Consider the following 57,671-nt stretch of genomic DNA (forward strand, 5'->3'; position numbering starts at 1 on the left):
AAACATAGAGAATCATAAACTACTGAAATCGCTCAACTTAATTTTCGGTCGGGCTCTTAGAATGCTACGAATTTGCTATTTTATTGTGCGGGCTAAACTTTTATTAATCTCACTGTTATATGTAACGAAAGCGAACTGGCGATCCGATATTTCAGATCAATTTATTTACCTCAGTTTGTGTGACAACTCACTGGAGCATGTGCTGTTCGCTCATACAAAGATTGCACAAGGTGAATGCAACAATGCGTGTACTATCCGTCTTTGGCACCAGGCCAGAGGCCATCAAGATGGCTCCGGTTGTAAAGGCCCTCATTGCGTCCGAAGGAATCGAACCGTTTACTTGTGTGACAGGTCAGCATCGTACAATGCTGGACCAAGTGCTTGGCCTGTTCAACATTACGCCATACTATGATCTGGATGTCATGCAGGCCAATCAGACCCTCAATGGCCTGACCGCACGCGTCATCTCGCGCCTTGATCCAATCCTAGATGAGCTCAAGCCGGATTATGTGCTGGTGCATGGCGATACGACGACTGCCATGGCCGCATGTGTTGCCGCACTGCATCGCAATGTGCGCGTGGGCCATGTCGAGGCGGGCTTGCGCACCTATAATCTTCAGAAGCCCTGGCCGGAAGAGATGAACCGCCGCATCATTGATGTCGGCGCGGCAAAACTGTTCGCACCAACGCGCTCAAGCGCAGACAATCTTCGCTCGGAACGGATTGAGGGGGAAATCATCGTCACCGGAAATACGGTTATCGACGCACTCAAGGAAACCGTCGAACGCATCCGCACGGATGCCGTTCTCTCCGGTCAGTTGCAGGAAAGTTTCTCTTTCATCAAGCCCGATCAGCGCGTTCTGCTGGTCACGGGACATCGGCGTGAGAGCTTTGGCGACGGCTTTCTCAATATCTGCCGCGCATTGGCCGAACTTTCCACGCGCAGAGACCTGCAGATCGTCTACCCGGTTCACCTCAACCCGAATGTACAAGGCCCGGTGAAGGAACTGCTGAGCAATCATGAGAATATCCACCTGATCGAGCCGCAGGAATATCTGTCATTCGTCTATCTGATGGATCGTGCCGATATCATTCTGACAGATTCAGGCGGAGTCCAGGAAGAAGCGCCATCTTTTGGAAAGCCGGTTCTTGTCATGCGTGACGTGACGGAGCGGCCGGAAGCCATTGCCGCTGGCGTCGTTCGCCTTGTTGGCACGGATGTGGCGCGCATCGTCCATGAAACATCAACACTGCTCGACGATGAAGTGCTCTATGCATCATTCGCCCGTGCAGTAAATCCCTATGGAGACGGCCTGGCTGCCAGACGCATTGCCGATTCCCTGTTGGGGAAACCGGTAACGCCTTTTGTATCGTGAGTATTGTTCGTACGCGTTGCTGCTTGTAGGTTCACCATGATTAGATCATCTTATCGCAAAATACTTGCCTCATCGATTGCCGGGGGCGTTCTTTCTCTGCAATTTGCCGGCCTTGCACATGCTGCCGATGTTGCAGATGCACTACACGGCTTTGCAAATTCAAAAACAATTCATGAAAAAGTAAGCCTCAAGGATCTCGGCATCACGCAGCCGNTATCTTCCTGGACAAGCCAAGCCTGTCGCTCAAGGGCAAATATATCCGCGCCGATGGTGGCCGCACCACCTATACGCTGTCGATTGATGGCGACCTCGTTGCCGGCCGTGCGCTGAACAGCGAAGAAGGCGAAACCAACATTGTCATCGGCATTGATGGCGCGCCACGTCCATCAGGTTTCGTCCGCATGGGGCTGAACTGGGCGTCTGTCCTGAGCGAAAAGCTCTGCCAGGATGAACGCCAGATCGGCAATGCCCTGATGATCTCGCCAGAGACCTATCTGGAATATGGCTATGATCCTTCCAGCATCAGGAACATTGCCACGGTCTGGTCTGCCCTGCCGCAGAAAGTCACCCTGCTTGTTGCCTCCGACAAGCTCGACAAGGCAAGCTTTGATGCCGCCTGGCGCATTGGCGTGGCGCTGGAACGCGCCGGCAAAATGGTTGATGTCATCACCCTGCCGTCAGCAGACAGCACTGTTGATGTCAGCGGCATCGACGTTCCGGAAGCACTGCGTCAAATTCCGGCCTTTGCCGCAATCGCAAAGGGTGGAAAGGTAACCCTCAAAAATGAGGCTGAAGCCGGCGCACTGCTCCTGCTCAACGCCCCTGCCCTGCGCGCGCATATTGCCGTGGCCGACGCATCGCTTTCGTCAAGGGTTCAGGCCGCACTCAACGCCGTCAGGTCAGAACTGGTTGAAACAGACCCGGAAGCAGCTTCCATCATTGATGCACTGGCCGAGCGCTCCAATGCGCTGGCAAAGGCACCAGACTCGAAAATGGTCGAGGCACGCAGCATCGCCGGCCGCCCGGTCATCGCCATTGCCCCGGATGCGGCGGCTGAAGCGGCGGGCCTCTTCAGTGAACTGTGGCGCCGTACTGCCGTCGCCCGAAAGCTGATACTCAATGAAGTCAGCAAGCCGGAAGAAAATTCGGACATTGTTCCGCTTGCATCGCTCAATCAGGCCGCCAACAGCCTTGATGTCGTCGCGCGCGGCGACTGGACGACCACCTTTGATCTTGGCACCAGCATCGAGCAGGGCAAGATCCCTGATTATCTGGAAGTCGTCGTATCGGCTGCTCCCGGTGCAACCAGAACACGGCCGGTCGCATCGGTGTTCATCAATGATTATCTGCTCGGCGCAAAGCAGCTCAAGGCCGATGGCCGTCCGGAAACGATTTCCGTTGCCGTGCCGACCTATGCCCTGCAACCGCGCAATACCGTACGCGTTGAATTCCAGCGCCAGCCCTCCAGTGACGAATGCCGCGAAACGCCGCAGGCCTATCCTGTTGCCGTTCTGCCGAGCAGCCATATGCGCCTGAAACCTGCCGGTGCTGCGGAAGACTTCCCGACCCTGGTACCGCATCTTGCCGGCAGTTCCAGTGTCATGATCCCGGCGGAATGGCAGAACAATGCAATCAAGAACCTGCCCACCGTCATCAGCATCGCCAATGCTGCAGGCATTATGCCGAGCGATGCCGAACTGGTTGTGGTTGAAAATTCGGCAACAGTGACGCCAACCAAACCTTTCCTGGCCTTTGATGTGGCAATCAAGAGCGCCAAGGAAACCGTCAAGGTCGAAGGCGATCACGTCTCCATTTCCGACAAGAAGGGCAAGGTCTTCTATGACGTCAAGGGGCAGAACGAAATTGCCGTTGTTCAGGTCGTAAATGACAACAACCAGCCAGGCCTGGTCTATAATAATGTCGGCGCAGGCCCGGCATTTGAAGACCTGCTCTATCTGGCCAATGGCGACGTTGCCGTGCTGGGAGACAAGGGCGTGCTCGCCTCGGTCAACAGTGCCGGCGTACCGCTCTATCTCAATGCCAATGACACACAGGGCGGTGACGAAAAAGGATTCAGCTTGAGAAAATTGACGGATCCATCATATTGGATGCACAATTTCTCTTGGTTGTTGACCCTCGGCCTGTTCGGACTGTTCCTTATCCTGCTCGTGCTGGCACAGATCGTACGCAAGCGCAAGGGCAACCATTAATCTCATGGCTGCCCTGAGCAGCCACAAATCATTGTTTAAGATGTAACCATGTCCCAGAGTGACTTCCGGTTTCACAAGTCACTCTGGCACTGAATGGACCAGATCTATGTCGCTCTATTGGCCCTATCTGTTGGCTGATTATTATAGCTGGCTTGAATATTCGGCCATAGTGGTCGCGTTCATCATTCTGCTTTCCAGTCTTGATGACCTGTTTGTTGATGTCTGTTTCTGGACGCGTGAGATTTATCGCTCCCTGACAGTCAAGCGCCGCTATGCGCCTCTGACGCCCGAGCAGTTACGCAACCGTCCGGAACAGCATATTGCCATCATGATTCCTGCCTGGCTGGAATATGACGTCATTGCTCCCATGCTGGAAAACATGGTGAAGGTGCTGGATTACCGCAACTATACCATTTTTGCCGGCACCTATCGCAATGACCCGGCAACCATCAAGGAAGTCGAGCGTATGCGCCGCCGCTACAAGCAGCTGGTGCGCGTTGAGGTTCCGCATGATGGCCCGACCTGTAAGGCAGACTGTCTGAACTGGATCGTGCAGGCGATTTTCGCGCATGAGAAAAAACACGGCTATGAATTTGCCGGTGTAATCCTGCACGACAGTGAGGATGTGCTGCACCCACTGGAATTGCAGTTTTTCAATTATCTTCTGCCACGCAAGGATCTGATCCAGATTCCGGTCGGTTCGCTCGAACGCAAATGGTATGAACTGGTTGCCGGCGTCTACATGGATGAATTCGCCGAATGGCATGGCAAGGATCTGGTGGTGCGTGAGGCTCTGGCCAAGCAGGTTCCATCTGCCGGTGTTGGCACCTGTTTTTCCCGCCGCGCCTTGCTGACCCTCGCAGCCGAAACGAACAATCAGCCATTCAACACCCAGACATTGACGGAAGATTACGATATTGGCGTGCGTCTTGCGAAACATGGCATGCATTCCATTATCGCCCGTTTTCCTGTCGAATATCGCGTCATGCGCAGGAGCTGGCTTGGCCTTGGTCCGGAACGGGAAGTGATCATTCGCCAGCCGCTTGGTGTGCGTGAATATTTCCCCAACACCTTCAAGACGTCCTATCGCCAGAAAGCGCGCTGGTCATTGGGCATCTGTTTCCAGGGATGGGCCTATTTTGGCTGGCAGGGCTCGCTTATTGACCGCTATTTCCAGATGCGTGACCGCAAGGGTGTCGTCACAAACTTTGTCACGATCATCGCCTATATCCTGCTGTTGCAATATGTCCTGTTCCAGATCAGCTTTGCCACTGGACTGCTGCACATCAGCTATCCGCCCCTGCTCGCCTTCCATGGCTGGGTTGGCTATCTACTGATTGCCAATGGTATTGCACTTGCCCTGCGCATCATTCAGCGCGTTTATTTCACCAGTCAGGTGTTCGGCCCTCTGCACGGCCTCCTGTCGATGCCGCGCATGATCGTCGGCAACACGGTCAACTTCATGGCCATGTCGCGCGCACTGAAGCAATATCTCACACATCTGATTACGGGTAAGCCGCTCGTATGGGATAAGACCATGCACGACTTCCCGACCGAAGAAAAGCTTGCCACAGACCCCACCAAGCTTGGCGAATTGCTGGTGCTCTGGCAGGCCATTGATGAAAACCAGCTTCAGGCGGCCCTCGACAAGCAGAAAAGCAAGAACGTGCCCTTTGGCCGGGTTCTGGTCGAAGAAGGCTGGCTGGAAGAAGAAACGCTGGCTGAAGCTGTGGCTTTCCAGGCCGGTCTCGACATGATCGCCATCAGCGAATCCGACATTCTCGCGGCCAGGGATACCTTCCCGGTTGATCTTGCCGTTCGCTGGCGTGCCATTGCCCTGCCGCCGAAAGACGGCGACCATATCCGTCTGGCTGTGGCTGCCCCCCTGCCGGATGAGGGCCAGAAGCAGATCGAAGCAGCTCTCGGCTACATGCCAAAGCAGTTCATTGTACGGGATCGTGACATCAATGCCGGCCTGCGCATTCTCCGCAATGGCAATGACGACAAGGTGATCGGTGCCAAGGTTCCACTTCTCGGTGATCTTCTGATCGAGAACGGAGCCGTCGATCGCACAGCCTTGCGTCAGGCACTCAATGATTACCTGCCTTCACGAGACGGTATGGTTGGCGCCTATCTCGTCAAACGTAAGGTCATCACACAGGAAACCCTGCAGGCGGCACTGGATGAACAGGCGCGCCTTGCCAAAAAATATGCTGTTGCCCAAGCTGCCGAGTAAACGAGCGCACTGTTCAGCGACAGGACAAATATTGGTAACTTTTTGCCATCACACTATAGCCGTTTCCGGGGCGGCTATTTTGTTCTAGCAATGGAACCCCTCTCAAAGCGGGCGTCAGACGCGACACGATGACACGCAACAAGATCATACTCTTCTCTGCAGCGATCCTTGTTGTGGGCATTGCTGCCATTGGCGTGATCGGCTTTGGGAGCAAGACAATGCGCTTATCGGGTTCCCAGTTTCAGTCCATGATCGTTGACGGCATCGTATGGCAACCAACCATTGAAACTGCCAATCCACGTGGTGATTGGCAGAAGCTGGGTGTCGATCATTTGCTGGTTCAGTGGAGCGAGGTTGACGGATACTGTTTTGTTCCTTGTCAGCAGTCATCCAATGCCATGACGGACTGGCTTGAAATTGCGCGCCAACCCTGGGCCAGGAATGTCATCCTGGGATTGGCCGGGCAATTTAACGAACCCAATGCAAGAAAGAATGTTCTTTCTCTTGCTGAAAAATCCGTCGAAATCACCAAACTCAACCTGCCCACCAATATCACAGGTTACTATTTCCCTGTTGAGGTCGATCCTTCATGGGCAGAAGCGCCTGAGCTGATGGCAAAGGCGTTGGAAAAATTGCCCCGCCCCTTATGGATCTCTTTGTATGAAGGCTACAATATTGGCGGCAAAGCCACAGCCGAATGGATCGCATCATGGCTGCCTTCAGATGTTGGCGTCTTTTTTCAGGATGGTGTCGGCGTTGAAGTGCGCTCCGCGCCTGTCGCGCGCGAATATGTGGATGCCCTGGCAGAGAAACTGGGCAAGGATCGCGTCAAGGTAATTGTGGAAGCATTCAGACCCCTTGGCGAAGGTAAATTCCGCGCGGCAACCGCAGAAGAATTACTGCCGCAGATCAAGGCCATGCAGGGCTATGACATCTATATCTTTGACGGTCCGCATTATGTTTCGGCTGCCCTTGTGGAGCGCCTGAATGAGGCCGGCATCGCTCCCAGCGATCCAGATTCAGATGAGACGAATGTTTCACTGGCCGATTGAATGGCCGTCGCCCCTCCAATGGATCAAAACGCATTCTGCCATCACATATGAAGCCTTGACATGATGGCTGCCTATTTATCCCGCCCCATTATTCATTTATTTCTAAATAACTAATGTTATTCATGGAAAACATAGTACTGTTTGCTTTGTCAAAATATTGAACGCAAACAATGACCCGGGATTAAACACTGTTGTGTATTTGTAATCCATGCAGACGAACATGCTGGATCGCTTTGCACCACCTTTATCGCCGCAGAGCATGATGCTGCGCCTTTTGTCTGAATGCTCCCATGCCGGATCATGGTTCAAGCCGTAAAATCAATTCAAGTCATTGATATCAATCAGAAATTCATAAAACCCCAACTGCAGCCCAAAATCCGTAAGCCAATAGAATCAAGTTCCAAAAAATAAAAAATGACGTAAATAAGAATATAAAATGGTTAATAAATCATTAATCTTCATGGTTAAAATTTTTTTGCGGTAATCTTGACGATGTCAATTTAAGTGGTATTTTCACAATACTTATTGATTCGGGGAAGAATCAGAAATTCTGGAAGAATAGAATAAAAATTACTATATTGTACTGGTGAAGTTATGATTTGTGCTTATGGTTATTTGTCGAATCAGCGTATAGCCAAATTCAAAAAAGCACTTCCAGTCCTGTTTCTGGCTGCTTTCACTTCATTATCTTTGCCAGTTTTCGCGCAGTCCGGCACTGAAGTCCTTGATCTGCCACTATCGGGTGCAGCCTTCAGGATCGCCAATGAAGCCTATGACGCTTTCAACAAGGGCGACTATGAAACCGCAATCAGCAAGGCGCGCGAAGCAATTCGGCAGCGTCCAGACTCGCTCCGCCTCAGGGTTTTATTGATTGACGCATTGAATGCTGCCGGAAAAGCGGACGAAGCGGCAGCAGAATCGAAAGCCGCTCTTGAAACTGCAGCCAATATCCCTGCAGCTAAGGCTGAAGCTAACGAGATCCGGAACAAGCTTGCCAACAGCATCGCCAACGAGATCTACAAGGCCATGGCACGCAAAGATTACCCCGCTGCCATCAAGAGCGCAAAGGAAGCAATCAAACTCGCGCCGGATCAACTGGCTTACAGGCATTTGCTGATTCTGGCTGAATTGCGCGCCAACAATATGAATGCAGCAGAACAGGCAGCAACGGAAACCCTGGATTCAGATAATGAAGATGCCGTTGCACTCATATTGCGCAGCTTTTCACGCCTGAAGCAGCATAAACTCAACGAAGGCGTCCACGACACGGAAGCGGCGCTCAAGCTTGAAGACATGAGTGACGATGATCTGAACAATGTCCGCCTGAATGCCGTCGATTATCTGATTGCTGTCGGCGATTATGCCAAGGCACGCGCAGTGCTATCCCAGTTTACGGGTGATCCTGCCCTGAAGGCATTTCGCCTCAATCGCATTGCATATTTTGAACGCACAGCCGGCGCAAACCTGACAGATAAAGCCATCTCAAAGCTCAAGCTGCCAGATCTCGATTGCAGAGAAACAGCTTACGGACGCGGATGCGCGCTCATACCTGATACGGTCACTGCCGATGAAGGTTACAATGATGCCACACAGGCATTGGCTGCCTATAAGGCTAAAGACTACACCGCTGCTCTGACCAGCATAAAAAAGGCTATTGCGCTTGCCCCTGAAAATGCAGAGTACAAGCGCATGCAGTCCACGATTCTGGCTGAGTTGCAACTCCAGTCTGCCTCGGCCCAGGCTGCATCTGGTCGTACCAGCCGTCTGGCTGCCCGCGGCAATGCCATCGATATAAGCTTCACATCATCCGTCCCCGACAAGGGCTACAAGACCGTCAAGCAGATCGATGCATTGCTTCAGGCCAATGACAGGGAACAGGCACGCAGAACCTATGAAGCCGCCCTCGCCAACGGTACGTTCAAAACCCTGCGGCCGATCGACCTTGCCTATCTCGCAACCCGCATCGGTGACAAATATACCGCCAATGAGCAGTTCACCCTTGCCCAGGCGAAAGGCCAGCTCTCCGGCACGTCCCTGATCGATGCCGCCTATGCCGCCCGACGCATCTATGACAATGACCGCGCAATCGAACTGCTCAAGGCTGCCATTGACAGCCTCGGCCCAAGCATGGAGCCGCAGCGCCTGTTTGAACTGCGCCGTGAAGTTGCCGATCTGTCGCGTACATGGGGCGCAACGCTCAGCATCAATCACAATGCCATTGGCGTATCGCCGGGCTCGCCTCAACAATCCTCCAATCCGAATTCCACCCAGTTTGGCAGCGAAATTTACTGGCGGCCAAAGGGCATCGGTTATCGCGATGGCGCATTGTTTGAACTGTTCGCGCGCAATTTCACCACCATCGACGACACTGCGGGCAATCAGACCGGCTGGCAAACCTCACAAGGCTCATTCGGTGCCCGCTGGAAGCCGCTGCGTGACTATAACCTCGTGCTTGAGGCCGCCCGCCTTGTTCCATTCGGCAAATATGCCACCAAGGACACCATGCTGCGCATTGCCTATTCTGAAGGCCAGGGCACGGATCTGCGTGTTGATGTACCGTCCTGGTGGATGTGGACCGTCTATGGCGAAGCCGTGCGTTACATGGAGGCCAGACAGAATATTGCCAGCTTCGAGGCCCGCTTTGGCCGCAGCTTCCGCATGGACGAGATCAGCGACCGACTGGTTCTGACACCGTTCCTTGCCTTTGGCAGCAATTACAACAATCTGCTCGATCCCAAATGGGCCGTGGGAACCGGCCCCGGCCTGAGCCTACGCTTGTGGTTCCGCGAGGACAAATATACCGCACCCATGTCCTATATCGAGGCCACCGCCCAATATCGCTTCAAGCTCGCGGGCGACGACAGGGCTGAAGGGATTTTCGCAAATCTGATCTTGTCCTACTGATCAGCATAGAGTGAATCAACGCCCGCACAAACCGCTGATACCATACAACATATTGAAATTAATGATAAAATAAAAACGCGGAGAATATCTGGAAGCTATTCTCCGCGTTCCGTTTCGTGCTGATTACGCTGAATTATCAGTTCTGCAGGCGTCGGCAGATTTCATCCAGTTGTTCCAGCGAACTGTAGCGGATTTTTACCTCACCGCCACGATCCCTGTGATTGATTTCCACCTTCATGCCGGTCACATCCGAAAGCAGCTTTTCAAGCGCTCGCGTATCGGCATCCTTTTCCGCCTTGGTCTTGGCAGGCTTAACCTCGGTTTCACCGCGTGCTTCGGCTTGAGCAATAGCTTCAACCTGACGAACAGAAAGCCCTTCCTTCACGATACGCTCAGCGACGGCTGTGGGATCGCGCAAGGTGATCAGACTGCGCGCATGCCCGGCGGAAAGCTCACCGCTGACAATATAATCCTGCACCTTCTGCGGCAGTTTCAAAAGCCGCAGCGTATTGGCCACATGGCTTCGGCTCTTGCCAATGACCTGGGCCAGATCATTTTGCGTATAATCATGATTATCAATAAGTTGCTGATAGCCAAGCGCCTCTTCCACCGGATTGAGGTCTGAACGCTGGACGTTTTCGATAATGGCGATTTCCAGCGCCACACGATCATCCACATCCCGGATGATGACCGGGATCGTATCAACACCCGCACGCTGCGACGCGCGCCAACGGCGCTCACCGGCAATCAGCTCATACCGGTCTGGCTGGCCCGGCGCAGGACGAACAACGATCGGCTGCACCACGCCATGTTCACGGATGGACTGCGCCAGATCATCAAGCTCGGATTCGGTAAACATCCGACGCGGGTTGCGTGGGTTACGCGTAACAAATTCGATTGGAATATTACGTTCAACCGGTATTGACGCCTTGTGTTCCTCAACTGGACGATCAATATCACCGATCAGAGCTGCCAATCCGCGACCAAGGCGCTTCTTAGATGGATCGTCGTTCATTGTCGTATATTCCCAATCGTTACGGAGTCGAATCTTTTTGGTTGCGTATGCATCATGCTGCCTTCAGCTGACGCTCACGTTGAATGACTTCAGAGGCAAGCTGAAGATAGGCCTGGCTGCCAGCGCATTTCAGATCATACAGAATGGCCGGCTTGCCATGGGATGGCGCTTCAGACACACGCACATTGCGCGGAATGACCGTTCTATAGACTTTCTCGCCCATGAAGGAACGCACATCATCAACGACCTGTGATGCAAGATTATTGCGGCTATCAAACATCGTCAGAACTATGCCTTGAATGATCAGTTCCGGATTGATTGTCGCACGCACCTGTTCAACCGTCTGCAACAGCTGGCTCAGACCTTCGAGCGCAAAGAATTCGCACTGCAATGGCACCATGACCGAGTCAGCAGCGGCCATGGCATTCAAGGTCAGCAGATTAAGTGACGGCGGACAGTCAATCAGAATATAGGTGAAACGCTCGGAAACGCTGGAATCGAAGCGCAGGGCATCGCGCAAACGACGGGTACGATCAGGCGCCGATGCAATTTCCATTTCGATACCCAGAAGATCCAGCGTCGAAGGTACGATAAACAGATTGGGCACAGCTGTCTGCATTGCTGCATCAGGTACAGTTGCAGCCTGTGTCAGCACATCATAGCTGGACAATGGACGATTATGACGATCAACGCCAAGGCCCGTGCTTGCATTGCCTTGCGGATCAAGATCAACAATCAGCACTGTTTCACCAATTGCCGCCAGCGCTGTTGCCAGATTGATGGCTGTCGTTGTCTTGCCAACACCACCCTTCTGGTTTGCAATGGTTATGATTCTGAACATTTTTCTCATCACCGTCGCCCGCTGCTTACATCCTGAACAGAGCCCTATGGCTTAACTGGATTTTCGCTGCAAATTGCGAATCTCCAATATCACCGAGGTCCGATCGACTATGCTTTGATGTTTTACCAGATCGAAACGCCAACCAACACGACTTTCCTCGATTTCACGCACATAATCCCGACCTTTTTGGAACAGTGCTGTTGCCCCCTTGGTCAACCACGGCTCAGCCAGCACAAACAGCTGATCGAGCGAAGCCAGGGCGCGTGCCGTGACAATGTCTGGCGTTGGCAATTTTGTCCACATGGATTCAATGCGTGCAGCATGAACCCGCGCAGGAACAGACAAATGCCCTGCAGCCGTACGCAGGAAAGCCGCCTTTTTGCCAGCGCTTTCAACCAGATCAATCGATGCACCATCGGATTCCGCCAGGAAGCAGGCCGTGACAATGCCCGGAAATCCGCCACCTGAACCAAGGTCAATCCAGTGTTTGGCGTGAGGCGCCAAGGGAAAAATCTGCGCGCTATCCAGAATGTGACGATTCCACAGATCCACCAATGTCGATGCGGAAGCAAGATTGATCGCCGAAGACCACTTGCGAAACAGCGATTCAAACGCGATCAGACGGTCAACTGTTTCACGTGAAACAGCCGGATAAATCTTTTGCAAGCTTGAAAAATGATTATCCACTGTCATGCTGCGCCCTGCTCTCCGATCGGCGCAGTCAGGCTGCTCTCCGCAATATGCTGGCGAGATCCCTGCTTCTTGATATGCGCAATGAGAAGAGCCAAAGCAGCAGGCGTCATACCATCGACGCGCTGTGCTTCCGCAATCGTTTCCGGTTTGCGTGCTTGCAATTTCTGTTTCAGTTCATTCGACAAGCCGGAAATGGTCACAAAGCTGAAATCGGCAGGAATGCGCAAACGTTCTTCACGCTCCATGACCGCAATATCACTCTGCTGGCGCTCCATATAAACAGCATATTGCGCTTCAATTTCCAGCGCTTCGGCCGCTCTTGGGTTGATCGCGCCAAGCTCCGGCCAGATGGCTTTCAGCCGCTCAACACTGACATCCGGCCGTGCCAGCAAAGCATAAGCACTGCGGCGCATGCCATCATGATTGAGATGTAGATCAAAACGGCTGGCGTGGTTTGGTGTAATTGTCAGGCTTTTTGCCAAATTCCGGGCCGCATCCAGTTCGGCCTGCCGGTCTTCAAACCGAGCCTTACGCGCAGAACCAAGAATACCATAAGCATCAGCCAATGGTGTCAGACGTTGATCAGCATTGTCGGCACGCAACGACAGACGGAATTCGGCACGTGAGGTAAAAATGCGATAAGGCTCAGTCACACCCCGTGCTGTCAAATCATCCACCATCACGCCGATATAGGCTTCGGTACGCTGCAGGATGATCGGTTCCGACCCACCCGCCCGTCTGGCCGCATTGAGTCCTGCCAGCAAGCCTTGTGCACCGGCTTCTTCATAACCCGTCGTGCCATTAATCTGACCGGCGAGAAACAGACCACGCACTCGGCGCGTTTCCAGACTGCGACGCAGCTCTCTCGGATCAATGAAATCATATTCGATCGCATAGCCAGGCTGCAGCATGACGGCCTTGTCAAGACCTGGAATAGTCTTGAGGATATCAAGCTGAACATCTTCCGGCAGTGAGGTCGATATGCCATTCGGATAGACTGTATCATCATCAAGACCTTCCGGCTCGAGAAAGATCTGATGTCCATCACGATCACCAAATTTCACGATCTTGTCTTCAACAGATGGGCAATAACGCGGGCCAATACCTTCAATCGAACCGGAATACATTGCCGAACGATGCAGATTTGCGCGAATGATCGCATGGGTTTCTGGTGAGGTTCTTGTGATACCGCAATCAATCTGTGGTGTCGTAATTCGATCCGTCATCAATGAAAATGGCACCGGATCCTCATCCGCTTTCTGCATTTCCAGGCTTTCCCAATCAATGGTTCGCCCATCAAGACGCGGCGGCGTGCCGGTTTTCAGACGGCCAACGGAAAAGCCCAATTGCCGCAAAGTGTCTGAAAGACCCAAGGCAGGTTGTTCTCCCATGCGACCAGCCGGGAATTTGCGTTCGCCAATATGAATGAGACCATTCAGGAATGTGCCAGCGGTCAGAACAACCGCACCACACTTTATGGCGCGACCATCGGATAGAACGACACCCAAAATCTGGTTATCCTCGCTGACGAGAAGATCCGCTGCACCACCTTCGACAACGTCCAGATTATCCTGTTCCGAAATCAGTTGCTGCATCGCCAGACGATAGAGCTTGCGATCAGCCTGTGTTCTTGGTCCCCTGACAGCTGGTCCCTTGCGGCGGTTCAACAGTCTGAACTGAATGCCGGCCATATCGGCTGCGCGACCCATAAGACCATCCAGTGCATCAATCTCGCGCACAAGATGTCCCTTGCCCAGGCCGCCAATGGCAGGATTACACGACATGACGCCAATCGTATCAAAGCGGTGTGTCACCAAAGCGGTGCGCGCGCCTGCACGGGCAGAAGCTGCAGCCGCCTCACAACCGGCATGCCCACCACCAACAACAACGACATCGTAAATCATTTCAACGGCGGAACCCATAAGATCCATCCTGATAAGCGCGATTCAATTCAGAAGTCGCGATAATTGCCATGAAGCGTACGAAAACAAAAGTAAAATTTGGTTGCTCAGCGAGATTGATAAATGTGCGGTGACTCAGAAATTTGCGCCAGAGTCAATTCCTTCCATGAGATTCCACAGAAGATGTTTCACGTGAAACATATGAGGCTACCTCTGAAGCGAATGTTTCACGTGAATCATTTCCCGATACAGAACTGGGAAAAGATCACGTCCAGAATTTCTTCAACATCCACATCGCCGGTTATGCGTCCAAGTGCCTGTGAGGCCAGGCGCAGATTTTCCGCCCGCAATTCGAGTGGTAGATCAATACTGTCGCGTGCAGTGATCAGCTCATCCACCGTTTCATTCAGCAGGTTGATGTGGCGCTGACGTGTCGGAACTGCATCGCTGATTTCGCCAACCTTGGAACGTGCAAAATCTTCCAGCGCGCGCAGGAGTGCATCCAGCCCCTCTCCCGTCTTGATCGAAATGCGGTAATTGTATTTGGGATTGTGGCGTTCCCCGAGATCGGCTTTGGTGCCGACAAACCAAATCTCTGCCCTGCTTTCACCGACCGAAGCAGGAAGCGGATTATTCATATCTTCAAGCAGTAAAACCAGATCGGCATCGGCTACGCGTTCCAATGCGCGTTCAATGCCGATACGTTCAACCTTACTGTCAGTCTCGCGCAAGCCGGCTGTGTCTGTAAGGTAAACCGGAATACCATCCAGATTGAGTTTTACTTCCAGCAGATCGCGTGTTGTGCCAGCCTCATCGGAAATGATGGCAACATCACGCCCGGCCAGACAATTCAACAGACTGGATTTGCCAGCATTGGGTGCGCCGACAATGACAATATTCAGCCCATCACGCAACATCGCTGCTCGTTTACCTGAAGCGATATGCTGCTGAATGTCCCTGATCATTTCATCTAGTGCCTGCCAGACCTGATCGGAAATCGATCCTGGAACATCACTTTCATCGGCAAAATCCAGTTCTGCCTCAATATAGGCGCGCAACTGGATGAGACGCTGTCGCCAATTGGTGTAAAGTTCCCGCTGCGCCCCGGACGCAACCTGCATGGCCAAACGACGCTGCGCTTCCGTTTCGGACGAAATCAAATCGGCAATGCCTTCAGCTATGGTCAGATCCATCTTGCCATTGGCAAATGCACGTCTGGTAAATTCACCCGGTTCCGCCATGCGGCAGCCTGGTATGGCAGAGAGTTCCTGCAACATGCATTCCACCACCGCAACACCACCATGAAGATGCAGTTCCAGGCAGTCCTCGCCCGTAAAACTGTTTGGTCCTTTGAAAAATAAAACCAAGCCCCGATCGATTATTTCACCATTGCGGCTACGAAATGATTTATAATGAACACAACGCGCAGCAAGCTCCTCTCCGATGATCGTTTCGATAACGAATCGAACTTTCTGTCCTGAAACACGAATGACAGCCACTCCTGCAGGCAGGCGGCCACTTGATAAAGCAAAGATCGTGGCGAGATGCGCGTTTGAGTCGTCCATTGCTATTCCTGCTCTCCTTGATAGGCTCATCATTATTCATTCGTGCGTAGAAAGGAAAGACCAATGGCCTCTGCCCAAATGGATCGCAAGATACAGACAGACAGGAATTGCCTTTCTTCTGCCGCAAGTGCCTATTTGCGTCAGCACGCCGACAATCCCGTTCACTGGCAGGAATGGAGCAAGGACACCCTTGCCGAGGCAAAATCCCAGAACAAGCCCATCCTGCTTTCGATCGGATATGCAGCCTGCCATTGGTGCCATGTCATGGCGCATGAATCTTTCGAGGACGAAGCTGTTGCAATGGTGATGAATGACCATTTCATCAATGTCAAAGTTGACCGCGAAGAGCGCCCCGATATTGACCAGATCTATATGGCTGCTCTGACCGCCATGGGCCAACAAGGCGGCTGGCCCTTGACCATGTTTTTGCGGCCGGATGGAAAACCATTCTGGGGTGGCACCTATTTTCCGCGCCATCGGCGTCATAATATGCCGGGCATCATCGATGTGTTGACCGCAGTGCATAATCTCTGGCTTACGGATCAGGACAGGATCAACCAGAACAGCGAGGCCATTTACCAGCATGTCGAGGCAAAACTGGCCGTTTCACATCAGCAGCAGCCGATTGAACCGGCATTGTTTGATGCAATGGTTGCGCGTCTCGATGGCATGATTGACAAGGTCAAGGGTGGGATCAGCGGCGCACCAAAATTCCCCAATGCCCCTTACATGGATGCACTATGGCTGTCATGGCTCTATGAACGGAATGAAACTCATCGCGACAGCTTCATTCTGTCACTCAAAACCATGCTTCAGGGTGGAATGTATGATCATCTGGGCGGCGGGCTATGCCGTTACAGCACAGATGAAAACTGGCTGGTGCCGCATTTTGAAAAAATGCTCTACGATAATGCCCAGCTTCTCCGCCATGCCAATCATGCCTATGCCGCGACCCGTGATGAATTGTTTCGTATCCGAATCGAAGAAACTGTCGCTTGGCTGCTACGTGAATTGCGCCTTCCCGATGGCAGTTTTGCCTCAAGTCTTGATGCGGACAGTGATGGGGTTGAAGGCAAATATTATGTCTGGTCAGAAGAGGAAATAGACAGAATTGCAGGCGATACAAGCGCGTTTTTCAAAGCCTATTATGGTGTGACGCAAGCCGGAAACTGGGAAGGCCACAATATTCTGAACCGCCTGCATGCGGTCAATGAACCGGCGCAAAAGCCCTCAGAAATCATTGCTGCTTCGGAACGTATGGTCATTGCCCGTGCACAACGCACCAGGCCCGGCCGGGATGACAAGACCCTCACCGACTGGAATGGTCTTGCCATTCGCGCCCTTGCAGAAACAGGACGCCATTTCAGACGCAATGACTGGATCAACTGCGCACGTGAAGCATATCGCGCCATCATCGCGAACAGATCAGACGGCATGCTTCCTCATGCTCATATGAACGGCATGGCTTTCTGCCCTGCCCTGTCAACCGATTATGCTGCAATGATCAATGCAGCACTTGCGCTTTATGAAGCGACCGACGAGCCAAGCTATGTGACCGATGCACAATCATTCAAGCAGATGCTTGACCGGGATCATGCCGACAGCAATGGCGATTATCGATTGACTGGATTGCTGGCGGATGATGTCATCATTCACAGCTACGGCGACCATGATGAAGCAATCCCAAGCGCGACGAGCCAGATCATTGAAGCCCTCACCCGCCTTCATCTCGCAACGGGCGATTTAAATCTTTACGAGGATGCTCTGGCCGTTGCCGAACGTGCTTATGGCCGTGCGCTCAGGCAGCATTATGGGCAGATCGGCATTCTTTGTGCCACCAGATTTTTATCTGATCCTCTTTCCTTGACGATAACTGATTACGACAGCGATTCAGAACTCGTTTCGTTGGCGAATCGATCACCTGATCCGCGCAGGCTGGATAGAATTATCCCCTTCAATCATAATGCGATCATAAACCTTCCCGGTGCCGAGGTACAAGTTGCCCGTCCGACTGCCTGGCTTTGCAAAGGACATGTCTGTCTGCCACCAGCCAGTACATCGCAGGAACTGCAGCTATTGCTTGGCACAACATAAAGGAAAAGCCGCACCAGTCTGACTGATGCGGCTTATGTATGAAAGATCAATCAGACCAATCAGGTGTTCATCGAATCGAAGAATTCGCTGTTGCTCTTTGTCTGTTTCAGCTTGTCGATCAGGAATTCGATTGCATCGGTTGTGCCCATCGGGGCCAGAATACGGCGCAGAACGAAAATCTTCTGCAGATCAGCGCGTGGAACAAGCAGATCTTCCTTACGGGTACCGGACTTGAGAATATCCATGGCCGGGAAGATGCGCTTGTCGGCAACCTTGCGATCAAGGACGATTTCAGAGTTACCCGTACCCTTGAATTCTTCGAAGATCACTTCGTCCATACGGCTGCCGGTATCAATCAGCGCCGTTGCAATGATGGTGAGCGAGCCGCCCTCTTCAATGTTACGGGCAGCACCAAAGAAGCGCTTCGGACGCTGCAGGGCATTTGCGTCAACACCACCGGTCAGAACCTTACCGGATGATGGCACAACCGTGTTGTAGGCCCGGCCGAGGCGAGTGATAGAATCGAGAAGAATGACGACATCGCGACCATGTTCGACAAGGCGCTTGGCCTTTTCGATCACCATTTCGGCAACCTGAACGTGACGGGTGGCCGGTTCATCAAAGGTTGAGGAAATTACTTCACCTTTCACCGAACGCTGCATGTCCGTCACTTCTTCCGGACGTTCATCAATCAGCAGAACGATCAAATAACATTCAGGATGGTTTGCAGTGATCGAATGGGCAATGTTCTGCAAAAGAACCGTCTTACCCGTGCGTGGCGGAGCGACGATCAAAGCGCGCTGGCCCTTGCCCAGAGGCGCAACCAGATCAATCACACGCGGCGACAGATCCTTGGAGGTCGGATTCTCGATCTCCATCTTGAAGCGCTCATTCGGATAGAGCGGCGTCAGATTGTCGAAATGAACCTTGTGCCGGATCTTTTCCGGATCTTCGAAATTGATCGTATTGACCTTGAGCAGGGCGAAATAGCGTTCACCTTCCTTTGGTCCACGGATCGGACCTTCGACCGTATCACCGGTCTTCAGCGAGAAGCGGCGCAGTTGCGATGGCGAAATATAAATATCGTCAGGTCCTGGCAGATAGTTTGCATCGGCCGAACGCAGGAAGCCAAAGCCATCCTGCAGCACTTCCACGACGCCCTCGCCGATGATTTCGACATCCTGAGAAGCGAGCTTCTTGAGGATCGCGAACATCAGTTCTTGCTTGCGCATCGCGCTCGCATTTTCGACCTCAAGCGTTTCGGCAAAGGCAATCAGCTCTACCGGGGTCTTGTTTTTAAGTTCTTGTAATTTCATTTCCTGCATGGATGAGGAACTCTTTTGAAATATAAGGAGAAAATGCAGTTGTCCGGAAAGATGGTCACTGGCGTGACCGGCATCGAAAACCTGCTGTCATGAGGGGGAGTGCTGCCTTCATATCGGTTTGCCGCATGAAGAGCAAGCCTCATCTAATCATTCTTGAAAACAATGCGCTCCTAGAATGACGAATTTCTGTCATTAATCAAGTCTTTTCTAGCTGAAGTTGCAATCAGAAAGGTTTCACAATGACCAGAATGACAATCAGTATCATCAGCAGCGTTGGCATTTCATTAACGATTCGCCAATGCCTTGCAGATTTGCTGTTTCTGTCTTCGGCAAACTGGCGCGTCGCCTTTGAAAGGTAACCATGCAGACCCGACATCAGAACAACAAGCAATAGCTTGGCATGCAGCCAGCCGCCCTTGAAACCATAAATTTCCCAGGCCATCCAGAGTCCGGTGATCCAGCTCAACACCATGGCCGGATTGATGATGTAACGCAAAAGCCTACGTTCCATGATCTTGAAGGTTTCCGCCTTGTCAGAGCCGATCTTTGCTTCGCTGTGATAGACAAACAGGCGCGGCAGATAGAGCATGCCTGCCATCCAGGAAATGATGGCAATCACATGCACCGCCTTCACCCAGAGATAGGCCGCGTCCGGATTCACGTGAAACAATGCCCATACACCAGCAACCACAACGAGCAGCGCAATCAGCATGCGGATGATAACCGCTGAGCCACGGTTTTCGGGCAAGGTCTGGTTCATTTCACTCTCCGCGAACGCGTTTAATCATCTGGTGAACATTTTCAATCGGTGCCTGTGGTGTAATACCATGCCCAAGATTGAATACCAAAGGCCCATTTCCAAGATTTGCCAAAATAGCATCCACGCCGGCATCAAGCGCCTCACCACCTGCAACAACACGCAGCGGATCAAGATTGCCCTGCACTGCCCCCTGTTTTTGCAGTTCAGCGGCAAAAGACAGCGGCACCGACCAATCAAGCCCCAGCATGTCAACGCCGGTCTTTTCACGATAGCCGGCATAAAGCATTCCTGCTCCCTTTGGGAAGCCTATGATTCTTGCCTCAGGATGAACAGCACGAACCTTTTGCACGATCCGCGCCACTGGCCGGATGCAGAAACGCTCAAAACAGTCTTCATCCAGAACGCCCGACCAGGAATCGAAAATCTGGACAGCATCAGCCCCTGCCTCAAGCTGTTCAATCAGATACTCGGCAGAAACATCAGCCAGATCATTCAGAAGCTTTTCAAAGGCTTCAGGGAAGCGATAGGCAAACAGACGTGCCGGTGCCTGATCCGGTGTGCCGTGCCCGGCAATCATATAGGTCGCAACTGTCCATGGAGCGCCGCAGAAACCAAGCAGGGTTGTTTCATCCGGCAATTGTCGACGCAACAGCCGCACTGTTTCATAAACAGGTTCCAGCCGCTTGGCTGCTCCTTCGGTCTCTAGCCAGAAAATCTCGTCCGCATCCATCGGCGTCATCAATGGCCCCTTGCCTTCTTCAAAGCGAAGGTCGCGTCCAAGCGCATGCGGGACAACCAGAATGTCTGAAAAGAGAATGGCAGCATCAAAGCCAAAACGTCGAATTGGCTGCAAGGTCACTTCAACAGCCAGATCCGGCGTATAGCACAGATCAAGAAAGCTTCCTGCCTTCTTACGGGTTTCGCGATATTCGGGCAGATAGCGTCCAGCCTGACGCATCATCCAGATCGGTGGCGGGAAAACCGACTCACCATCAATGACTTTCAAGACTTTACGCTTCATTGGCTTTCCAGTTCGATCTTCGTTGTTCGTTTTCTCTGCTTTTCCGGCTCGGTTATCCAAAGTGGATTTCATAAAGAAAGGAGATTTGTGGAATCTTTTGATTCTTAGAGTCTGTTGGAATCGTGGATTAAGATTTATCTCCGAATTACCCACAGACACCATTCAGACGTCCGAGCCTATGCATAGTTTCAGCCATGAGTCCTACAAAAGCAATGAAAACGCAATTACGCATTGAGATAGAATGGGTTACCAAATGACGCAGTTCGGCATGGCTTGTGGAAAAACTGTGAGGATCGAAGGAAAGTGTAAAAGTTGCGAGTCTTGTCCACATTACCGGTTTCAGCATGCACACATGCTTCCTCGCTGTGGATGACTTGCCAAGTTTCCCACGGCCTGTCATGGCTTTTGAACAAGGCTGCAAGGTTGCACACAGCCATCAACAGAGGGGCAAGAAAGCTGTGACAAAGCCGCTTTCCTACTTTCATCTTCATCTGATTTCTGACGCGACGGGAGAGACTCTGTTGGCGGCCGGACGTGCTGCCTCGGCGCAATATGTCAATGCGCGGGCGATCGAGCATATCTATCCGCTGATCCGGACAGAGAAACAGCTGCGCAAGGTTCTGGAACAGATTGATACCGAACCGGGCATTGTGCTCTATACGGTTGTCGACCCAAAACTGGCTGCGATCATTGATCAGTCCTGTGCCGAAATGGGAGTGCCCAGCGTTTCCGTGCTGGAGCCGGTGCTGAATACGTTCCAGTCCTATCTGGGGGCACCAGCCCATCGGCGGGCCAGTGCGCAACATGTTCTCAATGCCGATTATTTCCGCCGGATTGATGCGCTCAATTTCACCATGGAACATGATGACGGCGTCTTGCCTGCCGATATCGAGGAAGCCGACGTCATTCTGGTTGGCATATCGCGCACTTCCAAGACGCCAACCAGCATTTATCTTGCCAATCGCGGCATCAAGACCGCCAATGTGCCACTTGTTCCGGGCATTCCCGTTCCGGATGTGCTTCTGACCGCAAAACGGCCATTGATTGTCGGCTTGATTGCCACTGCTGAACGCATTTCGCAAATCCGGCAGAACCGCGCTCTGGGCAATATGCCGTCGATCAATTCCAGCCTTTATACCGATCGCGCCTCGATTGCCGAGGAATTGACTTATGCCCGCAATCTCTGCAACCGGAATGGATGGCCCATCATTGATGTAACGCGGCGATCCATCGAGGAAACGGCAGCTGCCATTCTCGCCTTGTTGCGCAATGGAAAACAGGAAGGATTTTCATCATGAGCGCGCCCATTATTCTTGCGTCCAGAAGCCCGTTTCGCGCAGCACTGCTGAAAAATGCCGGTATCGACTTTACCACTGCCAGCGCCGATATTGATGAACGTGCCGTCGAGGCCCCGCTTTATGACAGCGGCGCGACACCGGAAGATGTCGCGCAGGTTCTGGCCGAAGCCAAGGCCATTGCAGTGTCAGAAAAAAATCCCGGTGCTGTGGTCATCGGCTGCGACCAGACGCTGTCACTGGGCGCCCAGATTTTTCACAAGGCACCAGACATGGAAGGCGCGCGCCGCCAGTTGCTCAGCCTTTCGGGCAAGACGCATCAGCTCAACAGTGCAGTCGTCCTGGTTCAGGATGGCAAGACGCTGTGGCGGCATGTTTCCGTTGCCCGCATGACCATGCGGGACATGGATCCGGGCTTTATTGGACGCTATCTCGCCCGTATTGGCGACAGCGCCCTGTCCAGTGTCGGCGCCTATCAGGTCGAGGGCCTTGGCATTCAGTTGTTTGAAAAGATCGAAGGCGATTATTTTACCATTGTCGGCTTGCCGCTTCTGCCGCTGCTTGCCGAATTGCGGAAGGAAAATCTGATCGATGGCTGATCAGGCGGTGAAAGGCGCAAACGACATGGCATGCGACAGGGAAAATGGCCCCAAGGCCTTTGTCACGGGTTATCCGATCAAACATTCACGCTCGCCACTGATTCATGGCTTCTGGCTCAAGGAACTGGGTCTTGCCGGTGATTATCACGCCATCGAGGTGAAGCCGGAAGATTTTAAAGACTTCGTTTCCACCCTGGCTGAAAATGGCCTTGCCGGTGGCAATGTCACGATTCCGCATAAGGAGGCAGCCTATGCCGCATCTGAAAGGTTGGATGAAGCGGCAAAGGCCATTGGCGCGGTCAACACGCTCTGGCTGGAAAATGGAAAATTGTGTGGCGGCAATACCGATGCCTATGGTTTTGCTGCCAATCTCGATTCAGGTGCGCCGGGTTGGGACAAGGCGGATGTCGCTCTGGTTCTGGGGGCTGGTGGTGCCAGCCGCGCCATTGTTCATGCGCTGTTGTCGCGCGGCTTTTCCCGTATTGCCGTGGTAAACCGCACGCTTTCACGCGCCGAGGAGTTATCGGCCCATTTTGGCGCGAAAGTTTCGGCGCATGGCTGGGACAAGGCTGAAGATCTGCTTGCAGGCGCCGGCCTCATCGTCAACACGACGTCGCTTGGCATGAGTGGTCATGGTACCGTGGAAGATTTCCCGCTCGATTTCAGCAAGGCTGACAGAAATACCGTCGCAACCGATATTGTCTATGTGCCCTTGCGCACGCCCTTTCTGGCAAAGGCTGAAGCGGCAGGTCTTAAAACCGTGGACGGTCTTGGCATGTTGCTGCATCAGGCCGTGCCGGGATTTGAACGCTGGTTTGGCGTGCGTCCGAGCGTGACAGAGGCGCTGCGCAGTCATATTCTTGAGGATATGGCCAAGGCAGGTGCGCTATGATTGTTCTGGGGCTGACAGGTTCGATTGGCATGGGAAAATCAACCGCGGCGAAAATGTTTGCCGAGGCTGGTGTGCCGATCTATAGCGCGGATGAGGCCGTTCACCGGCTTTATTCCGGCCGTGCCGTACCACTGATCGAAGCGGCATTTCCCGGCACGGTCGTTGATGGCAAGGTGGATCGGCAGAAACTCTCGGCCTGTGTCGTCGGCAAACCGGAGGAACTGAAAAAGCTCGAAGCGATTGTGCATCCGCTGGTGCGCGAGGAAGAAAAGGCTTTTCTGCGTGAGGCGGAAGCAAGCGGTGCCCCGATAGCACTGCTCGACATTCCCTTGCTGTTTGAAACGGGTACGGAAGGCCGTGTTGACCGCGTGGTCGTTGTCTCTGCACCGGCCGATGTGCAGCGCGCGCGCGTTCTGGCGCGCGAAGGCATGAGCGAAGAAAAGCTGGATGCAATCCTGGCGCGGCAGATGCCAGATGAAGAAAAGCGCAGACGCGCCGATTTCGTCATCGACACCAGCGGCAGCTTTGATGAACTGCGTCAGCAGATCCATGATCTGATCGTGAAACTGGGGGGAAAACCCAAATCATGATCCCACGGGCTGCCAATTCAGCTATATTCAGGTGAGCAATCGCCCGGAGAATGAAACATGCGTGAAATCGTTTTCGATACGGAAACCACTGGTCTGGAAAGGCTGGAGGATCGCGTCATCGAAATTGGCGGCGTCGAGCTGATCAACCGTTTTCCCACGGGCAGGACTTTTCACAAATATATCAATCCGCAGGGCCGTCAGGTTCACCCGGATGCCCTGGCTGTCCATGGCATCAGCAATGAACAGCTGGAGGACAAGCCGGTCTTTGCCGAAATTGTCGATGAATTTCTGGAATTCATCGATGGCGCGAAACTCGTCGCGCACAATGCCATGTTCGACATTGGCTTCATCAATGCCGAGCTTGAACGGCTCGGCAAGCCGGAAATTCCGGCCGAGCGCGTTGTCGATACGCTGGCGCTGGCGCGCCGCAAACATCCGATGGGGCCGAATTCGCTGGATGCGCTGTGCAAACGCTATGGCATCGACAATTCGCACCGCACATTGCACGGCGCCTTGCTCGACTCGGAAATTCTGGCTGAAGTCTATATCGAACTGATTGGTGGAAAGCAGACCGCGCTTGGCCTGACGATTGAGACTGGTACGGATCAGGCTGAAAACACGGACAATGTGAGCGGGATCGTCATTACGGCCCGCCCTCGCCCCTTGCCGCCGCGTATTTCGGTGGAAGAACGCGCAGCCCATGCCGCATTGGTGGAAAAACTGGGCACAAAGGCAATCTGGAATAAATACGGGACGCAATAAAAACCCGGCCAAAAGCCGGGTTTTTATGAATTATTTTGTAAAGCTTAGCTCTTCACGGCAGCCTTTGCCTGTTCTTCGGCAACGCGGGCCTGGAACATCTGGGCAAAATCGATCGGGTCGATCATCAGCGGCGGGAAGCCGCCATTGCGCGTTGCGTCTGCAACGATCTGACGGGCAAACGGGAAGAGCAGACGTGGGCATTCGATGAAGAGCATCGGGAGCATGTGTTCCTGCGGAATGCCCTGAATGCGGAATACGCCAGCATAAACCAGTTCGGTATTGAACAGGACATCCTTGCCATCAACAGCCTTGGATTCAAGCTTGAGAACAACCTCGAAATCCGTTTCGGAAAGCGGATTGGTGTTGACGTTCACATTGATATTGATGGACGGAGCCTTTTCGCGCGGACGCAGCGACATTGGTGCGCTAGGGCTTTCGAAGGAAAGATCCTTTACGTATTGCGCGAGAATGTTGAGGGAAGGTGCGACGGTCGTGCCGTTGCCATTCTTCGCTTCGTTCGCTGCGGCTTGATTGCTCATTATGATTGCCTTCTATCCGATATTGATCACGTCGTCTAAAAAATGATGCGCTTGGCTATCACGTACAGGCACAACTGGCAAGAAACGCTTCTGATATGATCATTGATCCATCGGACCGCGTTTCCATGGCGAGTCATCGTTGGGCCGGGATGAATAGTCTTCCGGGTCAAGGTCGATGACCTGATCGCGTATCTGCTCTTGGCCATGTCTATATTGGCCATAGTCTTGGGAATAGCTAGTGGTTCCAGCCACGATAATGCGGCCACGCACAAACTTTTCCCAGATCAGGTCGCGGACAAACGGAATAAACAGAAAAAGCCCCACAATACTGGTAAAAAATCCGGGAATGATCAACAGAATGGCGGCAAGCGCCATCATGGCGCCATGGATCAACTGGCGGTCAGGACTGCGCCCGGCCGCCGCCTCGGCCTGAATGTTTCTGAGCAGTCCCAATCCCTGTACGCGCAAAAGGAAGAAACCGAGCATTGAACTCAGAATCACAAGGCTGAGCGTTGCAAGTACACCAATATGGCTGCCGACAATGATAAAACCTGCAATCTCGATAAATGGCAGGGCCAGCATGAAGAGCGGGGCAATGGTCAGGGGCACGTGGGTTGGAATCCTTTTCCTGCGTCGATGTGAACTGTAATTCTGCCGCTGCAATCGTCGTTTCAAACAAATCCATGCATTCGCGTTGTTCATCAGATAGGTATTCGTGATCTGGATTTGAATGATCGTCGAAGGCATTCTATATGTATTCGAGGCGTAGCCGTGTTGGAAAGGGATTTGAAGCTCGTTCCATCGATCAATGGTAGGTGGTATGGAATTCTTCGATTTTGGTACGATAATATTTTTCATTGCGGCAGTGGTGATATTTCTCCAGCTGAGAAATGTGCTCGGTCGCCGCACTGGAAACGAGAAACCGCCGTTTGATCCTTATACGACGGCCCGCACCGCCGATGTGGCAACCGCTGCAACGGAAGCGGATAATGTTGTCGCTTTGCCACGTCGTATGGCTGAGCGGGATTTTTCGGCAATTGACAAGATATCTCCTGCCGGCACGGCCCTGAATGATGGTTTGCGCGCGATTTACGCTGCCGATCCTTCCTTCGATCCTGATCGTTTCATTGAAGGCGCCAAGATCGCATATGAGATGATTGTCATGTCCTTTGCCGATGGCGACCGCAAGGTATTGAAGAATCTGCTGTCGGACGAGGTCTATGAAGGCTTTGTCGGGGCCATCGATGAGCGTGAAAAGCGCAGGGAAACCGTGCGCTCGACCTTTGTCGGCATTGAAAAGGCAGAGATCACCAATGCCGAAATGAAGGGAACGGAGGCTTATGTCTCGGTTTCGATCGTCAGCCAGATGATATCTGCGACTTTCGACAAGGACGGCAAGCCGATCGATGGCGATCCGGATGCCGTGATCGAAATCAGGGATCTGTGGACTTTCGCGCGTGATACACGTTCGCGGGATCCGAACTGGAAACTGGTTGCGACCGAAGCGGAAGACTGAAATTTTACGACACATACGGATTGAATTGTGGCAGGCTTGGCGAGAATTTTCCGCCCGGTGGAGTTTGGCGATTGCCCCGGCTGGGATCGGGACGATCACGCTCTCGCCTTGTCTGCATTCCGCCGCTCGGCGGATTATGCACTGACAGCGCGCTATAACAGTGGAAGTCTTGGTATCGGCTTTGATGACTTGCAGCCGGCCTTTGCTGCTGCCCGCGCGCTGGACGATCCGGATCACCTTACGGCGCGCCAATTCTTTGAAACGCATTTTGTCCCATGCCGCATCATCCCGGAAGATGGTGTGCCCGGTCTTGTCACGGGCTTTTATGAGCCTGAGATCGATGCGTCACTGACCAAGGCTGCGACCTGTAAAATTCCATTTCTGAAAAGGCCGGATGATCTGGTCAAGGTCACGGATGCGAACAGGCCTGCCGGTTTTGATCCGGATTTTGCCTTTGCGCGCCAGACTGAATCCGGTCTTGAAGAATATGATGACCGCCGCGCGATTGAACAGGGAAGCCTTGCCGGGCGTGGGTTGGAAATCGCCTATGTTGCGGATCGGGTTGATGCCTTTTTTGCCCATGTGCAGGGGGCTGTTCGGCTGAAACTGGCAGATGGCACGGTAAAACGGCTCACCTATGACGCCAAGACCGGGCATCCTTTCACCGCCATTGGCCGTATTCTCGTGACGCGGGGCGAAATTCCACCTGAAAAGATCAGCATGCAATCGATCCGTCAATGGCTGAAGGATCATCCGGATGACGCGGACGAACTGATCTGGCAGAACCGTTCCTATATTTTCTTTCGCGAAGCCCCGGTCGATGATCCTGAGGCAGGGCCAGTCGCGGCGGCCAAGGTGCCGCTTACCAAAGGACGTTCCATGGCGGTGGATAAGCGCCTTTATACCTTTGGCACGCCGTTTTATGTCAGTGCAGAGACGCTGACCGCCTTTGACAACGCGCCATTTGCCCGGCTGATGATCGCGCAGGATACCGGTACGGCCATAGTTGGCGCTCAACGCGGCGATCTTTTTGCCGGCTCTGGCGAGAAGGCAGGCGAGATTGCCGGTGCCATACGCCATGATGCCATGTTCTTTGTGCTTGTGCCGCGTGGCTTGATGGGAGCGTGATGGCCATGGCTGAACGATCCAGACAGACAGAGCCTGCTTTGAACAAGGATTATCTGCGTCCCGAAGATCGCATCCTTTGGGAAACTGTTGCCCGCACGACAACACCTTTGGTGAAGAAGAAGCTGATCACCACAGCCGCTGATGATTTCAGGGAGCTGATGCAGGCAATGGAAGAAAAACCTGTTGTGAAGAAACCTGCGGCACCTGTCGAAAAGCCCGCCAGGCCAAAGAAGGCCCTGGCTGCATTGAGCGAGGCTGTCATTCATCCACTTGACCGGCCGACCCACCGCAAGATTGCCAAGGGCCGTATCGATATTGAGGCGCGCATTGACCTGCATGGTCTCACCCAGCATGAAGCCCATGGCCTGCTCTACAGCTTTCTGGTCAATGCCCATGCGCGCGGCCTGCGTCATGTGATGGTCATCACAGGCAAGGGGCGTTCGCGCGGTAGTGAGGGAATCCTGAAACAGGCTGTGCCACACTGGTTTTCAACGCCGCTTTTCCGCATGCTTGTCAGCGCCTATGAGGATGCAGCGCGGCATCATGGCGGACATGGCGCGCTTTATGTGCGGCTGCGCCGTCAAACGCAGCAGGGTTTTTCGTCTGGTGGGTGGACACGATGACGCCATTTGGAAAACGCTTGCGGGAATTGCGCGATGAGCGTGGTGTCACCCAAAAGGAAATGGCCGCAGCCTTGCGCGTTTCTCCGGCCTATCTGTCGGCGCTGGAACATGGACGGCGCGGCCAGCCGACATGGGATCTTTTGCAAAGGATCATCACCTATTTCAACATCATCTGGGATGATGCGGAAGAGTTGCAGGCCTTGGCGGCCATCTCGCATCCGCGCGTGGTGATTGATACGGCTGGCCTTTCCCCGCAGGCAACGGCTCTGGCCAATCTGCTTGCCCGAAACATCCGCTTTCTTGATCGGGAAACCATTCAAAATCTGAGCGAGGCGATTGAAATGGCGCGCAAACGCCGCCGCACCGTCAAGCCGAAGGTTTAGAGCCGTTCCGATCGCGGTTTCGGCTTTTCCCGAAAAGACTCTAGAACAGCGATTTCAGCTCATCGAGTTTGTAATTGACGAGCCAACCATAATAATTTTCCTGCGGATAGAGAGGCGGCTGTCCTGCGGTTGCGCGTCTGGCATTTTCATTGGCAAGCGCGCGGGCACGTGCTTCTGCGCCGCCCGTATTATAGAGCGTTGCGGTCAGACCGGGATTTTGTGAAATGTCAAAACCGGCAATCTGACGATAGGCGTTGATCGACTGTTTCAGTGTCGCCGCAATATAGGGCAGCGTCAGGTCTGGATCCATGATGGTCTTGTAGACCGACTTGCCGTCATTGGCGTCGAGTTTGGGAAGACCGGAAACCCGGTGCACCATGTCGGACATCTGAAGGGCGGTCAGCGGATTGATCTGACCAAGGCCAAAGGTCTGTCCGGCATAGAAGGGCTGGAAGAAGACCGCACTGAAACGGTTGTTGGGAAAGGATTTTCCGCCAACCGTCTTGCCGCGGAATTTTGTGTTCCAGATAGTCTCGCGGCAGGTCCACAGCGTATAGCTGTCCTTGAATTTGGCGCACTCGGCAAATTCCGGACGCTTGACGAACTCGCCAATGCTTTCACCGCCATAACTGAAATTGACGCCCTGATTCACATAGGCCATGGCCTTGACGTAATAGGTCTGCAGCCGATCATAGACATCGACATTATAGGTGTGCTCGCCCACGATCGCGCCGACAATATGGAGCGGATCAATGCCATAGGCGGCAGCGGTCGAACGGATCTTGGAACGCAGGGACGCGTCGTTCTTCAGCAGATTGTAGATTTTCTGATATTTCTTCTCGTAAGTGGTGCCAAGCTGCTTGGTGCGGTTGGCCGAGGCACCGGGGACAGCCGGCTGCAGCTCGTTCTGATTTCCAGGTGGAACAACGGTGACGGCATAGGCGCTCCCACTCGCCAAGACAAAAGCGAGGGCAAAGGTCATCATGCGCTTGAATGCATTGGTCATCGTGCAAACCGATCTGGCGTCAACCATCGAAATACGAATTTGCGGCAAAATAAAAAACCGCTTACGGCAAGTCGAGCGGTTTTTCCTGGAATCCTGCCATGACCGGAAAAGCGTTGTTTTCCGGTCACGCGCGGATGTGATCAGAGAATGAAGCGGGAGAGATCCGTATTCTTGGCCAGTCCGCCAATCTTCTCGCGCACATAGGCCGCATCAATGGTGAAGGTCGATCCTGCCTTGTCCGGCGCCGAGAAGGAAATGTCATCGAGAACCTTCTCCATGACGGTTTGCAGGCGGCGCGCGCCAATATTTTCAACGGTTGCATTGAGATCAACCGCAATGTCGGCCAGCGCATCAATGCCATCGTCGGTGAAGACGAGATCAACATCTTCGGTCTTCATCAGCGCGATATATTGCTTGATGAGGCTGGCTTCCGGTTCTGTGAGAATGCGGCGGAAGTCCTCGCGGGTGAGTGCTGAAAGCTCGACGCGAATTGGCAGGCGGCCCTGCAATTCCGGCAGAAGATCGGATGGCTTGGCGACATGAAAGGCGCCCGATGTGATGAACAGGATGTGATCCGTCTTCACCTGACCATACTTGGTTGAAACCGTGGTGCCTTCAACAAGCGGCAGCAGATCGCGCTGCACACCTTCGCGGGACACGCCGGCCCCGACCCCGCCTTCACGGGCGGCGATCTTGTCGATCTCGTCGATGAAGACAATGCCCTCATCTTCGGTCACGCGCAAAGCTTCCTGAATGATCTGATCCTGATCGAGCAGCTTGTCGGACTCATCATTGATCAGGACCGGATAGGAATCCTTCACCGTGGTCTTGCGCATCTTGGTGCGCCCGCCCATTGCCTTGCCAAAGATATCGGACAGGTTGAGAACGCCGATATTGGCACCCGGCATGCCCGGAATTTCAAAGCTCGGGCCTGAGCCCGTATCGACCACCTCGATTTCGATCTCCTTGTCATCAAGCTCGCCATTGCGCAGCTTCTTGCGGAAACTGTCGCGGGTGGCCGGGCTTGCGGTCTTGCCGACAAGTGCATCCAGAACACGTTCCTCGGCATTGAGATGCGCCTTGGCCTTCACATCCTCACGACGTTTTTCGCGCACGAGGCCAATGGCAACCTCGACCAGATCGCGGATGATCTGTTCGACATCGCGACCGACATAGCCCACTTCGGTGAACTTGGTTGCCTCCACCTTGACGAAAGGCGCGCCTGCAAGTTTGGCCAGACGGCGCGAGATTTCCGTCTTGCCGACGCCGGTCGGTCCGATCATCAGGATGTTTTTCGGCATCACCTCTTCACGCATCTGGCCTTCCAGCTGCTGGCGACGCCAGCGATTGCGCAATGCAATGGCAACCGCGCGCTTGGCGTCATTCTGGCCGATGATGTAGCGATCAAGTTCGGAGACGATTTCGCGTGGAGAAAAATTGCTCATGTTTGAAATCCACTTTGCTGCTGCCAGATTAACTCGAACGGACGCAGCAGCATGATCACGTTGAGCGAATGCAATTCCGGTTGGGCGGCTTCTGGTCTATTCCGCGTCGAGGCTTTCCACGATGATGTTGTGATTGGTGTAAATGCAGATATCGGCGGCAATGTTCATTGCGCGGCGCGCGATTTCTTCTGCACCCATGTCAGAGTCGGCCAATGCGCGCGCAGCCGCCAGCGCATAATTGCCGCCCGAACCAATCGCCATGATGCCCTGCTCCGGCTCCAGCACGTCGCCGGTGCCCGTCAGGGCAAGCGTCACCTTGCTGTCTGCCACCAGCATCATTGCCTCCAGCCTGCGCAGATAGCGATCGGTGCGCCAGTCCTTTGCAAGTTCGACTGAGGCGCGCATCAGCTGGTCAGGATATTGTTCAAGTTTGGCTTCAAGACGTTCAAGCAGGGTAAAGGCGTCGGCTGTTGCGCCCGCAAAACCGGCAATGACATTGCCCTTGCCGATGCGGCGCACCTTGCGGGCATTGCCCTTCATGACCGTATTGCCAAGTGAGACCTGTCCGTCACCGGCAATGACGACCTTGCCGCCTTTGCGAACCGTGACAATGGTCGTGCCGTATATCGTGGTTGGATTATGGTCGATCATCTATGCTCCTTTAGCGGATGGCACGACCCCGGATGGCAATCGTACAACCCCTTTTGCTGCGGTGAATGAGTTTCACCCTGCGCTTTATTCAGGCAGAATCTCTGGCTGAATCGCGCCTTGAACTGAATATTTAAGATGAGCTTGGCGAATTGCAATTGGTGAAGTGTATTTACCGCTTGTGGCAAAAGCATTTGGCAAAGTTGTCAAGCTGTTCTAGAAGGCGGCATGCACAATATGTGAGGCAGATCATGGTTTCCGAAAGCACCCGCAAGGCCAGTGTCGAGCGTTCGACGAAAGAAACGAGCATTGCCGTATCGGTCGATCTCGACGGCACGGGCACGTTTGACATAACAACCGGCGTTGGCTTTTTTGACCACATGCTGGAACAGCTTTCCCGCCACTCGCTGATCGATATGCGCGTGATGGCAAAGGGCGATCTGCATATTGATGACCATCATACGGTGGAAGATACCGGCATTGCGCTTGGCCAGGCGGTCGCCAGGGCGCTTGGCGAACGGCGTGGCATTGTACGTTATGCCTCGCTTGATCTGGCCATGGACGAAACGCTGACCAGTGCGGCGGTTGATGTGTCTGGTCGTCCGTTCCTTGTCTGGAATGTCAATTTCTCTGCCCCCAAGATCGGCACGTTCGATACAGAACTGGTGCGTGAATTCTTCCAGGCCTTTGCACAGAATGCCGGCATTACGCTGCATGTGAACAACCGTTACGGCATCAACAACCACCATATTGCCGAAACCGTGTTCAAGGCAGTTGCGCGCACCCTGCGGGCGGCGATTGAAATCGATCCGCGTCAGAGTGACAGGATTCCGTCCACGAAGGGCTCACTGAAAGGCTGAAGGCCATGGCACAATTCGTCGTTCTTGAACGGCCTGGCGCCAAAGGCGCTGAAGAGGCCTGTTTCGTGCGCGACGGTTTTTCACCCATTGCCCTGATCATGCCTCTTCTCTGGCTGTTGTTTCAACGTCTCTGGTTTGAAGCGGCAGCCGTTTTTGGTATCAGCCTTCTGCTCGGCCTCGGCGCAAGCCATTTTGGCGCTGCCGGTGCTGCAACGGCGCTTTCCATGCTGGTTTCACTCTTCGTCGCACTCGAAGGACGCAATTGGAAGATTGCGAAATTACGCCGACAAGGTTATGCGGAACGCGCGGCAATCGCGGCCGATGATCTGGAAGAAGCGGAACTGCGTTATTTCTCTCATCGCCAACCAGATGCTGAAAACAATGCGGAGCATCCCCTGCCCCAACGCCAGTGGGACAAGCCCCGCTCGATACATACCCCTCTTGGCCCAACCATCGGTCTGGTCGGGCATCGCGGAGAAGATTGAACATGCGTGTCGCTATTATTGACTATGGTTCCGGCAACCTTCGCTCGGCCACCAAGGCCTTTGAACGCGCCGCGCATGAAAGCGGCATTGCAGCTGAAATCGAACTGACGGCAGATGCCGAGCGGGTCGCCAGCGCTGATCGCATCGTATTGCCCGGCGTGGGCGCCTATGCCGATTGTCGTCGTGGCCTTGATGCCGTGCCCGGCATGGTCGAGGCTCTGGAGGAAAGCGTGCGTCAGAAGGGGCGTCCTTTCCTTGGCATCTGCGTCGGCATGCAGCTCATGTCCGAGCGTGGCCTTGAAAAGGAAGTCACCAGAGGACTTGGCTGGATTGCCGGTGATGTGCGTGAAATGACCCCATCGGATCCGGCGCTCAAGATTCCACAGATCGGCTGGAACCGGATTCACGTGAAACATTATCATCCGATCTTTGCAGGAATCCCCACGGGTGAGGATGGTCTGCATGCCTATTTCGTCCACTCCTATATGCTGGAGGCGACCAACAAGGACGACGTTCTGGCCGTGACCGATTATGGCGGCGAGGTGACCGCCGCTGTTGGACGCGACAATATGGTCGGCACCCAGTTCCATCCCGAAAAGAGCCAGTTGCTTGGCCTTTCACTCATTGCCAATTTCCTCAAATGGAAGCCTTGATATAAAATGATCCTGTTTCCCGCCATCGATTTGAAAGACGGTCAATGCGTACGCCTGAAACTGGGCGATATGGATCAGGCGACCGTATACAACACTGACCCGGCTGCACAGGCAAAAGCCTTTGAAGATCAGGGCTTTGAATGGCTGCATGTTGTTGACCTCAACGGTGCCTTTGCTGGCGAAAGCGTCAATGGCGCTGCCGTTGAAGCAATCCTGAAGGCAACCAAGAATCCGGTACAGCTTGGCGGTGGCATCCGCACGCTGCAGCATATTGAAAACTGGCTCTCCAAAGGGCTTCGCCGCGTCATTCTTGGCACGGTGGCCGTGCGCAATCCGGCTCTGGTCATTGAAGCCTGCAGGCTGTTTCCGGGGCAGATCGCCGTTGGCATTGATGCCAAGGGTGGAAAGGTTGCGGTTGAAGGCTGGGCGGAAGCGTCTGAACTCGGTGTGGTTGAACTTGCCAAGAAGTTTGAAGGTGCTGGCGTTGCCGCCATCATCTATACCGACATTGATCGTGATGGCGTTCTGGCCGGCATCAACTGGGAGTCGACGCTGCATCTGGCTGAAAGCGTCTCCATTCCGGTGATTGCATCGGGCGGGCTTGCGTCGATGGATGATATCAGACGACTGGCTGCGCCTGAATCGCGCAAGCTTGAAGGCGCGATTTCGGGTCGCGCGCTCTATGATGGGCGCATTGATCCGGCCGAAGCTCTGTCAGTTTTGAGGGCCGCAGCATGAGTTTGAAAGCGCGTGTCATTCCCTGCCTCGATGTCAAGGATGGACGAGTAGTCAAGGGCGTCAATTTCGTAGACCTGATCGATGCCGGTGATCCGGTGGAAGCAGCCCGCGCCTATGATGCGGCCGGTGCCGACGAGCTTTGCTTCCTCGACATCACGGCTTCTTCCGACAATCGCGAGACGATCTTTGATGTCGTTGCCCGTACGGCTGAACAATGTTTCATGCCGCTTACCGTTGGCGGTGGCGTACGGCAGGTTTCTGATATCCGCAGGCTTCTGCTTGCAGGTGCCGACAAGGTGTCGATCAATACGGCTGCGGTCAAGAATCCGGATTTTGTTGCCGAAGCTGCCGACAAGTTCGGTAATCAGTGCATTGTTGTCGCTATTGACGCCAAGAAGGTTTCAAGGGAAGGCGAGACTGACCGCTGGGAAATCTTCACCCATGGCGGACGCCAGCCAACCGGCATTGATGCTGTTGAATTTGCGCGCAAGGTTGTTGATCTCGGCGCCGGCGAAATTCTGCTTACCTCGATGGATCGCGATGGCACCAAGGCTGGTTATGATGTCGCGCTGACACGTGCTGTCGCCGACAGCGTGCGTGCGCCGGTCATTGCTTCGGGTGGTGTTGGCACGCTTGATCATCTGGTTGCGGGCATTCGGGATGGTCATGCGACTGCGGTTCTTGCTGCCTCGATCTTCCATTTTGGCACTTACACGATCAGTGAGGCCAAGCGCCATATGGCCGAGGCCGGCATTCCGGTGCGCCTCGATCCGGTGCGTTGATTGTTGAATTCCTCAGGAGAAAGACGATGAGCCAGTTTACGCTTGCCGATCTTGAACGCATTGTCGGCGAACGCGCCGGCGTGACGGACGGCTCGTCCTACACAGCCAGCCTTGTCGCCAGGGGCCAGCTCAAGGCTGCGCAGAAGCTCGGCGAGGAAGCGGTCGAAACTGTGATTGCCGCGGTGGCGGGTGATCATAAGGGCGTGGTTTCTGAAAGCGCTGATCTTTTGTATCACCTGCTTGTGGTATGGAAAATTGCCGGCGTGTCGCTGGATGAAGTTTTGGGAGAGCTTCAGCGCCGCACGGGACAATCCGGTCTGGAAGAAAAGGCAGGTCGGTCCAGGGGCTGAAGGGAGCGGCATTGATGTGGGAAAAACTCGACCAGCTCACGCCGTCGCGCTATTCGCCTTACCGTTTTTTTACGGCGGAGGAATGGGCGGCCTTTCGCGCCGATACGCCTCTGACCCTGACCTATGACGAGGTCAAACGGCTGCGCTCGCTGGGCGATCCGGTTGATCTGGACGAAGTGCGCCGCATCTATCTTTCCTTGTCACGCCTGTTGTCGGCGCATGTTGAGGCAAGCCAGCTTTTGTTTCAGCAACGCAAGCAGTTCCTCAACATGGATGACAGCCTCAAGACGCCATTCATCATTGGTGTTGCGGGTTCGGTCGCGGTCGGCAAATCGACAACTGCCCGTATTCTGAAGGAACTGCTTGCTCGCTGGCCATCAAGCCCGAAGGTCGATCTGGTGACGACCGACGGTTTTCTTTATCCGAATGCGGTTCTGCGCGAGCAGAATCTGATGGAGCGCAAGGGTTTCCCCGAAAGCTATGATGTCGGCGCGCTGTTGCGCTTTCTGTCGGCGATCAAGGCGGGTATGCGTGAAGTGCGCGCACCGGTCTATTCGCATCTGAGCTATGATGTTCTGCCGAATGAATATCAGGTGATCGACAAGCCAGACATCCTGATTTTCGAGGGTATCAATGTGCTGCAGGTGCGCGATCTGCCGGAAGACGGCAAGATGGTGCCCTTCGTTTCCGACTTTTTCGATTTTTCGATTTATATCGATGCCGATCCGGAACTGATCCACAAATGGTATATTGACCGCTTCATGCGTCTGCGTGAGACGGCGTTCCGCAATCCGCAATCCTTCTTCCATCGCTATTCGCAATTGTCGGAAAGTGCGGCCCGGCTGATTGCCGAAGGTCTGTGGCAGAATATCAATCTGAAGAATCTGCGCGAAAATATCCTGCCGACGCGTCCGCGCGCCGATCTCATCCTGCGCAAGGGCAGCAATCACCTGATTGAAGAAGTCGCCCTGCGCAAGATCTGACGGCGCAAGGCCTTTGGCTGATTGGGCATTCCGCGGTCATGTGCGAATGCGTGCGCTGAATGTTAGTCGAATTGTACCTTCCCCCTGCCCTTCTTGATTTCCGCGCGACCGGATTTTGCTTTCAGACGTCGTTCGACTGAGCCGCGGGTGGGACGGGTCTTCTTGCGCGGCGGCGGCGGTGGCTCGGCAGCCTTGGCGATGAGCGCAATCAGGCGTTCCCGCGCATCTTCACGGTTGCGCTCTTGGGTGCGAAAGCGGTTGGCTTCAATCAGGACATCACCGTCCTTGGTTCCCTTCTGGCCAGCCAGCTTGAACAGGCGCACAAGCACCTCCTCCGGTAAGCCGGAACGCGCGGCACGAAAGCGCAACTGCACCGCAGTTGAGACCTTGTTGACATTCTGGCCGCCTGGCCCGGAAGCGCGGATGAAGGTTTCCTCAAGGTCATCCTCGCGGATGCTGAGGCGCTTGCTGATGCGGATGATGTTGCGGCTTTCTTCCATGTCGGAAGGATTATACTGCTTTTGCGCTGCCGCACACTGCAGAAAGGCAGAACCCAAAAGAAAACCCGGCTGAAGCCGGGTTTTCTGTCATGATAGACAGTCTTGCCTTATTCGGCCGCCACGCGGACAGCCGGGGCTGCTTCACGCACTGCATTGTCGACATGGCTTTCGAACTTTTCGAAGTTCTTGATGAACATGTCGGCCAGCTTGCGCGCCTGTGCGTCATAGGCGTCCTTGTCAGTCCAAGTCGAGCGCGGATCAAGGATTGCGCTGTCAACGCCCGGAACGGCAACCGGAACAGCAAAGCCGAAATTCGGATCGATGCGGAATTCGGCATCGTTGAGCGAACCGTCAAGGGCGGCACCTAGCAATGCGCGGGTAGCCTTGATCGGCATGCGCTTGCCAACACCATAAGCACCGCCCGTCCAGCCGGTATTGACCAGCCAGCAGTCGACATTGTGCTTGGCAATCAGTTCACGCAGCAGATTGCCATATTCCGAAGGATGGCGTGGCATGAACGGCGCGCCAAAGCAGGTCGAGAAGGTTGCTTCCGGTTCGGTAACACCTTTTTCCGTACCGGCAACCTTGGCGGTGTAGCCCGACAGGAAGTGGTACATGGCCTGAGCCGGGGTCAGCTTGGCAATCGGTGGCATGACGCCGAATGCATCGGCCGTCAGCATGATGATGTTCCTTGGCTGGCCGCCGCGACCCGTTGACGAAGCATTCGGGATGAAGTTGAGCGGATAGGCGCAACGGGTGTTTTCCGTCAGCGAGCCATCGTTGAAGTCCGGTTCGCGGTTTTCGTCGAGAACAACATTTTCCAGAACCGTGCCGAAACGCTGCGTGGTTGCATAGATTTCCGGCTCGGCTTCAGCCGACAGACGGATGGTCTTGGCGTAGCAGCCGCCTTCGAAGTTGAATACGCCATCTTCGCCCCAGCCATGTTCATCGTCGCCGATGAGTGTGCGCGAGGCATCGGCCGAAAGCGTGGTCTTGCCGGTGCCGGACAGGCCGAAGAAGACGGCAACGTCGCCATTCTGGCCCTCATTGGCCGAGCAGTGCATCGGCATGACGCCCTTTTCAGGCAGGAGATAGTTAAGCACGGTGAAGACCGACTTCTTCATTTCGCCGGCATAGGACGTGCCGCCGATGAGAACGATCTTGCGGGTCAGGTCAACGGCGATCACCGTTTCCGAGCGGATGCCATAGCGTGCCGGATCAGCCTTGAAGGAAGGCAGGTCGATGATGGTCAGTTCCGGTACGAAAGAGGCAAGCTCCGACTGTTCCGGGCGGATCAGAAGATTGCGAATGAACAGCGAATGCCATGCATATTCGGTGACGACGCGGCTCTTGAGCTGGTACTTTTCATCCGCGCCGCCGATCAGGTCCTGTACGAACAGATCCTTGCCCTTGGCATGTTCGATGAAATCGGCAAGCAGAAGATCGAAGGCTTCCGGGGTTATCGGCTTGTTGTTGTCCCACCAGATCTGGTCTTCTGTATTGGCGTCGCGGACGATGAATTTGTCCTTCGGCGAACGGCCGGTGTGCTGGCCGGTACGTGCAACCAATGCGCCCTGGGCCGACAGTTCTGCTTCGCCTCGGCGGATGGTTTCTTCATAGAGCCGTGCAGGGCCGAGATTGTAATAGACCGTGGAGAGATCCTTCAGTCCAGTGGTGGCAATCGAAGCGGCCTTGTTGAAAATGCCGGTCTCTTTCATAGTGTCTCCGCCATTCGTTTGGTTCAATGGATAGATATGTGAAAACGCTCGTTTCGACGTGTCGAACTGGTTGGGCAGTCAAAAACAGATTAATTGATATAAATCAAATATTTAATCGATTTAAAAGTTTTGAAATTTTTTTAAATCGTTTAATGCTGCCGATATTGCTTGTAAAACAAGTTTTTGCGCACAGGCGGTGAGGGGTGGATGAGCCAGAGCCTGAAAGCCGAAAATTTGGCTGCAGAAAAGCGCTGCCACATTTTGTACCTAATTTGTACTGCAATACTGGCGTTACTATACTATATGACATGTGTGAACGGTGCATGTTCATTGCTTGGCCGGCCAGGCCGGGATGGCTTTCCGGCCCCGAAATGGGACGGATTATTTGAAGGAGAATGGTGCGTATGAAAGAACCCTCAGCAACACAGACAATTGCGCTGGTTGATGATGACCGTAACATTCTGACCTCCGTTTCCATTGCGCTCGAGTCGGAAGGCTATCGCGTGGAAACCTATACCGATGGCGCTTCGGCATTGGATGGGCTGATGGCGCGTCCGCCTAACCTTGCCATTTTCGATATCAAGATGCCCCGCATGGACGGTATGGAGCTGCTGCGCCGTCTGCGCCAGAAATCGGATTTGCCGGTGATTTTCCTCACCTCCAAGGATGATGAGATTGATGAATTGTTCGGCCTGAAAATGGGCGCGGATGATTTCATCACCAAGCCATTTTCGCAGCGCCTGCTGGTTGAACGCGTCAAGGCCGTATTGCGGCGCGTGGCGGCGCGTGATGGCAATGCAAAATCGTCTGGCCAGCAGAGCAAGTCGCTCGAACGCGGTCAGCTCGTGATGGATCAGGAGCGCCATACCTGTACATGGAAAGGCCAGCCTGTCACGCTGACGGTCACCGAATTTCTCATCCTGCATGCCTTGGCGCAGCGTCCGGGCGTAGTAAAAAGCCGTGACGCCTTGATGGATGCGGCCTATGATGAACAGGTCTATGTCGATGACCGCACGATCGATAGCCACATCAAGCGTCTGCGCAAGAAGTTCAAGCAGGTCGATGAAGATTTCGAAATGATCGAAACGCTTTATGGCGTGGGTTATCGCTTCCGCGAAGTCTGATCTCCTGTTTCAATACCATGATTGCTGGCAGCGGCATGCTGCTGGCGGTTGAACATGCGACAAGGGTATGCGCCAGGGATAAGTTGGAAGCGACATGGTCGCACAGGCCCAGAAAGATAGTCTGACAGACACGCGAGAACGCAGGGCGCGGCGACAGCGCTCTGTGCTGGTTCGCCGTATTGTCGCGCCGGTACGCCGGCTTCTGAGCCAATATCTGTTCTCCAGCCTGACACGGCGTATCCTGTTTCTCAATCTGGCAGCACTTGCGGTGCTGGTGTCCGGTATTCTTTACATGAACCAGTTCCGTGAGGGGCTGATTGATGCGAAGATTGAAAGCCTCCTGACGCAGGGCAAGATCATAGCCGGTGCGATTTCGGCCTCGGCCACGATTGACACCAATTCGCTGATGATCGATCCGGAAAAGCTGCTTGAGCTGCAGGCCGGCCAGAGCATAACCCCCTCGCCTGATTCGCCGGACAATTGGGAATTCCCCATCAATCCGGAAAAAGTTTCGCCATTGCTGCGCCGTCTGATCTCGCCGACCAGCACGCGTGCGCGCATCTATGACCGTTACGCCAATCTGCTGCTTGATTCGCGTGCGCTCTATTCATCCAATCTGCCCTCGGCAGGCCCGGTGCTGCGCTATGATCTGCCGCCGATCGATCAGGAAAAGCCGGGCCTCTGGCAGCGTATTCTCGCTCATCTCTCGCGGCTCATGCATGGCGACCTGCCCGTCTATCAGGAACAGCCTGGCACCAATGGGCTGGCCTATCCGGAAATCGTCAAGGCGCTGAGCGGCATACCGCAAACCGCACAAAGACGCGGCGACAAGGGTGAGCTGGTCGTGTCCGTGGCCGTACCGATCCAGCGCTCGCGTGCCATTCTTGGGGTTTTGCTGCTTTCCACCGAGGGCGATGACATCGACAAGATCGTGCAGGCCGAACGCATGGCCGTGTTCCGGGTTTTCGGCGTCGTTGCCGTGGTAATGGTGATCCTGTCGCTGTTTCTTGCCTCTACAATCGCAAGTCCACTGCGCAAACTGTCAGCGGCTGCCGACCGCGTCCGTCTGGGTGTCAAAAGCCGCGTGGAAATTCCGGATTTTTCTGAACGACAGGATGAAGTCGGCCATCTTTCGGCATCGATTCGCGCCATGACGGACGCGCTTTATACGCGTATTGAGGCGATCGAAAGTTTTGCCGCCGATGTCAGCCACGAGCTGAAAAACCCCCTCACCTCTCTGCGCAGTGCGGTTGAGACCCTGCCGCTGGCCAAGACCGATGAATCGCGCAAGCGTCTGCTGGATGTCATCCAGCATGACGTGCGCCGCCTTGACCGTCTGATCACCGATATTTCCGATGCCTCGCGCCTTGATGCGGAACTGGCGCGCGAGCATGCCGAAAAGGTGGACATGAAGACGCTGCTCTCCAATCTGATTGCCGCGGCAAGAGAAGTGCGCCGCAACAAGGTTGGTACGGAAATCATCTTCAATGTCGGCAAGCCGCCGGCCGGCAAGAAGGGATTTTATGTCACGGGCCATGACCTGCGGCTTGGTCAGGTTGTCAGCAATCTGATTGAAAATGCACGTTCCTTTGTCCCGGAAGATACGGGACGCATTGTCGTGACACTTTTTGGTCAGGGCAATCGCGTGCGGGTCACCGTTGAAGACAACGGTCCGGGCATTCCGATTGAAAATATCGAGCGGATTTTCGAGCGGTTTTATACCGATCGCCCTGCTTCCGAGGCATTCGGCCAGAATTCTGGGCTTGGCCTGTCGATCAGCCGCCAGATTGTTGAAGCCCATGGCGGCACGCTGACAGCGGAAAATATCACCAGCCGGGATCAGCCGGGCAAGGTGCTGGGCGCGCGCTTCATAGTTGATCTTCCGGCCAGCAAATAGGTCTTGTTTCATGAGGGATGAGGAACGCAGCGGCATTCATGCGACAACGGTCCAGCTGAATGGCCGCGGCATAATCATCATGGGCAAATCGGGCGCTGGCAAGACAGAACTGGCCCTGACCCTGATTGAACGCGCGCGGCTGAGAGGAGAAAAAGCAGCCCTTGTTGCGGATGACCGCACCTTGCTGAAGGTGGAAAACGACAGGCTGATCGCCAGCGTTCCTTATGCCATGGCAGGTGGCGTTGAAATTCGCGGCGCTGGTCTGTTTTGCGTTCCCTTTGTCCGCTCCACCACGGTGGATCTTGCCGTGATACTGGTTGGAAGCGAGCAGGCGGAGCGTTATCCCGGCGGCGGCACAATGACCTTTCTGGATATAGCCCTGCCCCGCCTTTTGTTGCCTGCGCTGTCGTCCAATGGTGATTCAAACGCACTTTCGCGCGCCATTGAAGCCTATCTTTTCTATCAGCCCTGGTCGCCAAAGACGGCATGACCGGGCGATCACGCATCATGCGCGATGGATCATCTGTGTACTTTATCTGCCATTGCAGGAATGTGGGGCTTGCAACAATGCGCAGCAAGCTGCAGCCTGAAGGGCGTAATGTTTTTGTCACACTGCGGCATTTTGCATATTTCGCTATTGGTTGAGAGTTTTTACTTGATATAAAATGGAATGCCTTGCCAAGATGCGCTACTTGTCGGCGATGTTCCGGCGGGGTTTTTGTGCCATCTGCATCTCTGGCGGGAAAGCGGCGGGCACACGACAGGAGCTTTCAAAATATGATCGGACTCGTGCTTGTTACGCACGGAAGGTTAGCCGAAGAATTCTTGCATGCCGTTGAGCATGTCGTCGGCCCTCAGAAAAATTTTGAGATTGTCTGCATCGGTGCGGAAGACGATATGGAGCAGCGTCGCCGCGATATCATGGACGCCGTAGAGCGTTCCAACAGTGGGCGCGGTGTCATCATTCTTACCGATATGTTTGGTGGCACACCGTCCAATCTGGCGATTTCCGTAATGAAGGAAGGCGAGATCGAGGTCATTGCAGGCGTCAATCTGCCAATGCTGATCAAGCTTTCCAGCGTGCGAATCGCTGGAGAAATGAAGACCGCATTGCGTGAGGCGCAGGAGGCTGGTCGCAAATATATCAATGTCGCCAGTCAGGTACTGACAGGAAAATAAACATGCATTCAGGCGTATCCGTCAGCGGGGATTATGATCCCGATACGGCCATCACGCGGTCGATGGAGATCATAAACAAGCGCGGACTTCATGCGCGGGCTTCGGCAAAATTCGTTCAGCTTGTTGAAGGGTTCAATGCGCATGTCCGTGTCAGCAAGGATGGTGTGACTGTTGGCGGAACATCGATCATGGGCTTGATGATGCTTGCAGCCTCGCCCGGCTGCTGCATCGAGGTAAGTGCTTCGGGTGAAGATGCGGTTGCCGTTCTGGATGCACTGGAAGCGCTGATTGCCGGCAAGTTCGGCGAGGAATGCTGATCTTCAGCCCGGCTGAACCTGATCTTTGCCTGCTTTCGGGCGGGTCTGGCGTGTGGCCGGGAGACGCTCCTCATCCTTGTGCGATGAGCCTTGGCAATATGCACGTATAAAGATTTCTTTATATCGAGTTGTACTCTTGATTTCGATCTGGTAGTCAATGCCAGAACGAAGCCTGTTTTCATTTGTCTCTGCCTTCGGGCTTCAAAACGAATTTGATTGGAGCAATCGATGACTGCCAGCCAGGATTATATCGTCAGGGATATCAGCCTCGCCGATTGGGGCCGCAAGGAAATCGAAATCGCGGAAACCGAAATGCCGGGTCTGATGGCTGCGCGCGAAGAATTCGGCAAGTCGAAGCCGCTGAAAGGTGCGCGTATTTCCGGCTCGCTGCACATGACCATTCAGACTGCCGTTCTGATCGAGACCTTGAAGGTTCTTGGCGCTGAAGTCCGTTGGGCTTCCTGCAATATTTTCTCGACGCAGGATCATGCAGCGGCTGCAATTGCTGCAACAGGCACGCCGGTTTTTGCTGTCAAAGGCGAAACGCTTGAAGAGTACTGGTCTTATACGGACAAGATTTTCCAGTGGCCGGATGGCGAACCATCCAACATGATCCTTGATGATGGCGGTGATGCCACCATGTATATTCTGGTTGGTGCACGCGCTGAAGCCGGCGAAGATGTGCTGTCCAATCCGCAGAACGAGGAAGAAGCGGTTTTCTTTGCGCAGATCAGAAAGCGCATGGCGGAAACGCCGGGCTTCTTCACGCGTCAACGTGCGGCCATCAAGGGCGTGACGGAAGAAACGACTACAGGCGTCAACCGCCTCTACCAGTTGCAGAAGAAGGGCCTCCTGCCCTTCCCGGCCATCAACGTCAATGACAGTGTCACCAAGTCGAAATTCGACAACAAATATGGCTGCAAGGAATCGCTCGTTGACGGCATCCGCCGTGGCACGGACGTGATGATGGCCGGCAAGGTGGCAATCGTCTGCGGTTACGGCGACGTCGGCAAAGGTTCGGCGCAGTCACTGGCAGGCGCTGGCGCCCGCGTCAAGGTGACGGAAGCAGATCCGATCTGCGCGCTTCAGGCCGCAATGGACGGTTTTGAGGTTGTGACACTGGATGATGCCGCGCCAACTGCCGATATCGTGATTACCGCGACCGGCAATCGCGACGTCATTACGATCGATCATATGCGCAAGTTCAAGGATATGTGCATTGTCGGCAATATCGGCCATTTCGATAATGAAATTCAGGTCGCCGCCCTGCGCAATCTGAAGTGGACCAATATCAAGCCGCAGGTTGATATGATCGAATTCCCGGATGGCAAGCGCATCATCCTTCTGTCGGAAGGCCGACTGCTTAATCTCGGCAATGCGACGGGTCACCCAAGCTTTGTCATGTCGGCATCCTTCACCAATCAGGTGCTGGCACAGATCGAACTTTTCACCCGTTCCGAGGCCTACAGGAACGAAGTCTATGTTCTGCCGAAGAAGCTCGATGAGAAGGTTGCCCGCCTGCATCTGGACAAGCTTGGCGCCAAGCTGACGGTGCTGACAGAAGAACAGGCTGCCTATATTGGCGTTAGCCCACAGGGCCCATTCAAGCCGGATCACTACAGGTATTAATGATCCATTAACCAATACACTACATCTTGAGACCGGATGATATACCCATCGTCCGGTCTTTCTTTTTGCATAGAACACGCTTCACGTAAAATCGCTGGAAGGGTATTGTGTAAGCGAATCAACGTGTTTTGCGGGTATATGCGTTCTGCGTTTTTTGCCTTTACCGGTGAGAAACGATGGGCGCGTTTACGCATGGTGAATGTTTCAGGGCAGGCCGGTGCCAGCATTGTGGCGATGTGTGGAACTGGCGGAATGTGGATCGGGTGGCAGTCGGCTTGGCGATTGTCGCAGGTGGTGGAGAACAGGGAAATATGCCAGAGGTCGGCTCAATCACGCGCATTCGGAAACTTTCCGCAGTGATCGCTGACGCAAAGACGGTTGCTCCCCTCGCCTCGGTTCTGGCCTCCCTTGGCCGGATTGTACGGACAAATCTGCTCAAGGCCGGCATTTCCTCGCTTGCCGTCTTTGCTGCCGCGCCAGCCTTTGCGCAGGGTGTCGAGGGCAGCCCGCGCATCACGCTTCCCTTTCTTGGAACCAGCGTCGGCGCGTTTGAGGTCATCCAGTTTTCCATGTTCCTGGGCGCCATGGGAGCTGCCCTGCTTTCTGCCGGCTGGCTGATCCGCGACCGCTCCCGCATTGCCGCCGAAAATGATGCGCTGCGGGAAAAATTCGGCGAAATGAGCCTGGTGGCAAAGCGCAATGATGCCCTGCTCAATTTCACCGATCAGCGGGTGATCGTCTGGGATAGTCACAGCGCCCGTGCCGATGTGGTCGGCCAGCTTCCCAGGGAATGTGGCGTGCCGGAAGACCGTTCCGGGTTTCTCGCCTTTGGCTTGTGGCTGCGCCCGCAATCGGTGGCAGAACTTGAACATGCGATTGAAAATCTGCGCCAGACCGCTCAGGCTTTCGATCTTACGGTTGAAACCGGCAATGGCACCTTGATCGGGGTACAGGGGCGCACATCCGGCGCACTGGCGATTGTGCGTTTTTGCAGTCTGCAGGGCGTGCAGGCCAAATGCGCGGCGCTGGAGCTGCAAAACCGCGAATATCTGAAGAAACTCGATCTGCTGCGTCATCTGCTTGAGAAGCTCGACCAGCCGGTCTGGGCGCGCGATGCACAGGGCCGGATCGAGTGGGTCAACAGTGCCTATGCCCATGCGGTCGACATGACGGATGCGGGAGTGGCGGCGGCTGAAGGGCGTGAACTGTTCAGTGCCCAGACCCGTCAGCGGCTGGAGCGTGACCGCCTTGCCGAGCCTGACCTGCATGAGCAATTGCCTGCGGTTGTGCGCGGTGACCGGCGCATATTTGACGTGACGGATGTCAGCTCCGATGTGGGTTCAGTCGGCATAGGCATTGATCTCAGCGAGGCAGAACGCATCCGCGATGAATTGCAGCGTACGCTGAAAAGCCATTCGGAAACTCTGGATCAGCTGTCGACGGCCGTTGCCATCTTCGATCCGGACATGAAGTTGCAATTCTTCAATCAGGCTTTCGTCAAGCTCTGGTCGCTTGATGTGGCCTGGCTGGAAACCCAGCCAAGCAATACGCTGCTGTTTGACCGTCTGCGCTCGGAAGGCAAGCTGCCCGAACAGCCGGAATGGCGCAAATGGAAGGATTCGATGCTTTCCGCCTATCGCGCCGTCGAGCCGCAGGAACATATGTGGCATCTGCCCGATACGCGCATCATGCGCGTGGTCGCCAATCCGCATCCGCAGGGCGGCGTGACCTGGTTCTTCGAGAACATGACGGAAAAATTCGAGCTCGAAAGCCGGTACAATACGCTGATCCGCATGCAGGGCGAAACGCTTGACCATCTTGAGGAAGCCGTGGCCGTGTTTGGCTCTGATGGTCGCCTGCGCTTGTCCAATCCGTCCTTTGCCGACATCTGGTCGCTGCCCACATCCATGGTCGGGGAAGGCACGCATATTTCAACGATTGCAAAACTGTGCAGCCAGCGCGGCGGCAATGGCCTCTGGAACGAGTTCGTGTCCAAGGTTGCCGGCTTCAATGACAAGCGCGATGGCTCTTCGGGGCAGGTGGAACTCGATGATGGCGTCGTGCTGTCCTATGCGCTTGTCCCGCTGCCCAAGGGGCAGACCATGCTCACCTTCATTGACGTCACCGATACGATGCGCGTCCAGAAGGCCTTGCAGGAAAAGAATGAGGCGCTCGAACTCGCCGACCAGATCAAGAACGATTTCGTCCAGCACGTTTCCTACGAGCTGCGTTCGCCGCTGACCAACATCATCGGCTTTACCGAACTCCTGCAAACCCCGGCCTTTGGCTCGCTCAACGAGCGTCAGCTCGAATATCTTGACCATATCAGCACCTCGTCTCAGGTGCTGCTCACCATCGTCAATGATATTCTTGATCTGGCCACCGTTGATGCCGGCATCATGGAGCTTGAATATAGCGATGTTTCCGTGCCGGAAGTGATTTCGGCTGCGGCCGCGCGCGTCAGTGAACGCATGCGCGATCACAATATCGCGCTGGATGTCGATATTGAAAGCGATGTCGGCGTGTTCAAGGCTGACGCCAATCGCGTGCGTCAGATCCTGTTCAACCTGCTCTCCAATGCCGCCAATTATGCGCCGGAAGGCTCGACAGTTTCGCTGCAGGTGATGCGCGAAGGCAATGATACGGTCTTTGCCGTGCATGATGATGGGCCAGGCATGCCGGAAGATGTGCTGGACACGGTCTTCAAGCGCTTCCAGTCTTATGCCAATGGCGGCCGCCGCCGCGGTGCAGGGCTTGGTCTTGCCATTGTGAAGAGTTTTGTCGAGCTGCATGGCGGCTCGGTGGAGATAGAAACGGGCGAGGGACGTGGAACAACCGTCATTTGCCGCTTCCCATCCGAGGCACGCAGCTTCCGCGCAGCTGCCGAATAAGGTAGATGGGGCTATATGAGCGCCCAGATTGTACATCTTGACCATTTCCTGCCCGATGAGGCCGCAACGAAACGTTTTGGCGAGGATTTCGCCCTTGCGTTGCAAAAAGGCGATCTCGTCACGCTTTCCGGCGATCTTGGTGCAGGAAAATCATCGCTTGCCCGCGCCATCATCCGCTCGATTGCCGATGATGAATGGCTGGAAGTGCCAAGCCCGACATTCACATTGGTGCAGAGCTATGAGGCGTTACGCCTGCCGATTGCTCATGCCGATCTTTATCGCATTTCATCAGGTGAAGAACTGGACGAGCTGGGCCTGAGCGAATTCTTGCTTGATGGCGCGGTTCTCGCCGAATGGCCGGAGCAGGGTGAAGGCTATTTGCCCGAGGCGAATTTTGCTGTCACGCTGACGCATGAAGGGGCAGGGCGGCGCATTCATATTGAAGGCCCGGCATCTGCCATGGCGCGGCTCCGGCGCTCACTGGCAATACGCGCCTTTCTTGAGGCCAATGGACGGGCAGGGGCGACGCGGCGCTATTTGCAGGGTGATGCCAGCCCGCGCAAATATGAGACCATTGCGAGCGCAGCCGGCGTTGAAATCCTGATGAATGCGCCACAAATGCCTTATGATCCGCCTTTGCGCAATGGCAAATCCTATCGCCAGATTGCCCATCTTGCCGAAAATATTCTGGCCTTTGCCGCCATTGACGGCCTTTTGGCACGCCATGGTTTCCGTGTGCCGCAGATGCGCGCAGCCGATCTTGAGGCCGGTTTTCTGGTGCTGGAAAATCTGGGCGCTGAAGGCATTCGGGATGAAAATGGCAAGCCGATAGCGGAGCGCTATGAAGCGGCAGGCCGTTTTCTTGCTCATCTTCATGACGTGCAATGGCCCGATCATGCACCGGTTCCCGGCCACCCGGATCATGTCATTGCGGATTTTGACCGCGATGCCATGATGATCGAGGTAAGCCTCGTTGGTCAGTGGTATGCACCGCGCATGATGGGGCGAAAGCTCACCGATGAAGAAATGCAGAGCTATGAAGCGGCATGGGATGAGGTGATCCGCGCCTTGGCGGATGTCGAAAAAAGTCTGCTTTTGCGTGATTATCATTCGCCAAACCTGTTCTGGTTTCCGCAAGCATCCGGCAAGGACAGGATCGGCATCATTGATTTTCAGGATGCGATGATCGGGCCTGCCGCTTATGACGTGGCCTCGCTGGCGCTTGATGCGCGCGTGACCATTCCGCGTGCACTGGAGCAGGCGGTGATTGCGGCCTATTGCGATGAACGCCGCAAGCTCGACCATGCGTTTGATGAGGCTCTGTTTTACAAGGCCTATGCTGCCATGGGCGCACAGCGCAATGCCAAGCTGCTTGGTCTTTTCGTTCGCCTTGATGAACGCGATGGCAAGCCGGATTATCTCAAGCATCTGCCGCGCATTCATGATTATCTCGCCCGTGTTCTGGTGCATCCGGTCATGGCGCCGGTGGCGGCATGGTTCCGCGCGATGGGCTTGTTGCAGGAAGGATCAGCGCCCGATGAAAATGCCTGAAACGGCAATGGTGCTTGCCGCGGGGCTTGGCAAGCGCATGCGTCCGATTACGGAAACAATGCCCAAGCCAATGGTCAAGGTGGCGGGAAAGCCGCTCATTGACTGGTGCCTGGAGCCGGTACAGCGCGCTGGCGTCAAAAAGGCGGTTGTCAATGTGCATTACCTGGCCGACCAGATCGAGGCGCATCTCAAGGATTGCAAGGGGCCGCGCATCGTCATTTCCGATGAGCGCGAATTGCTGCTCGATTCTGCCGGCGGTATCATCAATGCCCTGCCGCAACTGGGGGCAGAGCCTTTCTTCATCCTCAATGCCGATACGTTCTGGGTGGGGGATGAGGCCGATCCCAATCTGCCCCGTCTGGCAAAGGCCTGGGACGATGCCGCCATGGATATTCTGCTCATGACGACGCGGTTTGATCAGGCAACTGGGTTTGAAGGTACGGGCGATTTTGTTGCCGATGAAGAAGGTCGCCTGCGCCGTGCACGCGATGTGGCAGGAAGTCCGGTCATCTATGCCGGTGCCGGCATCATCCATCCGCGCATTTTTTCAGGAGCGCAGCGGGGTGTCGCATCGCTCAACACCTATTTTGATGCTGCGATTGCAACGGGCAGGCTGTATGGTCTGCCCATGGTCGGGCATTGGTTGACTGTGGGAACGCCAGAGGCCATCGACAAGGCGGAGGCTGCATTGTCTGCTCTTGTCTAGCGCAGAGCTTTCATCATCGGGTAGCGCATTTTAGAGCTGAAGATCGTCAAGGGGGAGCATGACAGCATGAGCAGGACAAGGCCAAGGCTGTTTTCCATTCCTTCCGGCACACCCTTTTTGCCGCGCTTTGCCAAGGCATTGCTGGATGGTACACTGATTGAAGGGTTTCCGGGCGACCCGTCTGATCCTCTGTCGCTGGCAAGCGCCACGATCTATGTGCCGACGCGCCGTGCCGCGCGCGCGCTGCGCTCCATTCTGGTCGAGATGAATCCGGCCAGAAGCGCCATTCTCCCTTCCATTCGCGCGCTCGGCGATGTCGATGAGGATGCTTCCATCTTCACCGCCGGATCAACCGGCGCCTTTGGTCTCAATCCCCCCATCGGCAAAGCCGAGCGCCTTTTGCTTTTGGCGCGGCTGATCCGCCCATGGCGCGAATCCTTGCCTGCCCATGTACGTGCGCTTTTCGGTGTGGATGACGTTTCCGTGCCTGCCACGACTGCGGATGCAATCTGGCTTGCGCGCGATCTGGCCACGCTGATGGATCAGGTGGAAACCGATGGTGCTGAATGGAGCGAGCTTGCAAAGATTGCGCCGGAAGATCTGGCCGACTGGTGGCAGGTTACACTTGGCTTCCTGAACATTGTCACCAATGTCTGGCCTGACATCCTGAAAGAGCGCCAGCTTTCCAATCCGGCTGCTCATCGCAATGAAATGATCATGCATGAGGTAAGGCGTCTGCGCGATCATCCACCATCAGATCCGGTCATTGTCGCAGGCTCGACAGGATCGATTCCTGCAACCGAGGAACTTGTTTCCGTCATTGCCCATCTGCCAAGGGGGGCGGTGGTTCTGCCCGGTCTTGACCGCGACCTTGATGAAGCCTCGTGGCTGCTTCTGGGGCAGGCCGTCGACAATCCGTCAATCTTCGGTCACCCGCAATATGGCCTGCAGAAGCTGCTCACGACCATTGGTATCCTGCGTCAGGATGTGGTGCATCTGGAAAACATGCCGCCGGAAAAGCGTGTGCGTGAGCGGGTCGTCAGCGAAGCCCTGCGCCCGGCAGAAACAACCGATGCATGGGGCGGACTTGCAGCCGATCCCATGCTGACGCCGCAAGCTTTGCGTGCGGCGGCAGAAAGGATCGATCTCATCGAGGCGGCCAATGAGCGCGAGGAGGCGCTGTCGGTCGCGCTTGCGCTGCGCGATGCGATCGAGCCGGAAGGCAAGACGGCAGCCCTCATTACCGCAGACCGCAATCTGGCGCGCCGTGTTGTGGCTGAACTGGCGCGTTTTGGCATTGACGCCGACGATTCCGGCGGTCGCCATTTGCGCGATGTGGAAACATCCACCCTGCTGCGCTTGCTGGTCGAGACGGTATTTTCGCCGGGCGATCCGGTGGCGTTGCTCGCACTGGTCAAGCATCCACTGCTGAAACTGGGGGGCGCGCGTATCGACCGGCGTCTGGCCGGTGAAACGCTGGAGCTTGTCGCCTTTCGTGGCGGCACGGGCAGGGCGTCGATTGTCGATCTGCCGCGCTTCTTTGATCGGCGTCTGGCCGAAAGCGCCGATTCTGTCAGAAAGCCCGCCTGGCAGGATACGATCACTAGCGACATGATCGAGGCTGCGCGCGAACTCTGTGTTGCCTTGTCGGAGGCGGTCGCGCCGCTTGCGCCTTTTGCGACCACTGGCCGGCGTACCACCATTGATGAGATCGCGCTTGCCACCACAAACGCGCTGGAAAATCTCGCCCGCGATGAAAATGGCAGTCTGGTCAGTTTCTATTCCGGTGATAGGGGCGAAAAGCTTGCATCCTTCCTGCGCGATCTGGTGTCCAGTGAATCGGAACTTGATTTTGAATCCAGCGAATGGCCGGCCATTCTGGATGCCCTCATGGCGGGCGAAAGCGTCAAGCCGCATCCGGGGGGGCATCCGCGCGTCTTTGTCTGGGGTGCGCTGGAAGCACGCTTGCAGACCATCGATACGATCGTGATTGGCAGTTTGAACGAAGGCAGCTGGCCGGCAAAGACCCGCAATGATCCTTTCATGTCGCGCCCGATGAAGAGCATGATCGCGCTTGACCCGCCAGAACGACGCACAGGCCTTTCCGCGCATGACTTCCAGATGGCGCTCGGCATGGATCATGTCGTGCTGACGCGCTCACAGCGTATGGATAATGCGCCGACGGTTGCTTCGCGCTGGTTGCAGCGGCTTGAAACGGTGCTTGGAGGCGATGTTACGAAGGAAATGCGTCAGCGCGGCCAGCGTTATGTGCACTGGTCGCGCGAGATCGATCGCGCGCCAGACGTGCCTTTCGTCAAGCGGCCAGAGCCAAGGCCGCCGGTTGCGGCACGCCCGAAACATTTTTCCGTCACGGAAATCGAAACGCTGCGCCGTGATCCTTATGCGATTTTTGCCAAGAAAATACTCAAGCTGCGCCCGCTGGAGCCGCTCATCCGCGACCCGGCTGCGGCCGAACGGGGCACACTGTTCCACGATATTCTGGGTCATTTCACCCAACAGAATATCGATCCGTTATCACCCGATGCGGCAAACAGATTGCTGGAACTGGGGCGCATTTTCTTTGATGCGCTTGAATTGCCGGTTGAGATCGAAGCGGTCTGGTGGCCGCGCTTTACCGCGCTTGTGCCGCAATTCCTTGCCTGGGAACGTGAACGTGCGCCGAATGTCTTGAAACGCTTTGCAGAAATCGATGCTGAAGTGCGTGAGATTGAAAACCTTGGCATCACACTTTCTGGCCGCGCAGACCGTATTGACCTTATGCAGGATGGAACGGCTGAGATTATCGATTACAAGACCGGTTCCACACCCTCGCCGAAACAGGCGCATCTGCTTCTGTCACCGCAATTGGCGCTTGAGGCGGCTCTTCTTGCACGTGGCGCATTTCGCGCAGTTGGCGCGGTGAAGGCATCGGATCTCACCTATGTGCGCCTGAAGGCTGGCGGCGAGGTCAGGGCGGAATCCATTCTGAAGATCAATCGGCCGTCTTCAGAGAAGACGGCACCGGCCATAGGCGAAGAGGCATGGCAGCGTCTTGCTGAACTGCTCGCCGAATATCAGAAGCCGGAAAAGGGCTATCTCTCACGCGCATTGCCATTCCGCGAGACGGATCTCACAGGCGATTATGACCATCTCGCACGGGTGCTGGAATGGTCTGCCGGTGGTGATGCCGGGGAGGGGGGCGAATGAAAAAGAAACTGAATATTCCGCCAGAAACAATCCGCGCGCAAAAGAAAGCGTCAGATCCGTCTGCCTCGGTCTGGGTGTCGGCCAATGCCGGTTCGGGCAAGACGCACGTTCTGACCGAACGGGTCATCCGCCTTCTGCTGGAAGGCACTGACCCGTCCAAGATCCTCTGTCTCACCTATACCAAGGCGGCAGCTGCGGTGATGCAGAACCGCGTCTTTGCGCGTCTGTCTGAATGGGCGGTGCTGGACGATGAGAAGCTGGCCGACAAGCTGGAAGATCTGGAAGGAAGGCGGCCGGGGCCAGCGCGCCTGTCTGCGGCGCGTCGTCTGTTTGCACACGCGCTTGAAACACCGGGCGGGCTGAAGATCCAGACCATCCATGCCTTCTGCGAAGCAATCCTGCACCAGTTTCCGCTGGAAGCCAATATCGCCGGTCATTTCGAGATGATGGACGATATGATGCAGGCCACTCTTGTCGGCGAGGCAAGGCGTCAGCTGCTTGAGATGGCTCATGCCGGCGGCGATCAGGAGCTGGCGGAAGCCTTTGCCGTGGTGCTGCAGGCAGCAGGCGAGCTTGGCCTGCAGGATTTGCTTGATGAAGCCGTCAACCGCCGCAATGGCCTGCAGCAGTTCATCAGTGCGCTCGGCGTTGCGCAAGATCGCAGTGAAGCGCTGCATCGCGCTTTTGGCTTTTCGCCAGAGGTTGAGGAAAGCGATCTTCTGGATGCTCTCTGGCCGGTGCCTGAATTTTCCGACGACGCGCTGGATCTGATCCTGTCGATCCAGAAAGGTGCCGCGCGTGCGCAGGAATTTGCCCTGCAATTGAAACGCTATGATCTGGTCACATCTACGCGCGACAGGGAAACGGTGTTGCGGACGGCCTTTCTCAAAAACACGGGCGGGCCGAAATCGGGCTCCTATGTCGGTTCGGCGGCAGTCAAGAAGCTGCTGCCGGATTTTGAAGAGGATTTTAATGCCGCAGCCGCACGCATTGAAATCGGGCTCGACCGGCTCACGGAACTGCGTCTGGTGCGCATCAATCTTGCCGCCCTGACGCTGATTGACAATCTCCTGCAGCGCTATCACGAGCTGAAGCGCCAGCGCGGCCTGCTCGACTTTGAAGATCTGATCACGCGCACCGTGGCACTGCTTGCCCGCAATGGGGCAGGGCAGTGGGTGCAGTACAAGCTTGATCGCGGCATCGACCATATTCTGGTTGACGAGGCGCAGGATACGAGCCCTGACCAGTGGCAGGTGATCCGCATGCTGTCGGAGGAATTTTTCGCAGGCCTTGGCCAGCGCAATGTGCAGCGCACTTTGTTTGCGGTGGGCGATGAAAAACAGTCGATCTATTCCTTCCAGGGGGCCGTACCGGAAGCTTTTGCCAAACAAAGTGATGCGATATCGTCCAAGGCATATCATTCTGGGCTCACATTTAGGAAAGTAAAACTGAACTTCTCCTTCCGCTCCACGCCAGATGTCCTGAAGGCCGTGGACGAGGTATTTGCCCGTCCGGAAGCCAACCGCGGCTTGGATGGGCGAACCCTGCATAATGCAATCCGTTCGGATGCGCCGGGCGAGGTGGAAGTCTGGGATATGCTGACGCCGGAGGCGGTGGAAGAGCCGGATGACTGGCGCGTTCCGGTTGACCATCTGGCCGCTCCTGCCGTCCGCCTTGCCGATCAGATTGCCGACACGATCCGCTATTGGCTTGATAAAGGTGAGGTGATTCCCGGCCAGAACCGGCGCATTGAGCCGCGTGACATCATGGTGCTGGTGCGCAAGCGTGACCAGTTCATGCCGGCGCTTTCGCGTGCGCTCAAAAACCGGCAGGTGCCGGTTGCCGGTGCCGACCGCTTGCGGCTGACCAGCCATATCGCCATTCAGGATCTCATGGCACTTGGGCGGTTTGTACTGCAGCCATCCGATGATTTGTCGCTGGCGGCATTGTTGAAAAGTCCACTTTTTGGCTGGGATGATGATCAGCTTTTCGCGCTGGCGCATCCACGTGGCAAGACATCATTGTTTGAGCATCTGTACCGCATGTCGCGCGAGGATGCGGCGTTGGCGGAAGTGCACAGGACGCTGAGTCGCTGGCGTAGCATGGCCGATACCATGCCGGTATTCGAGTTCTATGCCCATATTCTGAGCGTCGATGGCGCGCGGCGCAAGATTCTGGCGCGGCTTGGGCCGGAAGCAGGCGATATCATTGATGAGTTTCAGAACTATGCGCTGTCGGCCGAGCGCGCTGGTTTGCCGGGCTTGCAGGCCTTTCTTGAAACGCTGGACGCCGCCGCCCCTGAAATCAAGCGCGAGCTTGACCAGGGCCGCGACGAGGTGCGCATCATGACTGTCCACGCTGCCAAGGGGCTGGAGGCGGCAGTGGTCTTTCTCGTCGATCCGGGCAGTGCTGTCTGGGCCGGAAGCCGGGCGCCCAAGCTGATCCCTGTTGATTTGCCGGTCGATGGCGGGTCGCTCAAGGGCTTTCTGTGGCAGCCAAACAATTCATGGAAGACAGGCTTTCTCGAAGGGCGCATCGAGGAGCTCAAAAACCGCGCAGAAGAGGAATATCGCCGCCTGCTTTATGTCGGCATGACGCGTGCGGAAGACAGGCTCATCATCTGTGGCTATCGCGGCAGCCGTGAAAATGACGAGACATGGCATCGTCTGGTCGAGGATGCTCTGGCAGGCAAGGCGGAGCCCCATGTTCATCCGGTGCTGGGGGGTGCGACCCGGCGTTATCGCAACACGCCGCGCGGTTTTACCGATATCGTTGAACCGGACAGACCGGATACAATGACACTGCCGCCTTTGCCGGAAGCCTATAAGGTGCCGGTCAAGCCGGAAGCGGGGCTGCCACGACCATTGACGCCTTCTGGGGCCTCTGCCCTGATTGAGGCGGATGAAACGCCACCTCTTGCGGCAGGTTCTCCGGTGCTGGAGCCGGTCACGGGCGGGCCTGCTTTCGCGCAAAGACGCGGTACGGCAATCCATATGCTGCTGCAATATCTGCCGGATGTTGCCCCGGAAGAGCGGGAGGAGCGTGCGCGCAACTATCTGGCGCGCATTGCCGCCGACTGGCCGCAGAGCGAGCGGGAAAAGGCCTGGGCCAGCGTGCGCGCTGTTCTGGAGGATACAACCTTTGCGCCGGTCTTTGCCAGGGGCTCGCGCGGTGAAGTGGCGATCATGGGCACGGTTGATCTTGGCGGGCGCAATCATGCCGTATCAGGTCAGGTTGACCGGATCTGCGTGGAAGAACGGCGCGTTCTGATCGTGGATTACAAGACCAACCGTCCCCCGCCGACGACGCTGGAGGCCGTACCTTTTGCCTATCGCGCCCAGCTTGCGCTTTATCGTGAATTGCTGGCGCCGCTTTATCCCGGACGCACCATCGAGGCAGCGCTGCTGTTTACCGAAGGGCCGTTCCTCATGCCTTTGCCGGCGCAGGTTCTGGATGAGGCCATGGAGCAGTTGAAAGCGTCACAAGGCAGGCTGAAAGCCTAGAGCCATTCAGGTTTTCACAGAAACGCCGGATTGTTCTGGCCGATTGTTTCTGTCAGTCCAGACGGAAACCGGCTTCCACTTTTCCAGGAACTGCCCTAACCAGATCTTGACGTGTGGCGCATGACACGCCACATGATATGGCTATGCTAGAGCGGCGCGCATGAGTCTCAAACGACTTG

The 57,671-nt window shown here is 55.1% G+C and carries 48 protein-coding genes; 33 read left to right on the forward strand and 15 right to left on the reverse strand.

The features are described from left to right. Positions 1-242: 242 nt before the first annotated feature. The 5 genes from wecB to ACFO1V_RS04270 all read left to right on the forward strand — a co-directional run bounded on the left by wecB (position 243) and on the right by ACFO1V_RS04270 (position 9,778). Positions 243-1,376, forward strand: coding sequence for a non-hydrolyzing UDP-N-acetylglucosamine 2-epimerase (gene wecB, locus ACFO1V_RS04250; RefSeq protein ID WP_374832104.1), 1,134 nt, complete (start codon positions 243-245; stop codon positions 1,374-1,376). Positions 1,377-1,777: 401 nt separating this feature from the next. Further along, positions 1,778-3,586: a hypothetical protein gene (locus tag ACFO1V_RS04255; protein WP_380075065.1), complete on the forward strand. Its 1,809-nt coding sequence runs from the start codon at positions 1,778-1,780 to the stop codon at positions 3,584-3,586. A gap of 106 nt (positions 3,587-3,692) precedes the next feature. Beyond that, entirely contained in the window at positions 3,693-5,822 is a 2,130-nt protein-coding gene (locus ACFO1V_RS04260; protein ID WP_374832108.1) for a glycosyl transferase family protein, read from the forward strand. Positions 5,823-5,950: 128 nt separating this feature from the next. Then, the gene (locus ACFO1V_RS04265; protein ID WP_380075066.1) at positions 5,951-6,874 is read left to right on the forward strand and encodes an alpha-amylase family protein; all 924 of its coding nucleotides are present in this window, start codon (positions 5,951-5,953) and stop codon (positions 6,872-6,874) included. A gap of 690 nt (positions 6,875-7,564) precedes the next feature. Continuing rightward, on the forward strand, positions 7,565-9,778 hold the full coding sequence (locus ACFO1V_RS04270) for an NfrA family protein (RefSeq protein WP_374832112.1): 2,214 nt from the start codon (positions 7,565-7,567) through the stop codon (positions 9,776-9,778). Positions 9,779-9,914: 136 nt separating this feature from the next. Here the strand turns inward: ACFO1V_RS04270 and ACFO1V_RS04275 are convergent, their stop codons facing one another. From ACFO1V_RS04275 to mnmE, 5 genes are all read right to left on the reverse strand, one after another. Further along, a complete protein-coding gene (locus ACFO1V_RS04275) occupies positions 9,915-10,793 on the reverse strand; it encodes a ParB/RepB/Spo0J family partition protein (RefSeq protein WP_374832114.1) in 879 nt (292 codons plus the stop codon). 52 nt (positions 10,794-10,845) lie between these two features. After that, positions 10,846-11,643: a ParA family protein gene (locus ACFO1V_RS04280; RefSeq protein WP_374832116.1), complete on the reverse strand. Its 798-nt coding sequence runs from the start codon at positions 11,641-11,643 to the stop codon at positions 10,846-10,848. Positions 11,644-11,685: 42 nt separating this feature from the next. Then, the gene (rsmG, locus tag ACFO1V_RS04285; RefSeq protein WP_374832118.1) at positions 11,686-12,327 is read right to left on the reverse strand and encodes a 16S rRNA (guanine(527)-N(7))-methyltransferase RsmG; all 642 of its coding nucleotides are present in this window, start codon (positions 12,325-12,327) and stop codon (positions 11,686-11,688) included. Continuing rightward, the gene (gene mnmG, locus ACFO1V_RS04290; RefSeq protein WP_374832120.1) at positions 12,324-14,249 is read right to left on the reverse strand and encodes a tRNA uridine-5-carboxymethylaminomethyl(34) synthesis enzyme MnmG; all 1,926 of its coding nucleotides are present in this window, start codon (positions 14,247-14,249) and stop codon (positions 12,324-12,326) included. The genes rsmG and mnmG overlap by 4 nt, the downstream gene beginning before the upstream one ends. A gap of 215 nt (positions 14,250-14,464) precedes the next feature. Next, positions 14,465-15,793 carry a tRNA uridine-5-carboxymethylaminomethyl(34) synthesis GTPase MnmE gene (gene mnmE / locus ACFO1V_RS04295; protein ID WP_374832122.1) on the reverse strand — a complete coding sequence of 443 codons (1,329 nt, stop codon included), beginning with the start codon at positions 15,791-15,793 and terminating at the stop codon, positions 14,465-14,467. A gap of 63 nt (positions 15,794-15,856) precedes the next feature. Between mnmE and ACFO1V_RS04300 the strand changes: the two genes are divergently transcribed. Next, on the forward strand, positions 15,857-17,887 hold the full coding sequence (locus ACFO1V_RS04300) for a thioredoxin domain-containing protein (RefSeq protein ID WP_374832124.1): 2,031 nt from the start codon (positions 15,857-15,859) through the stop codon (positions 17,885-17,887). Positions 17,888-17,946: 59 nt separating this feature from the next. On the opposite strand, the gene rho is transcribed toward ACFO1V_RS04300, so the two are convergent. The 3 genes from rho to hemE all read right to left on the reverse strand — a co-directional run bounded on the left by rho (position 17,947) and on the right by hemE (position 20,993). After that, complete coding sequence (gene rho / locus ACFO1V_RS04305; protein WP_374832126.1) at positions 17,947-19,212, reverse strand: transcription termination factor Rho; 1,266 nt, start codon at positions 19,210-19,212, stop codon at positions 17,947-17,949. A gap of 223 nt (positions 19,213-19,435) precedes the next feature. After that, the gene (hemJ, locus tag ACFO1V_RS04310) at positions 19,436-19,972 is read right to left on the reverse strand and encodes a protoporphyrinogen oxidase HemJ (RefSeq protein WP_374832128.1); all 537 of its coding nucleotides are present in this window, start codon (positions 19,970-19,972) and stop codon (positions 19,436-19,438) included. 1 nt (position 19,973) lies between these two features. Further along, complete coding sequence (gene hemE, locus ACFO1V_RS04315) at positions 19,974-20,993, reverse strand: uroporphyrinogen decarboxylase (RefSeq protein WP_374832130.1); 1,020 nt, start codon at positions 20,991-20,993, stop codon at positions 19,974-19,976. A gap of 458 nt (positions 20,994-21,451) precedes the next feature. On the opposite strand from hemE, the gene ACFO1V_RS04320 reads away from it, so the two are divergent. From ACFO1V_RS04320 to dnaQ, 5 genes are read left to right on the forward strand one after another with little or no spacing between them, the layout of a single operon-like run. After that, a complete protein-coding gene (locus tag ACFO1V_RS04320) occupies positions 21,452-22,291 on the forward strand; it encodes a pyruvate, water dikinase regulatory protein (RefSeq protein ID WP_374832132.1) in 840 nt (279 codons plus the stop codon). Continuing rightward, entirely contained in the window at positions 22,288-22,887 is a 600-nt protein-coding gene (locus tag ACFO1V_RS04325; RefSeq protein ID WP_374832134.1) for a Maf-like protein, read from the forward strand. Before ACFO1V_RS04320 ends, ACFO1V_RS04325 begins: the two co-directional genes overlap by 4 nt. 25 nt (positions 22,888-22,912) lie before the next feature. After that, on the forward strand, positions 22,913-23,779 hold the full coding sequence (locus ACFO1V_RS04330; protein WP_374832231.1) for a shikimate dehydrogenase: 867 nt from the start codon (positions 22,913-22,915) through the stop codon (positions 23,777-23,779). Continuing rightward, the gene (gene coaE / locus ACFO1V_RS04335; protein ID WP_374832136.1) at positions 23,776-24,369 is read left to right on the forward strand and encodes a dephospho-CoA kinase; all 594 of its coding nucleotides are present in this window, start codon (positions 23,776-23,778) and stop codon (positions 24,367-24,369) included. Before ACFO1V_RS04330 ends, coaE begins: the two co-directional genes overlap by 4 nt. 57 nt (positions 24,370-24,426) lie before the next feature. After that, the gene (gene dnaQ / locus ACFO1V_RS04340) at positions 24,427-25,131 is read left to right on the forward strand and encodes a DNA polymerase III subunit epsilon (protein ID WP_374832138.1); all 705 of its coding nucleotides are present in this window, start codon (positions 24,427-24,429) and stop codon (positions 25,129-25,131) included. A gap of 44 nt (positions 25,132-25,175) precedes the next feature. On the opposite strand, the gene secB is transcribed toward dnaQ, so the two are convergent. Both secB and ACFO1V_RS04350 read right to left on the reverse strand, forming a co-directional pair. Then, positions 25,176-25,670, reverse strand: a complete 495-nt coding sequence (gene secB / locus ACFO1V_RS04345) for a protein-export chaperone SecB (protein ID WP_374832140.1) — start codon at positions 25,668-25,670, stop codon at positions 25,176-25,178. A 99-nt stretch (positions 25,671-25,769) separates the two neighbouring features. Then, complete coding sequence (locus ACFO1V_RS04350) at positions 25,770-26,252, reverse strand: FxsA family protein (RefSeq protein WP_374832233.1); 483 nt, start codon at positions 26,250-26,252, stop codon at positions 25,770-25,772. Positions 26,253-26,490: 238 nt separating this feature from the next. Here ACFO1V_RS04350 and ACFO1V_RS04355 point away from each other — a divergent pair, with 238 nt between their 5' ends. From ACFO1V_RS04355 to ACFO1V_RS04370, 4 genes are read left to right on the forward strand one after another with little or no spacing between them, the layout of a single operon-like run. After that, a complete protein-coding gene (locus ACFO1V_RS04355) occupies positions 26,491-27,186 on the forward strand; it encodes a Tim44/TimA family putative adaptor protein (RefSeq protein ID WP_374832142.1) in 696 nt (231 codons plus the stop codon). A gap of 27 nt (positions 27,187-27,213) precedes the next feature. Next, positions 27,214-28,314: a murein transglycosylase A gene (mltA, locus tag ACFO1V_RS04360; RefSeq protein ID WP_374832144.1), complete on the forward strand. Its 1,101-nt coding sequence runs from the start codon at positions 27,214-27,216 to the stop codon at positions 28,312-28,314. 5 nt (positions 28,315-28,319) lie between these two features. Then, the gene (locus ACFO1V_RS04365) at positions 28,320-28,937 is read left to right on the forward strand and encodes a Smr/MutS family protein (RefSeq protein ID WP_374832146.1); all 618 of its coding nucleotides are present in this window, start codon (positions 28,320-28,322) and stop codon (positions 28,935-28,937) included. Then, positions 28,934-29,320 (forward strand): helix-turn-helix domain-containing protein, encoded by a 387-nt coding sequence (locus tag ACFO1V_RS04370; RefSeq protein WP_374832148.1) that lies wholly within the window; start codon positions 28,934-28,936, stop codon positions 29,318-29,320. The genes ACFO1V_RS04365 and ACFO1V_RS04370 overlap by 4 nt, the downstream gene beginning before the upstream one ends. Positions 29,321-29,360: 40 nt before the next feature. Here the strand turns inward: ACFO1V_RS04370 and ACFO1V_RS04375 are convergent, their stop codons facing one another. The 3 genes from ACFO1V_RS04375 to hslV all read right to left on the reverse strand — a co-directional run bounded on the left by ACFO1V_RS04375 (position 29,361) and on the right by hslV (position 32,422). After that, on the reverse strand, positions 29,361-30,326 hold the full coding sequence (locus ACFO1V_RS04375; protein ID WP_374832150.1) for a DUF1402 family protein: 966 nt from the start codon (positions 30,324-30,326) through the stop codon (positions 29,361-29,363). Positions 30,327-30,466: 140 nt separating this feature from the next. Next, positions 30,467-31,771 (reverse strand): ATP-dependent protease ATPase subunit HslU, encoded by a 1,305-nt coding sequence (gene hslU, locus ACFO1V_RS04380; protein ID WP_374832152.1) that lies wholly within the window; start codon positions 31,769-31,771, stop codon positions 30,467-30,469. Positions 31,772-31,867: 96 nt separating this feature from the next. Beyond that, entirely contained in the window at positions 31,868-32,422 is a 555-nt protein-coding gene (gene hslV, locus ACFO1V_RS04385) for an ATP-dependent protease subunit HslV (protein ID WP_374832154.1), read from the reverse strand. A 248-nt stretch (positions 32,423-32,670) separates the two neighbouring features. Here hslV and hisB point away from each other — a divergent pair, with 248 nt between their 5' ends. The 7 genes from hisB to coaA are packed head-to-tail and all read left to right on the forward strand — an operon-like array spanning position 32,671 to position 37,270. Next, positions 32,671-33,279: an imidazoleglycerol-phosphate dehydratase HisB gene (hisB, locus tag ACFO1V_RS04390; RefSeq protein WP_374832156.1), complete on the forward strand. Its 609-nt coding sequence runs from the start codon at positions 32,671-32,673 to the stop codon at positions 33,277-33,279. 5 nt (positions 33,280-33,284) lie between these two features. Beyond that, positions 33,285-33,764: a DUF2628 domain-containing protein gene (locus tag ACFO1V_RS04395; RefSeq protein WP_374832158.1), complete on the forward strand. Its 480-nt coding sequence runs from the start codon at positions 33,285-33,287 to the stop codon at positions 33,762-33,764. Between the two features lie 2 nt (positions 33,765-33,766). Then, entirely contained in the window at positions 33,767-34,417 is a 651-nt protein-coding gene (hisH, locus tag ACFO1V_RS04400) for an imidazole glycerol phosphate synthase subunit HisH (RefSeq protein WP_374832160.1), read from the forward strand. Positions 34,418-34,423: 6 nt separating this feature from the next. Further along, positions 34,424-35,155 carry a 1-(5-phosphoribosyl)-5-[(5-phosphoribosylamino)methylideneamino]imidazole-4-carboxamide isomerase gene (gene hisA, locus ACFO1V_RS04405; protein ID WP_374832162.1) on the forward strand — a complete coding sequence of 244 codons (732 nt, stop codon included), beginning with the start codon at positions 34,424-34,426 and terminating at the stop codon, positions 35,153-35,155. After that, entirely contained in the window at positions 35,152-35,937 is a 786-nt protein-coding gene (hisF, locus tag ACFO1V_RS04410; RefSeq protein WP_374832164.1) for an imidazole glycerol phosphate synthase subunit HisF, read from the forward strand. Before hisA ends, hisF begins: the two co-directional genes overlap by 4 nt. A gap of 26 nt (positions 35,938-35,963) precedes the next feature. Beyond that, on the forward strand, positions 35,964-36,287 hold the full coding sequence (locus ACFO1V_RS04415; RefSeq protein WP_374832166.1) for a phosphoribosyl-ATP diphosphatase: 324 nt from the start codon (positions 35,964-35,966) through the stop codon (positions 36,285-36,287). A gap of 14 nt (positions 36,288-36,301) precedes the next feature. Continuing rightward, positions 36,302-37,270 carry a type I pantothenate kinase gene (gene coaA, locus ACFO1V_RS04420; protein ID WP_374832168.1) on the forward strand — a complete coding sequence of 323 codons (969 nt, stop codon included), beginning with the start codon at positions 36,302-36,304 and terminating at the stop codon, positions 37,268-37,270. A 62-nt stretch (positions 37,271-37,332) separates the two neighbouring features. On the opposite strand, the gene arfB is transcribed toward coaA, so the two are convergent. Together arfB and ACFO1V_RS04430 are read right to left on the reverse strand one after the other, a co-directional pair. Continuing rightward, positions 37,333-37,770, reverse strand: a complete 438-nt coding sequence (gene arfB / locus ACFO1V_RS04425; RefSeq protein WP_374832235.1) for an alternative ribosome rescue aminoacyl-tRNA hydrolase ArfB — start codon at positions 37,768-37,770, stop codon at positions 37,333-37,335. Positions 37,771-37,877: 107 nt separating this feature from the next. Further along, positions 37,878-39,488: a phosphoenolpyruvate carboxykinase gene (locus tag ACFO1V_RS04430; RefSeq protein ID WP_374832170.1), complete on the reverse strand. Its 1,611-nt coding sequence runs from the start codon at positions 39,486-39,488 to the stop codon at positions 37,878-37,880. A gap of 404 nt (positions 39,489-39,892) precedes the next feature. Here ACFO1V_RS04430 and ACFO1V_RS04435 point away from each other — a divergent pair, with 404 nt between their 5' ends. From ACFO1V_RS04435 to addA, 11 genes are all read left to right on the forward strand, one after another. Continuing rightward, positions 39,893-40,612 (forward strand): response regulator transcription factor, encoded by a 720-nt coding sequence (locus ACFO1V_RS04435; RefSeq protein ID WP_374832172.1) that lies wholly within the window; start codon positions 39,893-39,895, stop codon positions 40,610-40,612. 94 nt (positions 40,613-40,706) lie between these two features. Continuing rightward, a complete protein-coding gene (locus ACFO1V_RS04440) occupies positions 40,707-42,509 on the forward strand; it encodes a stimulus-sensing domain-containing protein (protein ID WP_374832174.1) in 1,803 nt (600 codons plus the stop codon). Between the two features lie 10 nt (positions 42,510-42,519). Beyond that, positions 42,520-42,999: an HPr kinase/phosphorylase gene (locus ACFO1V_RS04445; RefSeq protein ID WP_374832176.1), complete on the forward strand. Its 480-nt coding sequence runs from the start codon at positions 42,520-42,522 to the stop codon at positions 42,997-42,999. A 287-nt stretch (positions 43,000-43,286) separates the two neighbouring features. Next, positions 43,287-43,688, forward strand: a complete 402-nt coding sequence (locus ACFO1V_RS04450) for a PTS sugar transporter subunit IIA (RefSeq protein WP_374832178.1) — start codon at positions 43,287-43,289, stop codon at positions 43,686-43,688. Between the two features lie 2 nt (positions 43,689-43,690). Beyond that, complete coding sequence (locus ACFO1V_RS04455; RefSeq protein WP_374832180.1) at positions 43,691-44,005, forward strand: HPr family phosphocarrier protein; 315 nt, start codon at positions 43,691-43,693, stop codon at positions 44,003-44,005. 228 nt (positions 44,006-44,233) lie between these two features. Continuing rightward, positions 44,234-45,634: an adenosylhomocysteinase gene (gene ahcY, locus ACFO1V_RS04460; protein ID WP_374832181.1), complete on the forward strand. Its 1,401-nt coding sequence runs from the start codon at positions 44,234-44,236 to the stop codon at positions 45,632-45,634. 311 nt (positions 45,635-45,945) lie between these two features. Next, positions 45,946-48,525, forward strand: coding sequence for an ATP-binding protein (locus ACFO1V_RS04465; RefSeq protein ID WP_374832237.1), 2,580 nt, complete (start codon positions 45,946-45,948; stop codon positions 48,523-48,525). A 15-nt stretch (positions 48,526-48,540) separates the two neighbouring features. Next, positions 48,541-50,076 (forward strand): tRNA (adenosine(37)-N6)-threonylcarbamoyltransferase complex ATPase subunit type 1 TsaE, encoded by a 1,536-nt coding sequence (tsaE, locus tag ACFO1V_RS04470; RefSeq protein WP_374832183.1) that lies wholly within the window; start codon positions 48,541-48,543, stop codon positions 50,074-50,076. Further along, complete coding sequence (locus ACFO1V_RS04475) at positions 50,063-50,782, forward strand: nucleotidyltransferase family protein (protein ID WP_374832185.1); 720 nt, start codon at positions 50,063-50,065, stop codon at positions 50,780-50,782. The genes tsaE and ACFO1V_RS04475 overlap by 14 nt, the downstream gene beginning before the upstream one ends. A gap of 66 nt (positions 50,783-50,848) precedes the next feature. Next, positions 50,849-53,989 (forward strand): double-strand break repair protein AddB, encoded by a 3,141-nt coding sequence (gene addB / locus ACFO1V_RS04480; RefSeq protein WP_374832187.1) that lies wholly within the window; start codon positions 50,849-50,851, stop codon positions 53,987-53,989. Then, complete coding sequence (gene addA, locus ACFO1V_RS04485) at positions 53,986-57,492, forward strand: double-strand break repair helicase AddA (protein ID WP_374832189.1); 3,507 nt, start codon at positions 53,986-53,988, stop codon at positions 57,490-57,492. The genes addB and addA overlap by 4 nt, the downstream gene beginning before the upstream one ends. The last annotated feature ends 179 nt before the right edge of the window (positions 57,493-57,671 follow it).

The sequence above is a fragment of the Daeguia caeni genome (assembly GCF_042653845.1).
Lineage (GTDB): Bacteria > Pseudomonadota > Alphaproteobacteria > Rhizobiales > Rhizobiaceae > Brucella > Brucella caeni.

Coding starts and splice junctions, on each gene's coding strand:
- wecB (WP_374832104.1), top strand. CDS start 243: ATGCGTGTACTATCCGTCTTTGGCACCAGGCCAGAGGCCATCAAGATG.
- ACFO1V_RS04255 (WP_380075065.1), top strand. CDS start 1,778: ATGGGGCTGAACTGGGCGTCTGTCCTGAGCGAAAAGCTCTGCCAGGAT.
- ACFO1V_RS04260 (WP_374832108.1), top strand. CDS start 3,693: ATGTCGCTCTATTGGCCCTATCTGTTGGCTGATTATTATAGCTGGCTT.
- ACFO1V_RS04265 (WP_380075066.1), top strand. CDS start 5,951: ATGACACGCAACAAGATCATACTCTTCTCTGCAGCGATCCTTGTTGTG.
- ACFO1V_RS04275 (WP_374832114.1), bottom strand. CDS start 10,793: ATGAACGACGATCCATCTAAGAAGCGCCTTGGTCGCGGATTGGCAGCT.
- ACFO1V_RS04280 (WP_374832116.1), bottom strand. CDS start 11,643: ATGAGAAAAATGTTCAGAATCATAACCATTGCAAACCAGAAGGGTGGT.
- rsmG (WP_374832118.1), bottom strand. CDS start 12,327: ATGACAGTGGATAATCATTTTTCAAGCTTGCAAAAGATTTATCCGGCT.
- mnmG (WP_374832120.1), bottom strand. CDS start 14,249: ATGGGTTCCGCCGTTGAAATGATTTACGATGTCGTTGTTGTTGGTGGT.
- mnmE (WP_374832122.1), bottom strand. CDS start 15,793: ATGGACGACTCAAACGCGCATCTCGCCACGATCTTTGCTTTATCAAGT.
- ACFO1V_RS04300 (WP_374832124.1), top strand. CDS start 15,857: ATGGCCTCTGCCCAAATGGATCGCAAGATACAGACAGACAGGAATTGC.
- rho (WP_374832126.1), bottom strand. CDS start 19,212: ATGCAGGAAATGAAATTACAAGAACTTAAAAACAAGACCCCGGTAGAG.
- hemJ (WP_374832128.1), bottom strand. CDS start 19,972: ATGAACCAGACCTTGCCCGAAAACCGTGGCTCAGCGGTTATCATCCGC.
- hemE (WP_374832130.1), bottom strand. CDS start 20,993: ATGAAGCGTAAAGTCTTGAAAGTCATTGATGGTGAGTCGGTTTTCCCG.
- ACFO1V_RS04325 (WP_374832134.1), top strand. CDS start 22,288: ATGAGCGCGCCCATTATTCTTGCGTCCAGAAGCCCGTTTCGCGCAGCA.
- ACFO1V_RS04330 (WP_374832231.1), top strand. CDS start 22,913: ATGGCATGCGACAGGGAAAATGGCCCCAAGGCCTTTGTCACGGGTTAT.
- coaE (WP_374832136.1), top strand. CDS start 23,776: ATGATTGTTCTGGGGCTGACAGGTTCGATTGGCATGGGAAAATCAACC.
- dnaQ (WP_374832138.1), top strand. CDS start 24,427: ATGCGTGAAATCGTTTTCGATACGGAAACCACTGGTCTGGAAAGGCTG.
- secB (WP_374832140.1), bottom strand. CDS start 25,670: ATGAGCAATCAAGCCGCAGCGAACGAAGCGAAGAATGGCAACGGCACG.
- ACFO1V_RS04350 (WP_374832233.1), bottom strand. CDS start 26,252: ATGCTGGCCCTGCCATTTATCGAGATTGCAGGTTTTATCATTGTCGGC.
- ACFO1V_RS04355 (WP_374832142.1), top strand. CDS start 26,491: ATGGAATTCTTCGATTTTGGTACGATAATATTTTTCATTGCGGCAGTG.
- ACFO1V_RS04365 (WP_374832146.1), top strand. CDS start 28,320: ATGGCTGAACGATCCAGACAGACAGAGCCTGCTTTGAACAAGGATTAT.
- ACFO1V_RS04370 (WP_374832148.1), top strand. CDS start 28,934: ATGACGCCATTTGGAAAACGCTTGCGGGAATTGCGCGATGAGCGTGGT.
- ACFO1V_RS04375 (WP_374832150.1), bottom strand. CDS start 30,326: ATGACCAATGCATTCAAGCGCATGATGACCTTTGCCCTCGCTTTTGTC.
- hslU (WP_374832152.1), bottom strand. CDS start 31,771: ATGAGCAATTTTTCTCCACGCGAAATCGTCTCCGAACTTGATCGCTAC.
- hslV (WP_374832154.1), bottom strand. CDS start 32,422: ATGATCGACCATAATCCAACCACGATATACGGCACGACCATTGTCACG.
- hisB (WP_374832156.1), top strand. CDS start 32,671: ATGGTTTCCGAAAGCACCCGCAAGGCCAGTGTCGAGCGTTCGACGAAA.
- ACFO1V_RS04395 (WP_374832158.1), top strand. CDS start 33,285: ATGGCACAATTCGTCGTTCTTGAACGGCCTGGCGCCAAAGGCGCTGAA.
- hisH (WP_374832160.1), top strand. CDS start 33,767: ATGCGTGTCGCTATTATTGACTATGGTTCCGGCAACCTTCGCTCGGCC.
- hisA (WP_374832162.1), top strand. CDS start 34,424: ATGATCCTGTTTCCCGCCATCGATTTGAAAGACGGTCAATGCGTACGC.
- hisF (WP_374832164.1), top strand. CDS start 35,152: ATGAGTTTGAAAGCGCGTGTCATTCCCTGCCTCGATGTCAAGGATGGA.
- ACFO1V_RS04415 (WP_374832166.1), top strand. CDS start 35,964: ATGAGCCAGTTTACGCTTGCCGATCTTGAACGCATTGTCGGCGAACGC.
- coaA (WP_374832168.1), top strand. CDS start 36,302: ATGTGGGAAAAACTCGACCAGCTCACGCCGTCGCGCTATTCGCCTTAC.
- arfB (WP_374832235.1), bottom strand. CDS start 37,770: ATGGAAGAAAGCCGCAACATCATCCGCATCAGCAAGCGCCTCAGCATC.
- ACFO1V_RS04430 (WP_374832170.1), bottom strand. CDS start 39,488: ATGAAAGAGACCGGCATTTTCAACAAGGCCGCTTCGATTGCCACCACT.
- ACFO1V_RS04435 (WP_374832172.1), top strand. CDS start 39,893: ATGAAAGAACCCTCAGCAACACAGACAATTGCGCTGGTTGATGATGAC.
- ACFO1V_RS04440 (WP_374832174.1), top strand. CDS start 40,707: ATGGTCGCACAGGCCCAGAAAGATAGTCTGACAGACACGCGAGAACGC.
- ACFO1V_RS04445 (WP_374832176.1), top strand. CDS start 42,520: ATGAGGGATGAGGAACGCAGCGGCATTCATGCGACAACGGTCCAGCTG.
- ACFO1V_RS04450 (WP_374832178.1), top strand. CDS start 43,287: ATGATCGGACTCGTGCTTGTTACGCACGGAAGGTTAGCCGAAGAATTC.
- ACFO1V_RS04455 (WP_374832180.1), top strand. CDS start 43,691: ATGCATTCAGGCGTATCCGTCAGCGGGGATTATGATCCCGATACGGCC.
- ahcY (WP_374832181.1), top strand. CDS start 44,234: ATGACTGCCAGCCAGGATTATATCGTCAGGGATATCAGCCTCGCCGAT.
- ACFO1V_RS04465 (WP_374832237.1), top strand. CDS start 45,946: ATGCCAGAGGTCGGCTCAATCACGCGCATTCGGAAACTTTCCGCAGTG.
- tsaE (WP_374832183.1), top strand. CDS start 48,541: ATGAGCGCCCAGATTGTACATCTTGACCATTTCCTGCCCGATGAGGCC.
- ACFO1V_RS04475 (WP_374832185.1), top strand. CDS start 50,063: ATGAAAATGCCTGAAACGGCAATGGTGCTTGCCGCGGGGCTTGGCAAG.
- addB (WP_374832187.1), top strand. CDS start 50,849: ATGAGCAGGACAAGGCCAAGGCTGTTTTCCATTCCTTCCGGCACACCC.
- addA (WP_374832189.1), top strand. CDS start 53,986: ATGAAAAAGAAACTGAATATTCCGCCAGAAACAATCCGCGCGCAAAAG.